The following is a 56,140-nucleotide window of genomic DNA, read 5'->3' as shown; positions in this document are numbered from 1 at the left end:
GCGGTGGTCGATCTACTGTCTGCCGCCACCGGCTACACGCTGGGGCCGAAGGCCCGCGAAAGCCTGCGGCGGATCAAATATGCCGCGCTGAACCACCGCTCGGGCAACATGCTGGAGCCGCTGGGCGATTGACCACGGTCGATGCGCGGGGCTGCGGTGCGGTCAGCCCGGCCCGGCCAGCGCCGCCCCGATCCAGTTCAGCCGCCGCGCCGGGACCAGGCCGAGGTTGTAGAAGTTGAACCCGTCCGCCGTGTCGGCCGCCGCCCTGACCCGGCCGCGCAGATCGGCCGCACCCGCGACATCGGGGTGAAACAGGTGCAGACCGGCGATCAGGGTCTTGTCGGGGCCGATCACCCTGCGCACCTCGTCCAGCCGGGGCGCAATCTCCTCGGCCGGGACGGTATAGATGCAGTAGAGCACGCCGTCGCACTGCGGTGCGACCTGCGCCAGGTCCACCCCGCCCCACCAGCTGCCTGCGAAATCGATCACCAGCACGCGGGTGTCCGGGTGGGTCGCGGCCCGGATTTCGGCGATCAGCGAGGTCACAGGCTCGCTCCGCCACAGCAGATAGGCGTGAAGCTCGGGGATCGAGCGGAAGGACTCCAACGCCCGATCCGGGAAGTCGGGGAATTGCGGCTCGGGCAGTTCCCGGGCAAAGGCCGCGTCCAGCAGCCCCTTCACCTTGTCCCGCGCAGCGTCTGCGGGCACCCCGGCAGAGCGGGCGCGGGCCATGCAATGATCGCAGAAACAGACGCCCAGCAGGAAGCGGTCCTCGGGCAGCAGGCCAAGCCCGTCCTTTTCATGGTGGAACCCGTGATCGAACCCCATGAAGTCGGGGCTTTCCAGTTCGATCCGGTCGGGCCGGTAGCGTTCGGAGATCTCCGCCGCCATGCCGGTCACATAGGCCCGCGCCGCGGGGCTGGAGGGACATAGCGCATAGAGATGCGCATCGCCCTGCGCGGTCCGCATGACGTGGTCGGGATGCGCCATGCCCAGGCGGGTGTTGTGCAGGCAGACGGTCCAGCAGGACACCCCGGGCCCGCCGGCATCACGCCGCGCCACCAGCTTTGCCAGGTAATCGCCCTCGCTCGCCACGATGTCGGCCTGCAGGGGCTTGATCTCGGCATCGGCCCAGCGTGACTCATCGACGGAGTAATAGACCGTGCCATCCTGCGGGAACCAGATCCGGCGCTTCGGGTTGCCCGGCTGCAGGAACCGGCCGGCATGATAGGAGGTCGCCATGCTGATCGTGTTGGCACCCTGGGCCTGTAGCGCGGTTGCGGCTGCATCCGCCCCGATGTCGTGCAGGTCCCAGGGATAGGCCCAAACCGAAACCTCTGTCATGCCGCCGCGTCCACCCATTGCCCGCCGCTGACCATGCCCCGCGCCGTGAGCCGTTGCGGGCAGGTCAGGGTCTCGCCCCTCACATCTTCCAGCACGATCGGCTCGTCGGTCAATGCGATCACGCTGGCATCGCCGACCCCGCCGAGCACCAGCCGCCCCAGGTCCGGCCGCCGCAGGGCCCTGGCCGGAGCCGAAGTGACGGCGGAGACGACATCGGCCAGAGGCATGTCCAGCGCCAGCAGCTTGTTCATCGTGCGCACCAGATCATAGGCCGGGCCGTCGATGCAGAGCGTATGGACGTCCGACGAGATCGAATCCGGCGGAAACCCAGCCGCCATCATCGCCCGCGCCGAGTCCCAAGAAAACGCGCCCATGCCATGGCCGATGTCGAACAGAACCCCGCGCTCGCGGCCCCGCAGCAGCGCCTCCTTCACCGAGCCGTCGGCATGGACCGGGGCATTGGGGAACGGGCGGAAGCAATGGGTCAGGATATCGCCGGGCCGCAGCATGTTCACGACATCCTCGTAGGTCGGCGAGGGTTCGTCGATATGCGCCATCACCGGCAGGCCGCATTGGTCCGCCGCCTCCAGCGCCAGTTCCAGCGGCGCGATGCCGTTCTGCCCGCTGGTGTGCTTTCCGACCCTGACCTTGATGCCGATGATATCCTCGGGGTGTTCCCGCGCCACCGCCACCGCCTCGCGCGCCGCCATCAGGCGCAGGTCCTGGCTTTCCCCGACCATGATCGTCGGCGAAAAGGCGAAGATCCCGGCAAAGGAAATGTGCAGATAGACCAGGATGCGGGTCTGCGACCGATCGACGACATGCGCCTTGAAGCCGGCGAAGTTCCCCGGGCCGGCGCTGCCGGTATCCACCAGCGTGGTGATGGCCGAGCGGCGGGCATAGGGTTCGGGTGCGACGCTGAGCGAGGTGCCGCCCCAGTAGACATGGGTATGCAGGTCGATCAGCCCCGGCATCACCAGCGCGCCCGAGACGTCCTGCACCTCGCGCCCCGACAGCCCGTCGCCGATTTCGGCAAGCCGGCCCTGATGGAACGCGACATCCGTTTTCCGGTCGAGCCCGCTGGCCGGGTCGAGCACATGCCCGCCGGTCAATACAAGATCATGGGTCACTCTCGGGCTCCTTCCCGATGATTGGAAATCAGGCTGTCGGCGGCCGGCGGCCGGACCAGGGCATTTCGGTTTCCAGCACCGCCGAGACCGCCAGCAGCCCGGCCTCGTCGCCGTAGCGACCTACCAGCTGCACGCCTGCGGGCAACCCTGCCACCTCGCCCAGCGGCAGGGAAATCGCCGGCTGGCCGGACATGTTGAACGGGAACTGGAAGACGCTGTCGGCCCAGAGCGCGTTATAGGCGTCGAGGTCGGTCAGGCCCATGTCGTAGAAGCCCACCGGACGCGGCGGCTGGGTCAGCGTCGGCGTCAGCACCAGATCGAACGGCTCCAGGTCCTGCACGATGCTGCGCGCCATCTGCCGGACCTGCTCGATCCGGAAGGCGTGGGCGGTCGCCTTGGTCTCGCGCCCGCGCTGGATGATCGCCCAGGTCACCGGCTCCACGTCCTCGGGCGTGACGGGACGGCCCACAACGGTTTCCATGAAGTCGAACATGCCCGCCGTCTCGACGCAGGTCATGTCGGTATAGGTCTTCCAGGCCGGGCCCGCGTCCAGCGCCATCTCGTGCGGCTCTACCTCGTGGCCCATGGCTTGCAGGGTCTGGCCGACCTTTTCGACCAGAGCGCGAATCCCGGGGTCGATCGGGCCGCCATCGGGGGGCGTCGTGACCAGCCCGACCCGCAGTTTCTTCGGCGCGCGTTGCATCAGCCTCAGATAGGGCTCTGACGGCATGGGAATGCCGTAGGGATCGCCGGGCAAGGCGCCGCCGGTCACGTCGAGATAGGCGGCCGTGTCGCGCACCGTTCTGGAATTGCAAAGGAAATAGGCGCAGCCCGCCCAGTAGTCCGCGAAGGGGGCCAGGGTGGTCCGCCCGCGCGAGGGCTTCAGCCCGACGACGCCGCAGCAGGAGGCCGGAACCCGGATCGAGCCTGCGCCGTCGCTGGCCTCGGCCACCGGGATCATGCCGGTGGCGACCGCGGTCGCGGTTCCGCCGCTGGAGCCTCCCGCCGTGACCGCGGGGTTCCACGGGTTGACGGTGGCACCGTAGAGCGCCGGTTCGGTGGTGATCGCCCAGCCGTTTTCCGGCGCGTTGGACTTGCCCATCAACAGCAGCCCGGCCTTGCGCAATCGGCGGCTGATCTCGCTGTCGCCCTCGGCCACCTGGTCCTTCAGGAAGCGCGAGGAATTGGTCAGCGGCGCGCCGGTCCAGGACGAGGCAAGCTCCTTCAGCAGGAACGGCACCCCGGCCAGCGGGCTGCTGCCCGGCTGCACCTCCTTCGCGCCCTCGCGCGCCATGTCGTAGAGCTTGTGGATCACCGCGTTCAGGCGCGGGTTCATCTCTTCGATGGCGCGCACCCCGGCCTCGACCAGCTCGGCGGGCGTCACGTCGCCCGCCTTCACATGATCCGCCAGACCGACCGCGTCCGAAGTCCGATACAGCTTGTCGATGTCATCCATGGGTCAATCCAGCCTGATGACGCGCTCTTCCCGGATGCTCTGTTCCGCCGCCAGCACGATGCGCAGGCTGTCCACCGCCGCCTCCATCGAGTCGGTCAGGTCCAGATCCTCGCGGATCGCCCGCAGGAAGAATTCCTGCTCGCGGTCGCAAAGCTCCTGGTGGCCCGGTTCGTCGTCCATCGACATCACGTCGTCCGGCTTCACGAAGTTCTTGTTCGCATCGACCTCGGCATGGTGCAGGCGGATCGCGTCGGTCTTGGTGTGCTTGTCGATATCGGCGCTGTCGGACAACTCGTCGGCGTCGTGCCGCGCCTCGTCGTTCGGCACCAGCGAGACCGAGCCCTTCGGCCCGACGATGTCCTTCACGAAGAAGGCGGTTTCCGACATCATCGGCCCCCAGCCGGCTTCGTACCAGCCGACGGAGCCGTCGTCGAAGGTGACGTGCAGATGGCCGTAGTTCTGCTTGTCCGCCTCGGCCCAGAGACCGGCGCCGATGCCATGCACGCGGACCGGTTTCGCTCCGGTCAGCTGGCACATCACGTCAACGTAATGCACGCCGCAATCGACGATCGGGATCAGGCTGTCGATCAGGTTCTTGTGCCAGGCCCAGGCATCGCCGGAGGACTGCTGGTTCAGGTTCAGCCGCATGACCAGCGGCTTGCCCAGCGTCTTGCCCAGCTCGATGAACTTGATCCACGACGGATGCACCCGCAGGATATAGCCCAGCACCAGCTTGCGGCCCGTCGCCTTGGCCTTGTCGACGACCGCGCGCGCCTCTTCGTTGGTGGTGCCGATCGGCTTTTCCATGAACACATGCGCGCCCGCATCCATCGCCTTGATCGCGTAATCGGCATGGGTGTTGGGCCAGGTGTTGATCGAGACCGCGTCGGGCTTCAGCTCGGCCAGTGCGGCCTCGTAGTTCTCAAAAAGCGGATAGCCTTGCAGTTCCGCAGGAATCTCCTTGGACTTGATGGTGCGCGAGCACAGGCCCACGATTTCGAAGCCATCCATGCGATGATAGGCGCTGGCATGGGACGCGCCCATGTTTCCCAATCCCACGACAAGTATGCGCACCGGGTCAGTCATCCGCCGGTCCTCCCTTAGTAGTTGCGGGCCGGGCGATGCGACCGCCCGGCCGGATTTCTGCCTAGATGGCCTGATCGAACATGCTGGCCTTCAGCGCTTCGACATCGACCGCCGCGAGATCGGCATTGACCTCGGCGGCCGCGGCATCTGCCTTGACCTGATCGTGGTCGAAGGCATTGGCCCCCGCGATCAGCTGGTTGGTGCAGACTTCGGCGGCCTGGATCGGCTTTGCGTTCTGGCCGATCTGCGCCGACAGGTCGAAGAAGGTCTGCCAGCTGTCCATGTCGTGCCAGCCCCAGCCTTCGCGCTTGGACATGTCGCCCCGGAAGACGTTCATCTGCTGCAGGATCGACATCAGCCCCAGTTCGGGCCCGAGGTTCGAGCCCAGGGTCGGGAACTGCTCGAACACCGCCTGCACGGCGGCGGCCGGGTTGGCCTCGGCAAATTCCATGCCCTTGGCCCAGCCCATCAGATACTGTTCCAGGAAGGCGACCTTGTCGGGGTCCTCCAGGTCGGCGGCGCGGGTGACGAAGGTGTTCGCCGGCAGCGGCGAGTTCTGCACGCCGAGCCAGTATTCGAACTCCAGTCCCGAGGCGATCCATTCGGCCCGCAGACCTTCCCAGGCCAGCGCGGCATCGCCCTGGCCCGCCGACAGCGCGGTGCCCCAGGTGGGCCAGCCGGCCTCGACATAGGTGATGGTCGAGACATCGACGCCCTGCGCCGCCAGCATCGGATCGACGATCGGCTGCCAGGCGGCCGAGCCCAGGAGGATCGTCTTGCCCTCGATGTCCTTGATATCCGACGGCCCCTCGCCCTTGCGGAACGCCAGGCTGAAGGTGTCGCGGGCGCCCATGTGGAACACCGACTTCAGGTCCATGCCGTTTTCGATGGCAAAGGAGAACACGCCGGGGCTGGGGAAGCCCATGTCGGCCTGCCCCACGGCGACGAATTTCACCGTCGCGGTGCCGTCCGACGGGCCGGGCTGCATCTCGACGTCGAGATCGCCGAAATAGCCCATCTTCTTGCCGACCCAGAAGCCGTAATCGTCCAGCACTTCCAGGGTGCCGCGGGGGCTGATCCAGGTGAAGGTGCCGTCATAGGGTTCGGCCGTCGCGCGGCCCATCCCGAGGCCGGAAACCACCACGCCACCGGCCGTGACCTGCAGCATCCGGCGACGGGTAAGGCCCGAATTCATAAATCTTTTCATGTTTTTTCTCCCTGTTGTTCAGTTATCGAGTCCGGAGCCGCTCAGGTCTCCCAACTTGTCCATTTCTTGCCGATGAGAAAGAAGATCACGTAGATCAGGATGCCCAGGAGCGACAGGATCAGCACGACCCCGAAGAACTGCGGCATCCGGATCATCGACGAATAGGTCGTCAGCCGGTTGCCCAGCCCGAAGCCGCCGCCGACCATTTCCGCGCCCACCGCCGTCAGCAGGCCGAAGATCGCCCCGATCATCAGCCCGACCAGGATCATCGGCAGTGCCATCGGTGCGCGGACCTTCCAGAAAATCTGCAGGGTCGAGGCGCCATAGGACCGCGCCAGGGCGATCTTGTTGGCATCCACCCGGCGGAACCCGGTGGCCGAGTTGATCATCACCATCGGCCCGGTCGCCAGCGCCACCGCGATGATCCGAGGCTCGTATCCGAAGCCGAACCAGAGGATCAGCAGCGGCACCAGCGCCAGCATCGGCGTGGTGACGAGGATCAGGATATAGGGCGCGATGATCTTTTCCGCGAAGGGAAACTGGGTGATGACGGCGGCCAAGATCAGCCCGATCCCGGCACCGATGGCAAAGCCCGAGAGCAGCACCACCAGCGTATAGCCCAGATGCGGCAGGATCAGCGGAAAATCCGTCCACAGGGCCGCCACGATGGCCGAGGGCGGCGGCAGGATGTAATGGGGCACCTCGAACCAGCGCAGCACCAGTTCCAGCCCGCCGATCACGATGACGGCGGTGGCGATGATCGCCAGAACCTCGAGCCGGCTGGTCCCCGCCCCGAAGGTGGACAGCGATTGCAGCCCTTTTCCGACCTTTCCGCCGACAACGTCTTCGCTCATCCCTGTCTCCGTCATTCCGCCGCGGCGCGGCCCGCGATCTGCTGGCCGTAGATGTCCGCCTTGATCTGGTTGGTCAGATCGAAGACCTCCTTGCTCGCCATGATCTCCATCGTCCTGGGGCGCTCGAACGGCACATCATAGACATTCAGCACCCGCCCCGGTCGCGGCGTCAGCACCACGACCTGATCGGACAGGAACAGCGCCTCTTCGATGGAATGGGTGATGAAGACGATCGTCGTCTTGGTCTCCAACCAGATCTCCTCGACCAGTTGGTTCATCTCTTCTCGGGTGAAGGCATCCAGCGCCCCGAAGGGTTCATCCATCAGCAGGACCGAGGGTTGCAGCGACAGCGCCCGCACGATCGAGCCGCGCTGCTGCATGCCGCCCGACAACTCGTTGGGAAAACTCTTCTCGAACCCTTTCAGGCTGACCCGGTCCAGCAGATGGTCGATCCAGGCCCGGTCCGGTTGCTGGCGCTTGATCTCGAAGGGAAACAGGATGTTGTCCATCAGGTTGCGCCAGGGCAGCAGATTGGCCTCCTGAAAGACCAGCCCGACCTCGGGACGCGGGCGGTCGATCGGGGTGCCGTCCAGCAGGACCTCGCCGGAGGTCAACGGGTTCAGGCCCGACATCGCCCAGAGCAGCGTGGTCTTGCCGCATCCCGACGGCCCGACGATGGAAACGACGCTGTTGGCACCGATATCCAGCGAACAGTCCTTCAGCGCATGGAAATCGCCATAGCGCTTGGTCGCGGCCTTGACCGCAAGCTTTGTTCCGCCGGCATCGCCCTGCGTCATGATCTTCCCTTTGACCGTCGAACCGCTTGCCCTACGACTCACTCTTTCGAGAGTGTAACTCACTTACATTTCTGTCAAGAATTACCGGCAGACCGAGCAATTTCGCCCCCGAAGGGCAGAATTCTTCTTTCATTTGTAAGTGAATTACAGGAAACTGCCCGCAAATCACCCCGCGTCAACCAGGGCCGCACCTGCCGCAACACGAACCGGGCCGAAGGAGCGCCGCATGGAACAGGAAATCGACAAATGGCTTGCGGCGCTGGACGGCGCGCTGCAACGCCGCGATATCGCGGCGGCGGCCGCGCTGTTCGAGATCGAGAGCTACTGGCGTGACCTGCTGACCTTCACCTGGAACATCAAGACGATGGAAGGCCGCGACGCCATCGAGGACATGCTGACCGCCTGCCTGGACCGGACCGCGCCATCGGACTGGAAACGCAGCGGACCCGCCGAACAGACCGAGGACGGCGCCGCGGCCTGGATCACCTTCGAGACCGCGACCGCCTGGGGCACCGGACGGGTCACGATCCGGGACGGGCTGTGCCACATCCTGCTGACCACGATGGAGGACCTGAAGGGCCACGAGGATCCCAGGGGCAGACGCCGTCCGAAAGGGATCGAGCATCGGGCCGACCGCAACCGCAAGACCTGGGCGGAACAGCGCGCCGCCACCAGGGCCCGGCTGGGCCACGAGGATCAGCCCGAGGTGGTGATCATCGGCGGCGGCCAGGGCGGCGTGGCGCTGGCGGCGCGGCTGAAACAGCTGGGCGTCCCGGCCCTGATCATCGAGAAGAACCCGCGCATCGGCGACAGCTGGCGCAACCGCTACCGCAGCCTCGTGCTGCATGATCCGGTCTGGTACGACCACCTGCCCTACCTGCCCTTCCCCGACACCTGGCCGGTATTCTGCCCGAAGGACAAGATGGGCGACTGGCTGGAAGCCTACGCGACTATCTTCGAACTCGACGCCTGGACCGGCACCACCTGCGAGAAAGCCGACTGGGATGCCGCCAGCGGGCAGTGGACCGTCAGGGTGCGCCGCGCGGACGGCGAGGAAACCACCCTGTCACCGCGGCAACTGGTGTTCTGCACCGGCGCCTATGGCCCGCCGCGCCTGCCCGACTTTGCCGGACAGGAGGACTATCAGGGCGTGCTGCTGCATTCCTCGCAATATTCCGAGGGCGCACCGTTCAAGGGCAAGCGGGCGCTGGTCATCGGTGCCGGCAGTTCCGCGCATGACGTGGCCGTGGACCTGTGGGAGGCCGGGGCCGAGGTATCGATGTTCCAGCGCCGCGCCTCGATCGTGGTCCGGTCCGAGACCCTGATGGAGCTGGCGTTCGACATCTATTCCGAGGATGCGATCGAGAAGGGCCTGACCACCGAGAAAGCCGACCTGCTGGGCGCCGCGACCCCCTACGCGCTGTTCGCGGACAAGCAGAAGCGGCTGTACAAGACCATCCGCGAGCGCGATGCCGATTTCTATGCCGCACTGGACAAGGCCGGCTTCGCATATGACTTCGGCGAGGACGACACCGGCCTGATGATGCGCGCCCTGCGCACTGCGTCGGGCTATTACATCGACGTCGGCGCCTCGACGCTGATTGCCAACGGCGACATCCCGATCATCTCGAATGACGAGATCGAGTGCCTGACCCCGAGCGGCGTGCGCTTTGCCTCGGGCCGCGAGGTTCAGGCCGACGTGATCGTCGCCTGCACCGGCTATCAGTCGATGAACGAGGCGGTGGCCGGGCTGGTGGACCGCGAAACCGCCGACCGGCTGGGGCCCTGCTGGGGGCTCGGTTCGGGGGTCCGCGGCGACCCCGGCCCCTGGCTGGGCGAGTTGCGCAACATGTGGGGCCCGACCGCGCATCCGGCGCTGTGGTTCCACGGCGGCAACCTGGCGCTGTCGCGGTTCTATTCGAAATTCGTCGCGATGCAGCTCAAGGCACGGCAGGCGGGCATCGACACGCCGGTCTATGCCCGCCCCGCGCCCTGTCAGAGCGGTTTGTAGGCGATGGCCTCGATCTCGACACGAATGTCGATCATCAGCCGCGATTCCGCGGTCGAGCGGGCCGGCGGATTGGTCGGGAAGAACTCGCCATATGCCGCGTTGAACTCTGCGAAATCGTCGCGGTCCTTCAGCCAGACGGTGGTCTTGACGACATCCTCGAGGTCGCAGCCCGCCTGTTGCAGGCATTTGCGGATGTTTTCCAGGACCTGGCGGGTTTCGGCACCGACGCCGCCCTCGACGACCTTCTTGTCGTCACCGACCGGGACCTGGCCCGAAACGAACACGAAATCGCCGGCACGGACGGCAGGCGTCAGCGGGACATGGGATTCGCCAAAGAACTGTTTGGACATGGAATTCTCCTTGTTACGGTCGCGGCGAACATGAACAGAATCTGCAGCGAAGGCCAAGACGATGTTTGAAATGAACGGAGCCAGGGTGGTGATTACCGGCGCGGCGGGCGGTGTCGGCGGCGCGCTGTGCCGGTCCTTCGCGGCAACCGGCGCAAGGATCGTCGGCTGCGACCGGACGACCGATGGAATCCCCGAACTCTGCGCCGAGTCGCATGGCTTCGACCTCGCCGATGCCGATGCGGTCGCCGCCGCCGGGCAGGCGATCCTGGCCGGGGGTGTTCCCGACGTGCTGATCAGCAACGCGGGCTGGACCCGGGCGGAAGTGCTGAAGGACGTCACCCCCGACGCGTTCACCGCCGAGATGGACGGCAACTTCAGCGGCCCGGCCCGGCTGTGCATGGACCTGTTGCCGGCGATGCGCGAGGCGCCCGGCAACCGCAGCATCGTCTTCGTGCTGTCGGTCAACGCGCAGGCGCATTTCGGCAACCCGGTCTATGCCGCGGCCAAGGCGGCCGGCATGGCCTGGGTCCGGGCGATCGCCGCCGAGGAGGGCCGCCACGGCATTCGCGCCAACGCGGTCATTCCCGCCTCGATCCGGACCAATGCCTGGACACATCGCATCGCGGCCGACCCCGAGGTGCTGAACCGCCTGTCCGCACTGTATCCGCTGGGCCGCATCGTCACGCCGCAAGAGGTCGCCAATGCGGTGCTGTTCCTTGCCTCGCCGCTGGCCAGCGGCATAACTGGAACCTCGCTGAACGTGGATGCCGGGCTGATGGCCGGAAACCTGCCCTTCATCGAAGCCATAACCTAGCTGGAGCATCCCGGATGCACATTGACGAGATCGACACGCCCGCCGTCCTGATCGACATGGACAGGGTCGAGGCGAACCTGGCCCGGGCACAGGCCTATGCCGATGCCAACGGGCTGCCGCTGCGACCGCATGTAAAGACCCACAAGCTGCCCGAGATGGCGCTGAAGCAGGTGGCGCTCGGCGCCGTCGGGATCACCTGCCAGAAGCTCGGCGAGGCCGAGGCCATGGCCGACGGCGGGCTGACCGACATCTTCCTGCCCTACAACATCCTGGGCGCGGCCAAGCTGGATCGCCTGGCGGCGCTGAACGATCGCGTCACCCTGGCCGTCACCGCCGACAGCGCCGAAACGGTCGCCGGCTATGCGGCCAGGTTCGGCAAGGACGCGCCGCTGAAGGTGCTGGTGGAATGCGACACCGGGGCGGGCCGCTGCGGCGTGCAGACCGCCGGGCAGGCCGTCGCCCTGGCCCGCCAGATCGCGGCGGCGCCCGGGCTGATCTTCGGCGGGCTGATGACCTATCCGCCGAAGGGCGGTGTCGCCCGGGCCGATGCCTGGCTGAAAGAGGCGAAGACGGCGCTGGAGGCCGCCGGGCTGCCACCGGAGACCATCTCTTCGGGCGGCACGCCGGACCTGATGAAGGCCGCCGAAGGCTCTGTCACCACCGAATACCGGCCCGGGACCTATATCTATTCCGACCGGATGCAGGTCGCCCTGGGGCACGGAACGCTGGACGATTGCGCGCTGACGGTGAAGGCCACCGTCGTCAGCCGCCCGACCGGGGACCGTGCCGTGCTCGATACCGGGTCCAAGGCGCTGGCCGCCGATCCTGCCCCGGCGCCGATGCGCGGGCATGGCCATATCGTCGAGTACCCCGACGCCATCGTTCAGGCCCTGTCCGAGGAACATGCCGTGGTGGACCTGTCGGCCTGCGACGCCCGGCCCCGCGTCGGCGAAACCGTGCGGGTGATCCCGAACCACGCCTGCGTCGTCACCAACCTGCACGACCGGGTCTATCTGATCCGCGGCGATCAGGTGGAACGCGAGGCCCGGATCACCTCGCGCGGGAAGCTGCAATAGACGGCCCTGCCCGGTCGCGCCGCTCCGCTCAGGCCGGAACCAGCAGCAGTCGCCGGCTTGCCGCGGCCTCGACCGACTCGCGGCTGAACAGCAGCGGGAAGTAGCTTTCGTTCTGCCAGGCATCGAGATGATCGTCGTAATGCCGGCTGAGCGGATCGCCGGACTGGCCGGGCGCGTTGATGAACAGCGCCTTGTCCCAGTCGCCGACATCCAGAACCATGCGGAACGAGGCGCCGACGGTCATCCGGAAATCGGCCGGATCATAATCGGCGGCATTCGGCGTCAGGCCCGAGCCGCCCTTGGGCACCCGGCGGGTGTCGAGCGTCGCGTCGCCCAGCATCCCGGACAGGGGATGGGTGAAGCGGGCGTGGTGCAGATCGCCCCAACGCCAGCGGGCCGGATCGTCGCCGGCTCGGTCAACGGCTTCCGCCCAGGCATCGACCAGGGTGCGCACGATCAGCGTGTCGCGGACCGCAACCGGGGTGGCGCCGAACCGGGTATCGGGCGCGGTCAGCAGATCGACGATCTGGAGCGTGTCGAAATGGGCGATGCTGCCCGGATCGAAATGAGCGAAGGCGCCGGGCATCAGGGCCTCGCTGACGGCTTCGATCAGATGCTTGCGGAACCAGATCTCGAACAGCAGCGCCGGGGCCGAATCGGCCGTGCAGTCGCCGTCCCAGCCGGACAGCAGCGCGATGGCACGGCCGGCGACCGGATCGTCGGTGACGACATCGGCAAGCAGCCGGACCAGGCGGCGGGCCGGATCGGAGACGAAACTGGTCTGCAGCGCGACACTGTCGGACAGGGCGTGTTTCGGCTGGGCGTCCAGCACCTCGGCGATCACCCGGTAGCGCGACGGGTCGCACCATTCGAAACCGAACTTGTGCATGGCGTTGTCGAAATCCTCGGGCAGGTTCATCTCGTTGGCGGTGGCGACCCAGCCCTGCGCCGGGTTGTGGCTGCGCGGCTGCGCATCCGACGGGGCGAAGCCGGCCCATTCATGGCTGCCGTCGCCGGGCACCGGCAACAGCCCGTCCCAGTTCGGCCTTACCGGGATATGGCCGGACATGATCCAGCCGATATCGCCATGGGTGTCGGCGTAGACATGGTTCATCGTCGGCGACTTCCAGTGCGACCGTGCCTCGACGAACTCCGCCCAGCTTTCGACGCGCATGTATCGCAGAGAACACAGATAGGGCGCCGAGCCGGGCTCGGACCAGATCGAGCGGAGCGCATAGGCACGCTGGCGGGCGGGGTCGAGATGGAGCACCGGCCCGTGGCGGGTGAAGAGCAGTTCGATCTCTTCCGGGGCGCCGTCGCGGACCTGCACGGTCTCGCGGATGCTCTGCATCCTCTCCCAGCCGGTGCCGTGGCGATAGCGTCGCGGGTCGTCGGGGTCGAGTTCGTAGACATAGAGGTCCGACTGGTCGGCGGGATGGATGGTGAAGCAGAAGGCGCTGGTCGGGTTGTGACCGACGGCGATGCCGGGAACCGCCGGTTCTCCGGCGCCGATGACATCGAGACCGGGTGCGTTCAGATGCGAGACATAGCGCAGCGAGGGCAGGAACAGCAGCCGATGCGGATCGCTGGCCAGGATCGGGCGGCCGGTCCCGGTGCGCGAGCCCGCAACCGCCCAGTTGTTGCTGCCGCCATCGACCGGCGCCGGGCCGTCCCCGGATGCGGGAAAGGCCGGCTGGTTGGTGCCGAGCACGAAGGTGCGCTTCACCTCGGGCGGGACCGGCTCGGCCGCGACGCCCCGGGGCAGGTTGATGGTCCAGTCCGGTTCGGGGCGGCGGCGCGCGGCCTCGCCTTCAAGGCCGAAACGGGACACCACATCGGCACGCGCCAGTTCGCGGTCGAAATTGAACAGCGGGCCATGGCTGCGGATGCGCACGCAATCCTCGGCCTGCCAGCGGGCCGGCCGGGTGCCGGTCCGGATGAATTCGAGGGGCATTTTCTCGGGGCGCAGGTCGAGGAAGGCGATGAAGGCATTGATGCCGCGGGTGAAGGCCTCCGCCGCCTGGCGGGCCTCCGCGCCATAGCTCGCCCATTCGGCATCCATGTCGCCGCGATAGAGCAGCAGCCGTGCGGCGCGGTCGGCCTCGACATAGGCGGCGCCGAAATCCTCGGAAAGCCTGCCGAGCCCGCGCTTGCGCCAGAGATCGATCTGCCAGAGACGATCGCGCGCCACCGCGAAGCCCTGGGCCAGATAGGCGTCGGCGGCATCGGCGGCATAGATATGGGGAACGCCCCAACGGTCTATGACGATCTCGACGTCGTCCTTCAGGCCGGAAACCCGGATCGTCTCGCGCGGGAAATCTGCTGATGTCATGGCACTTGTCGTCGGCTGGGTGAAAAAGCCCGCCCCGGGTTCCCGGGGCGGGACCGAAGGTGGCAGCCGGCCTGAGGAGGCAGCCGGCTGCGGGCGTGTTACTTCCAGCTGGCCCAGTAGAATCGGGGCTGCTCGTCGGGATAGGCCGTGAACTCGAGATCCGAGCGATAGGCATAGGGTGTGACGAAGCTGTGGATCGGCACCGTGAGCGCACGTTCGGTGATCAGACGGATCGCTTCCGAGTAGAGCGCCTTGCGGGCCTCGACGTCGATCTCCTTGCCGGCCCTGTCGACCAGGTCGGCAACCTCGGCGTCACCGACGCGGTCGGACGAGGACACGCCGCCGAAGAAGGCGGGCAGGATCGCCGCCGCGTCCATGATCGAGTAGGAGCCCCAGTCCCAGTAGCCGATCGGCACTTCGCCCTGGCCGAAGAGATCGACCAGCGTGGCCCCCTGCATCACCGTCGCTTCCGCGTCGATGCCGACCTTCTGGAGATCCGCCTGCACCGCCGCGACCCACTGGGCATTCCGCGCACCGATGACCTTGGTCTTGAAGCCATCCGGATAGCCGGCCTCGGCCAGAAGCGCCTTCGCCTTTTCTGGATCGTAGTCATATTTCACCGCGGCATCCACGTCGCAGCCGAACTGGTCCGGGAAACAGGGCGTGTCGATCACGCGGGCGTCGCCGCCGACGAGATACTCGACCAGATCGGCCTTGTTGATGGCATGGGCGAGGGCCTGACGCACCTTCACATTGGCAATCGGGTTGTCCTTCGGATCCTCGCCGGCCTTGCCGATGATGTTGAAGTTGAGGAAGCCGATGCGCATCGATTCCGACAGGTTGGCGGTGATGTTCGGCTGGGCGTTGAGCTGCTCGACCTGGTCGGCGTTGTATTTCCAGATCCAGTCGGCCTTGCCCGAGATCAGTTCGACAAGCTCGGTGGATTCGTCATTGACGACGCGGACATCGATGGTGCCGATCTTCGCCGGGCCTTTCGGGCTGTCGAAATAGCCTTCGTTGCGCTCCATCACATAGTGGCTGACCCCGTCGATGAGCGTCATCTTGTAGGGGCCGGTGCCGACCATGTTCTTGCCCATCCCCTCGGGCCCGACTTCCGAATGGTATTCGTTCGGATACATCGGCAGAACGCTGGAGAAGTAGTCGAGCGCGGCCGGGAAGGCCGAGTTCAGTTCGACATCGACGGTGTATTCATCGACCTTGCTGGCGGATTTGAGGAAGCCGAGATTGGGAATGAGGATCTTGCTCTCGGGGTCGGCGACGAAGTTCAGCGTATAGGCCACGTCATCGGCGTCGAACTTCTCGCCGTTGTGGAAGGTCACGCCCTCGCGCAGCTTGAAACGCAGATGGTTGTCGTCGAGCCATTCCCAGCTGGTGGCAAGCAGCGGCTCGAATTCACCCGTGTCCGGGTGCTTGAACACCAGCGTGTCCATCACCAGCCCGGCCATGATGAAGCCGGAACGCAACTGGTTGAAGTAGGGATCGACGTTGGGGACCGACTCCCTCCACACGATATGCAGGGTGTCGTCGGACTTGTCGGCATAGCTCGGCACCGCGCCGGCGCTGACCAGTCCCAGGGCGGCGACGGCCGCCAGAAGAAATTTACTCTTCATCGCACAAGGCTCCTTTCTCGATATTTACGCCGCCGGAATCCGTGCTTTTTTCCGTTCGGCCGGGGTAATTCGTCGGACGTGAGACTCCTTGGGTTGAACCTGTTCATGGCTTCGTGTCGGGGCTTCCCTCTTCGGTGGATGCAAGCAGCGGGATCCCCGCGCCCGGCGCCACATCGAGCGCCGAGGCAAGTAGTCTGCGGGTATAGGCATGCTGCGGCGCGGCCAGGACGGTGGCGGCATCGCCCTCCTCGACGATGTCGCCGAAATACATGACGGCAACCCGGTCGGCGAGGAACTGCACGACCTGCAGGTTGTGGCTGATCAGGATGAGAGAAACCTTCATCCGCTCGCGCAGTTCGCGCAGCAGGTTCAGGATCTGCGCCTGAACCGAAACGTCCAGCGCCGATGTCGGCTCGTCGCAGATCAGGATGCGCGGCTCCAGCACCAGGGCCCGGGCAATGGCAACGCGCTGACGCTGGCCGCCGGACAGCTGGTTCGGAAAGCTGCTCAGCACCCGGCGCGGCAGGCCGACGGCATCGACGGTGGCGGCAACCTTCTCTTCCATCTCGGATCGGTTGCCAAGCCCGTGCACCTGAAGCGGCCGGCGCACGGCCTCGCCCACCGTCTCGCGCGGGTTCAACGAGGAATAGGGGTCCTGGAACACCGGTTGCAGGACCCGGGCGATGCCCTTGCGACCCAGCCCCGAGATCGGCGCGCCATCGAGGAAGACCTCGCCGCGCGTCGGCGGCTCCAGCCCGAGCAGCAGGCGCGACAGGGTGGACTTGCCGCAACCGCTCTCGCCGATCAGGCCGAGGATTTCGCTCTCGCCAAGCGAGATCGAGACATTGCGCACGGCCTCCACGGTGCGGCGGCGGCCGAACTTGCCGGCCGAGACCCGGTAGGTCTTGCCGACGGCGTCGGCGCGCAGAACCTCGCGGCGGCCGGTCATGACGCCCCCTCCTCTGCATCGGCCCTGATGCAGCGGACCTTGTGGCCGCCGAGATCGGTCAGCGGGATCCTGGCGCGGCAGGCCGGTTCGGCCAGGGCGCACCTGTCCCGGAAGGCGCAGCCGGTCAGCTCGCCGATCAGGCTCGGCACGGTGCCGGGAATGACCTGAAGCGGCGCATCGCGCTGGCCGGCATGGGCCGAGGGCAGGCAGCCGAGCAGGCCGCGGGCATAGGGATGCAGGGGCCGGGCAAAGAACTCGGCGGTCGCCGCTTCCTCGACCACTTCGCCGGCATACATGACCACGATCCGGTCAGCGACCCGGGAGGCGACGGCAAGATCATGGGTGATCAGCATCAGCGCCAGACCGAAGCGATCCTTGAGGTCGATCAGCAGCCGCAGGATCTGCGCCTGGATGGTGACATCCAGCGCCGTGGTCGGCTCGTCGGCGATGATCAGTTCCGGCTCGCACATCAGCGCCATGGCGATGACCACACGCTGCCGCAGGCCGCCCGAGAGCTGATAGGGGAACTGGCTGAGCCGCTCTTCCGGGTTCGGAATCCCGACCTGCCCCAGCATGTCGATGGCGCGGGCGCGGGCTTCGCGCTTCTGCCGCGGGCGATGGCGGCGGTAGACCTCCATCAGCTGTTCACCGATCGGCAGCGACGGGTTCAATGCGGTGAGCGGTTCCTGGAAGATCATCCCGATCCGGTCGCCGCGCAGGTCGCGCATCCGGCGCTCGCCGGCCTTGAGGATATCCTCGTCGCGCCAGTGCAGACCGCGCGCCTCGCGCCGTGCGCCGCGCGGCAGAAGGTTGAGCACCGCCATCGCGGTCATGGACTTGCCGCAGCCGCTTTCGCCCACGACACAGACGGTCTCGCCACGACCGATGTCGAAAGAGACATCGCGCACCGCATGAATGGTGCCCTCGCGATGCGGCAGGCTGACCTTCAGCCCCTCGATCGACAGCACTGTGCCATCGGTTCTCATCGGCCCCTCGCCTCCGGATCGGTCACGTCGCGAATCCCGTCGCCAAGCAGGTTGACCGAGAGCACCAGCACCATCATCGCGATGCCGGGCAGCGTGATCAGATAGGGCGAGAACAGCAGGTACTGCTTGCCCTCGGCGATCATCAGGCCCCAGTCCGGCGTCGGCGGCTGGACCCCGAGCCCAAGGAACGACAGCGCCGCGGCGATGAGCACCGCATTGGCCAGTTCGACCGTCGCGATGACGATCAGCTGGTTGACGATGTTCGGCAGGATGTCGCGGCGCAGGATGGTGAAGTTCGACGCCCCGGTGGCGCGGGCGGCGACCACGAACTCGCTGCTGCGGAGTTGCATCGTCGTGGCCCGTGCGATGACCGCGAAGCGGTCCCAGAGCAGCAGCCCCAGAACGATGATCAGCAGCTTGAGCGACGGCCCGGCGATGAAGGCGACCGCCAGCGCGATGAGCACCGCCGGCAGCGCCAGGCGGACCATGATGAGGAAACGGACGGCGAAATCCAGCGTGCCGCCGAAATAGCCGGCCAGAACGCCGATGACGGTGCCGAAGATGCCGGCCACGGCGATGGTGCTGAAGCCGATCAGCAGCGAGATCCGCCCGCCCCACAGAAGCCGGGCCAGGTAGTCGCGCCCGAGATGGTCGGTGCCCAGCGGATGCTCGGCGGTTCCCCCGGCCCAGACCGGCGGGCGCAGCCGGCTGACGAGGCTCTGGTCGAAGGCGCTGTGCGGCACCAGGAAGGGGCCGATCATGGTCAGGAACAGGATCAGGAGGAACAGGCCGCCGCCGATGGTAATGCCGGTGTTCGACAGCCAGCGCCGAAGCGTCGTGCGGCCGCCCGACGCCGCCGCCGGGGCAGCATCGGGTTGCGGCAAGGCTTCGGTTTCCGCTTTGCCGGCCATCACTGCGCCCTCATCCGCGGGTCAAGCGCGGCATGCAGAAGATCGCTGATGAAGGTGAGGATGCAGTAGATGCCGCCAAGCACCAGGACGATCGCCTGCACGACCGGGTAGTCGGCACGGTTGATCGATTCCCAGGCAAGATAGCCCAGGCCCTGCACGCCGAAGACGGTCTCTAGCACCACCGAGCCGCCCATCAGTGCGCCGAGCTGGACGGCGGCGATGGCGACGACCGGGATCAGGGCGTTGCGCAGGGCGTGCTTGAAGACGATCGTGAAGGGGAACAGCCCCTTGGCACGGGCGGTGCGGACGTAGTCGGCGCGCAGGGCGTCGATCATGCCCGAACGGGTCAGGCGCATGATGGTGGGCATGGTGGCGATGGCCAGGACCGCGGTCGGCAGCACGAAATGGCGCCAGGTCTCGGAACCCGACACCGGCAGCCAGCCAAGGTGCAGACCGAAGAAGATGATGAACAGCAGGCCGAGCCAGAAGGGCGGCATCGCCTGACCGAGCACCGCGCCGCCCAGTGCCAGCCTGTCGAACAGGCCGTTGGGCTTCAGCGCCGAGATCGTGCCGAGCAGGATGCCGAAGATGATCGCGGTGCCGAGGCCGAGCGCGGCGAGGCCCAGGGTGATCGGCAACCGGCGGGCGATCAGCGTGCTGACATCCTCGGGGAAGAAGAGCGAGCGGCCGAGATCGCCGCGCAGCGCATTCAGCGCCCAGTCGAGATACTGGATCGGCAGCGGCCGGTCGAGCCCGTATGCGATGCGGACCTTCTCGACATCGGCGGCCAGCGCTTCCGACCCGGCAATGCGCTGCGCCAGATCGCCGGAGGCCCGCAGCAGGACGAATCCGACGACGGACACGACCACAAGAACTGCGGCGGACAAGAGAAATTGGCGGACTGCGTATCTCTCCATGCTCTCCCCCCGTCATCCGGTGCCACGTCCTTGTGCCGGATGACTTGGAAAGAGGATCAGGTGAAGCCACCTATTTGTCAACAACCCAGACTAATAAATTGGAACGACCGCCCGGAAAGCCGGAATCCGGGCGATTCCGGGGGCTTTCCGCGTTCATTTGTTCGGGGGATGGGCAAAATTCCCGGCTGCGCCATCGGCGCTATGCGCCGTTGCGGGGCGCCAGCCGCACGGAATTTCCCGCCGACACGCCGAAAGTCTCCTCATAGGCCAGTTCCGAGGCGGTGAAGACGGCGCCGACCAGCTGCGCACGCGCACCGAGCGCCGTCGGATTGATCTCTGGCGCCAGCGGCGTGCAGCGCGGGATATAGCGCCGCACGGCGTCGATCATCTCGGGCCGCACACCGATCTGCCCGCCCATGATGACGACCTCCGGGTCCAGGACCGCGACGACCGAGGCGATGGCCAGCGCCACCATCCGCGCCGACTCCGCGACCACCGCAACGGCGGGATCATAGGCCTTCTGCGCCGCATCGAAGATGTCGCGCACGCTCGCTCCCGAGAAGCCTCCATATGACTCGAATTTCTCGACCATCGCCGCGGCGCCGACCTCGCTTTCCAGCGTTCCGGCAGAAAACTTGCGTGAATCAAAGGGGTTGGCGCCAATCGGAAGAAAGGCGATCTCGCCCACCGCCCCCTTGCGGCCCTTCAGCAGCTTGCCGCCGATGATGGCGCCCATGCCGATGCCGGCGCCATGCGCGACAAAGCAGAAGTTGTCGATTCCCCGGGCGCTTCCCTGCCACTGTTCGCCGCGCGTCGCCATGTCCACGGCGTTCTCGACGGTCAGCGGGATGCCCAGGCGGGCTTCCAGTTCCCCGGCGAAATTGATCGTGCCGATGCCGGGAATGTTCGAGGCCGCCAGCACCGCCCCGGTGCCGTGATGAACAAAGCCCGAGACCGCGATGACCCCGCGCCGCAGCCGGCTGCGGTCGATGCCGGTCTCGCGGATCAGCCGGGACACGAGCTCGGCGATCTGGTCGAGGGCGAAGAGACCGCCCCTGCGGTCGGTATCCTCCTCGGCCTCGACCGCGATCTTGCCGCTCATCGAGGCGATGGCCACCCGCAGGCTCGAACCGCCCAGATCGACCCCGACGACATAGCAGGCCGCCTCGTCGAATTCATACATGACGGCACGCCGCCCGACCGAGCCGGTCCCCCGGCCGCCAACCCGCAACCAGCCTTCGTTTTCAAGGTCGCGGACGACCTCGGACATGGTCTGTTTCGAAAGCCCGGTCACCTTGGCCAGCTGCACCCGGCTGATCGGCCCATGCTCCAGAACGGCATCTATGACGGCCTGAAGCGACAGCTGGCGGGCGACGGGCGGGGTGGCCGGCGCTGGCTTCTTCATGGATACCTCATACGTAAGTGTCACGGACGAACTCTTCCTTTCCGGCCGTCATCCGGCGCGGCGCGGGCCCGGGCCGCCAGAGCGTTACTTTAGCACGTAAACCACAACCTAGCCGACATGAAACCCTCTGAAGCGGCCATTTCGCCGAAAACGCCCGCCTGACACCGCCTTCCCCGCCGCGGCGGGACGATTGGATGCGGCGCTTATTAGTCCGGGTCCTTTACAAATGAAATGACCTATGCGCAAATGAAGCCTCGCCCGGACGGGCCTTGGGAGGACCGCTGCGCGGTCGCAGGACAGACGGAAGGTCACGCCATGACCCAGCAGTTGAAAGTTCTGGTTGTCGGATTGGGGCATATGGGGCTTGCCCATGCCAGGGCCTATGACCGGCTCGACGGATACAGGCTTGCCGGCCTTTGCGCGCGCAGCATCGCCGGGCGCGACGATCTGCCCGAGGCCTGGGCCGAGATCCCGCGTTTCGCCGATTTCCACCAGGCGCTTGCCGAAGTGCGGCCGGATGTCGTGGCGGTCTGCACCTGGCCGAACACCCATGCCGAATTCGCCATCGCCGCCTTCGAGGCCGGTGCGCATGTCTTTCTCGAAAAGCCGATCGCGCAGACGGTCGAGGATTCCGAGCGCGTCGTGGCTGCGGCCAGGCGGGCCGACCGCAAGCTGCTGGTCGGCATTTCGCCGCCGCACAGCCCGATGTGGATCAGGATGGAGGCGCTTGCCAGGACTCTCGGCAAACCGCTGGTCATGCGGATGAACCTCAACCAGCAATCCATTGGCCCGGCGTGGAACTGGCATCGCGACCTGATGGAATCCTCTTCACCGGTGGTCGATTGCGGCGTGCACTATGTCGATGCGATGTGCGCCATGACCGGGGCGCGGCCGATCAGGGTTCATGCCATCGGCGCCCGGCTGACCGAGGACATCCCGCCCGGCATGTACAATTACGGTCAGCTGCAGGTGATCTTCGACGATGGCTCGGTCGGCTGGTACGAGGCCGGCTGGGGCCCGATGATCAGCCAGTCGGCCTTCATCGTGAAGGACATCATCGGCCCGAAAGGCTCGGTCAGCGTGCTGTCGCCCGAAACCGTGCCGCCGACGCCGAAAGGCGCAACCCAGGCCACCTCGTCGGAAATCTCGACCCATTCCAGAATCCGGCCGCTGCGCCTGCACCATGCCGCGCTCGGCCCCGGAAACGAACTCGTCGAGGGCGACGAGGACATCGAGATCGACGAGGCGCTGACCCACGACCAGATCTGCGACCGCAAGCAGCAGGCCCTGCTGGACGCGATCCGCGAGGACCGCGACATGTCCGAGCACATGCGCCGCGCCGTCGACAGCATGCGCATCGTGCTGGCCGCCGACGAGAGCATCCGCGAGGGCCGTCTGGTCGAGCTCGCCCCCGGGCCAGAGGCAGAGCCGAGCCGCTAGAATTCCACGCCATCCACTGGAGCCAACATGACCCTGAACACCGAGCCGGCAAGCACCGCCGAGTATCTGCGCCCCGCGAAGCTGATCGACCGCGTCGCGATCGTGGTCGGCGGGGCGCGCGGCATCGGTGCGGCGATCGGAAAGCGCCTGTTCGACGAAGGCGCCCGGGTCATCCTCGGCGACACCAATATCGACCTGGCCCGCAAGACGGCGGCCTCCATCGGACCCGCCGACCGGGTCATGGCGGTGGAGGTGGACATCTCCCAACCCGATGCCGCGGCCACGATCGTGGACAGGGCGATGCAGAGCTTCGGCCGGCTCGACATCCTGGTGCAGAACGCGGCAATCTATCCCTGGACCCTGATCCAGGACATCAGCGCCGAGGAATGGGACTCGGTGCTGGGCGTCAATTTGCGCGGCGCATTCCTGACCGCGCGGGCCGCGCGTGATCCGATGGCGGCGGGCGGCGGCGGGCGGCTGATCTTCATCTCCTCGATCACCGGCCCGCGCGTGTCGAGCCCCGGCCACGCGCATTATGCGGCCAGCAAGGCGGGGATCAACGGCTTCGTGCGCACGGCGGCGATCGAGTATTCCTCGCTCGGCATCACCGTGAATTCGGTCGAGCCCGGCAACATCCTGACCGAAGGGCTCAAGGCCGGGCGCACCCAGGCCTTCATCGACAGCATGAGCGCGGCGGTCCCGCTCGGCCGGCTGGGCGACCCGGAAGATGTCGCCAATGCCGTCGCCTTCCTTGCCTCGGACGATGCGTGCTACATCACCGGCACGTCGATCATCGTGGACGGCGGCCAGACGCTGCCGGAATCGAAGGATTTCGCCGTCTAGCCGTTCGCCCATCCGCCATCTCCCAGGAGCCGCCCCCATGTCGTCCCGTCCCGAACTGATCGACCGCACCGCCTGCGCCATCGTCGACGCCCTCCGGCAGGGAGAGATCACCACGCTCGATCTGCTCGATGCCCTGGAGGCGCGCATCGCCGCGGTCGATCCCGGCGTGAATGCACTGCCGACGCTGTGCTTCGATCGTGCCCGCGATTGCGCGCGGCGGCTGATGGACAAGCCGGCCGGGGAACGCGGACGCCTGGCGGGAATGCCGCTGCCGATCAAGGATCTGACCGAAGTCGAGGGCGTGCGCACCACGCATGGCTCTCCGATCTATGCCGACCACATTCCGGCACGCTCCAACATCCTGGTGCAGAATATCGAGGCCGAGGGCGGCGTGGTCTATGGCAAGAGCGCGGTGCCGGAATTCGGCGCCGGCGGCAACACGTTCAACGAGGTATTCGGCGCGACGCTGAACCCGTGGAACCGCAGCCGCTCGGCCTCCGGGTCCTCGGGCGGGGCGGCGGTGGCGCTGGCGACCGGCATGGCCTGGGTCGCGCATGGCAATGACATGGGCGGCTCGCTGCGCAACCCGGCAAGCTTCTGCGGGATCGTCGGTCTGCGCCCGACCCCCGGCAGAGTGGCCCGCGACCCCGGCACGCTGGTGGACAACCTGCTGGCCGCCGACGGTCCGATGGCCCGAAACGTCGCCGACACCGGCCTGCTGCTCGATGCGATGTGCGGCGAAAATCCGGCCGATCCGCGTTCGCTGCCGCGTCTCTCACTGAGCTATCGCGAGCACGCCAGCCAGCCGCGGATGCCGCGGCGCATCGCCTTCAGCGCCGATCTGGGCATCACCCCGGTCGATCCCGAGGTCGCGGCCATCTGCCGGGCGGCGGCGGAGAAGCTCGCCGGGGACGGGGTGCTGGTGGAAGAGACCCATCCGGACCTCTCCGAGGCGCATGAGGCCTTCCAGACCCTGCGCGCCTTCCACTTCGCCGCCTCGCACGCGCAGAAGCTGCGGGATTTCCCCGAGCTGCTGAAGCCGGAAATGGTCTGGAACGTCGAGAAGGGGCTGAAGCTGACGGCCGCCGAACACCTGAAGGCCGAAGAACAACGCGCCGAAATGGTGGCGCGGACGGTCGCGTTCTTCGACGACTTCGACCTGCTGCTGACCCCGGCAACGATCGTGCCGCCCTTCCCGATCGAGAACCGCTATGTCGAGCGCTGCGCCGGCCATGAATTCGAGACCTACATCGACTGGCTGGCCATCGCCTATGCGATCACCCTGACCACCGCGCCGGCGCTGTCCATGCCCTGCGGCTTCACCGCCGAGGGTCTGCCCGTCGGCCTGCAGGTCGTGGCGCGGCCCCGTGCCGAGCATGACCTGCTTTCCTATGCCGCCTTCATCGAGTCCGAACTCGACGCGACCATCACCACGCCGATCGACCCGCGCTAGCCGCGACGCCCGAAGGCGCCGGTCGGCTAGGCGTCGTCATGCGCCAGGCGGCGCAACCGCTCGAGGTCGAGGATGACCACATGGCCCTTCTCGAAAGTGGCCAGCCCTTGTTCGCGGAATTGCTTGAAGGCCTGGTTGGTGCTGGGGCGCGAGGCCCCGACCAGGGTGGCAAGCTCTGTCTGCGACAGGTGCACCCGGATGAACCGGCGGCCGCGCAGCTCGTCGCCGAAATCCTCGTTCAGCATCAACAGCACATCCGCCAGCCGCGCCGCGACCGAGCGGAACACCAGGTCTTCGGTGCGGATCATGACCCGCTTGAAGCGCTGGACGATCTGCCGGGTGACGGAAAAACACAGCTCGGGCACGCTGCGCAGAAGTTCCGAGAATGCCGGCACGGGCACTTTCAGGACGATGCAGCGATCGATCGCCTGGGCGAAGTTATCGCAAGGCTGATCGCTGAACGCCGCCATTTCCCCGAAGACTTCGCCGGGCTTGACGAAATTCAGGGTGAATTCATGGCCCTCCTCGGACAGCCGGTAGATCCGGACCAGCCCCGTCTCGAGGATGAAGACCGCATCCGGGGCCGGGTTCGGGGCAAAGATGGTCCGGCCGCGGCTGACGGTCAGCCGGGTCGCCCTTGCCCGGAGTTCCGACAGCGCCGGCTCTGGAACCCCGGCAAGCGGGTCGATGCGTTCATAGTGCCAGTGGGTCAGGGAATTCTCCCGCGACAGCCTCGGCGGCCAGCATAGGAGCGTTGCGGGAAAATGAAACCGATCGGGGCCGCCGGGGACAAAACGTCGCTTCCGGGTGCCCCCCGGTCCGGGAACGGAGCACCCCGCCAGGGGCCGGCCCTGGCGGGGCGATGCCTTAGCGGCCGCTGTGGTCGAAACTGCCGGTCTCGAAAGCGGTCAGCGGCACCCCGACCGGATGCCGTTCGAAATGCGCCAGTGCGGCGCGCATGTCCTCGATCAGCAGGTTGCCCATGTCCTCGCTGAACCCGTGCCGCACCAGGATACGCTGCACCACGAGGTCTTCACGGTCCGGCGGCATGGAATAGGCGGGCACCAGCCAGCCGCGGGTGCGCAGCCGGTCGGCCAGATCGTAGAGGCTGAAACCGGGATGGGCATCGGGCTTGAACCGCCAGGACACCGCCGGGATGCCCGAGGTGCCGCCGTCGTGGATGATGTCGAACAGCTCCATCCGGTCGATCGCCTCGGACAGCCGGAAGGCGATGTCGTGGCAGGCCTGCTGCACCTTGCGGTAGCCTTCGCGACCCAGCCGCAGGAAGTTGTAGTATTGCGCGATGATCTCTCCCCCGGGGCGCGAGAAGTTCAGCGCGAAGGTCGGCATGTCGCCGCCCAGATAGTTGACCCGGAAGATGAGGTCTTCGGGCAGTTCGGCGCTGTCGCGCCAGACCACCCAGCCGACACCGAGCGGCGCCAGGCCGAACTTGTGCCCCGAGGCGTTGATCGACTTGACCCGGGGCAGGCGGAAATCCCATTCGAGCTCGGGCGTGATGAAGGGCGCCAGGAAACCGCCCGAGGCCGCATCGACATGGATGGGGATGTCGAGCCCGGTCTCGGCCTGCAGCTTGTCGAGCGCATCGCTCACCCCCTTCACGTCCTCGTACTGGCCGGTGAAGGTGACGCCCAGCGTCGGCACCACGCCGATGGTGTTCTCGTCGCAGCGTTCAAGCACGGTTTCCGGGCTCATCAGCAGCCGCTCGCCCTGCATCGGGATTTCGCGCAGCTCGATGTCCCAGTAGCGGGCGAACTTGTGCCAGCAGACCTGCACCGGCCCGGTCACCAGATTGGGCCTGTCGACCGGCTTGCCGGCCTTGCGCTGCCGATCCCGCCAGCGCCATTTCAGCGCCATCCCGGCCAGCATCGCGGCTTCGGACGATCCGGTGGTCGAACAGCCCATCGTGTCGGCCGCCTCGGGAGAGTTCCACAGATCGGCAAGGATGTGGACACAACGCGACTCGATCTCGGCGGTCTGCGGGTATTCGTCCTTGTCGATCATGTTCTTGTCGACGCTCTCGGCCATCAGCGCACGCACTTCGGGCTCCATCCAGGTGGTGCAGAAGGTGGCCAGGTTCTGGCGCGCGTTGCCGTCCATCATCAGCTCGTCATGGATCAGCGCATAGGCATGGCGCGGTTCGCGTTCCTCGGCCGGCATCCGGTATTTGGGCAGCGAATGCGACAGGTCGGGAGAGGCATAGACATCGTCGAGCAGGGCGTCGCGGATGTCGTTTCTGCGGTGAAGAGACATGGAGGTGATCCTTCGATTGGTGACATTCCGGTGGGCGGCCCCTTGCAGGGCCGCCCGCAGGGGGTTCAGCCGGCGGCCTCGGGAGAGGCGGCGGGCTGCACCCATTCGGGTTTCTTCGCGGCATGGATGAGGAAGGGCGCGGCGCCGAACACCACCAGCCCGGCGATCACCAGCCCGGTGTAGAGCATCGGCGACCCGACCGGCACCTGGCTGGGCGGGAAGAACGAGACGACCAGCGCGAAGGCCACGGCGAGGAAGCCGAAGCCGGCGATCAGCCACATCCCCAGGCTCCCGCCGGGCACGCGGAAATGCCGCTCGGCATCGGGCGCAGTGTAGCGCAGCCGGATCGCGGCGGCATACATCATCAGATACATCAGCAGGTACAACGACACCGTCATCGCGCTGAGAAGATAGAACGCCGCCGAAGGGTTGGGGAAGATCAGGTAGAAGCTGCCCAGAACGGTGACGATCAGCGCCTGGAGCAGAAGGATCATCCTCGGCGCCCCGGACCGGTTGGTGACCGCGAAATGGGGCGGGATCTCTCCGTTCTCGGCGGTTTGCAACAGGGCCCGGCTCGGCCCGCCGATCCAGGTGACGATCTGGCCCAGGGCCCCGGCCGCCAGGAAGGCGGCGATGACGGGCACCATCCAGCCGAGATGGAACTTGTCCAATGCGGCCTTGTAGGCCTGCATGATCCCGGCGGTCAGGCTCAGCTCCTTGACCGGGAACATCGTCGCGATGGCCAGCGAACCGAAGGTGAAGATGACGAAGACGATGATCGCGGCCAGGATCATCGCCTCGGGGAATTCACGCGAGGGGCGTTTCATCTGGCCCGCCCGCACGCCCTGCACCTCGACCCCGGCAAACAGCAGGACCGTACCGGCAAGAAAGGCGATCGAGCCGAGACCCGATATCTGCGGCAGCCAGGGGTGCACCTGATGGCCCGCACTGGAGGTGGCATCGGTGACGACGGCCGAGGCCGAAATCAGCTCGATCGGATTGCCGAGCGCAATCCAGACCACCGCGAGGACCATCAGGAACAGACCCGGCAGGACGGTGCCGAGCACGAAGAGCCACTGGCTGAAACTGCCATAGGATTTCTCTCCGAACATGGCGATCAAGGTGGCCAGCCAATAGACGACGACCACGACGGCGAAATTGAAGAACGGGCTGGAGGCCAGATCGGGCCGCCCGGCCACATAGGCCAGCGCCCCCGCCGTAAAGCCTAGGGCCACCGGGTACCAGACAACATTCTGAATCCATTGCAGCCAGACCGCGGCAAGCCCCCAGGAACTGCCGAAGGCTTCCTTGACCCAGGTGTAGACGCCGCCCTTGTCCCGGGTGAACATCCCGCCCAGCTCGGCCGAGACGAAGGCACCGGGGATCAGGAAGAACAGCGTCGCGAAGCCGATGTAGAACCACATCGTCAGCCCTTCCTGGGCCATCATCGGCAGGCCGCGCAGGCTGAGAACGGCGGCGGCGGTCATCAGGGCGACGCCCCAGACCGTGAAACGATGCGCCTTGGCGGGCGCATCCGATGGAGATGGTGTTGACATGTCTTTCTCCTCGATTTGCGGTCGAGGGCGATTTCGGAATTGATGTCCTCGACAGGTTGCTCCCTGCCGCAAATCAATCCGGGACGCTGTTAGCTGCCTAACCGCGCCGAGCACGAAACCGCGATCGCGGCAGCACCCGCTCGGCAAGGCCGGCAAGGAAGCGCCCCTGCATGGCATCGGCCTGTCCGGGCCCGGCCAGGTCGTGCAATCCGACATGTGCCGCGGCCTCGATCCGCCGGTCGATCCCGCAATCGCGGTAGAACCGGTTCAGCGTCGCGATCATGTCCGGGTCCGGGCCGCGCATCAGCATCATCGCATGGCTCTGCACCGCGTGCCCGGCCGCGACAGGGCGCCAGCGCTGCGCGGTTCCGGCAAATTTCCGGCCCGCGACGGTGACATTGAACCGGCCATCGCAAAAGGCCCCGGGCACCGAGCCGTGGCAGGAGTCGATGCCCAGATCGGCAAGGGCCGCGCGGATCGGCGCGGTCAGGTGCCGGTAGGCATCGTCCAGCCCGGGGGCCGGCCCGGGCGGCGCACGAAACAGCAGCGTCAGGTTTGTGACCCCGGGCCCCTGCGGCACCAGATCCCCGCCGGTGGCGCGCAGATGCACCGGCCACCCGGCCTCGGCGGCCGCGGCGCCGGCGCGGGCAAATCCGGGCAACCCGCCCAGCCGCTTCGGCGCGACCAGCGCCGGTTCGCAGGACCAGAGCAGGGCAGCGGCGGCGGCGCGCCCCTCGGCGATATCGGCCAGGCGCGCCGCCTCCCAGTCCAGGGCCTCGGCCAGGGGCATTTCCCGCACCGGACCGGGCGCCGCCGTCTCGCTCAAGTGATCTGCCCGATCACGTCTCCCTTGCGCACGATGGCGTCGGCCTGACGGGTGATCTTCAGAACCCCGTCGGCGGGCGCGGCCACCTCGAACTGCGACTTCTCGACCATGATCTCGGCCAGAAGCGCCCCCTTCTTCACCGTCGCCCCGTCCGAGGCCAGCCAGTTGGTGATGACAGCTTCCATGCTGTCGTCCTGCCACAGATCCTGCGGCACTTTCACATCGGTCGCCATGCGCGCGCTCCTTCCGTTGTCCGACACCTGCTACATGTTGCGGTATGCAGCGATGATCTTGTCCGGATTGGGCAGGCAGAACTGCTCCATGTTGCGCGCGTAGGGGATCGGCACATCCGGGAAGGTGACCCGCGCCGGAGAGGCTTTCAGCTTCGAGATGTCGTGCTCGGTCACCGTCGCGATGATCTCGCCCGACACGCCGTAGCTGTGATAGTCCTCGTCCACCACGATCAGTCGGCCGGTCTTGGCGACCGAGTTGATCACCGTCTCGCGGTCCAGCGGGACCAGCGACACCAGATCGACGACCTCGGCGCTGACGCCCTCCTCGGCCAGCTTGTCGGCGGCCTTCAGCGCGTTGTGCACGCCCATCGCCAGCCCGACCAGCGTCACGTCGGTGCCTTCGCGGACCACCTTGGCCTTGCCGATCTCGACCGTATAGCCTTCCTCCGGCGTGTTGACGGTCGCCCGCGGCTCGGTCCCGAGCCAGCCCATCCCCTGCAGTCCCTTGTGGAACATGTAGACCACCGGGTTGTCGTCGCGGATCGCGGCGGTCATCAGCCCCTTGGCGTCATAGGCGTTCGAGGGCGAGACCACCTTCATCCCCGGCAGGTGCGCGAAGGTGCCGTAGAGGCATTGCGAATGCTGGCCGGCGTCGGAATAACCGCCGCCGGTCGAGGTCATCAGCACCATCGGCACCGAGGCATTGCCGCCGGCGAAATAGGTGTTCTTGGCCATCTGGTTGTAGATCGCATCGAAGCAGACGCCGAAGAAATCGACGAACATCAGCTCGACGATCGGCCGCATCCCGTCCATCGCGGCGCCCACGGCGGCGCTGATGAAGCCGGTTTCGGAAATCGGCGTGTCGCGGACCCGTTCCTTGCCGAATTCGTCGAACAGGCCACGGGTATTGCCGAAGATGCCGCCGAACCCGGCGACATCCTCGCCCATCACGAAGACCGAGGGGTCGCGCTGCATTTCCTGCTGCATCGCCTCGGCCATGGCGCGGGCGATGGTCAGGCGGCGTTCGTTTGTCGGTTGGTCAAGCATGGCTATGATCCTTTCATACCACTCGCGGTGGAAGTCGGAAAATCAGACGAAGACTGCGGTCAGCGCATCGCTGTCCGGCGCCGGGGCGCTGTCGCGGGCAAAGTCGATCGCCTCGGCGACCCGTGCCTCGGCCCGCTTCTCGATCTCGTCGAGCTCCCCGGCCGCCATGCCCTCGGCCAGCAGGCGCTCGCGCATCTTCGGCAGCGGGTCCTTGGCGAACAGCGCGTCCTTCTCGCCCTTGGGGCGATACTGCTCGGCATCGCCCATGAAATGCCCGGCCAGACGGTAGGTCTCGACCTCGATCAGGGTCGGACCCTTGCCGGCACGGGCCCGCGCGATCGCCTCGCCGGCGATATCGAAGATCGCATAGGGATCGTTGCCGGGGATGTAGTGGCCCGGCATCCCGTAGCCCGCCGCCCGCACGTCATTGCGCGCCACGGCGGTGGCTTCCGACTTCGGCACCGAGATGCCCCAGGAGTTGTCCTCGATGACGAAGACGACCGGCAGTTTCCAGACCCCGGCCAGGTTGAGCGCCTCGTGGAACGCCCCTTGGTTCGCCGCGCCTTCGCCCAGGAAGGCGACCGCGACCCCCGGCTTGCCTTGCAGCTTTCGCGACAGGGCGGCGCCGCAGGCCGGACCGCAGCTTTCGCCGATGATCCCCGAACAGGCGAAATGCACCGAGGGATCGAACAGGTGCATGTGGCCGCCGCGCCCCCCCGAAAGCCCGGTCGCCTTGCCGAAGATCTCGGCCGCCATCTTCTTGAGGTCCACGCCCTTGGCAATGGCCTGATGGTGCGGGCGGTGGGTCGCGGTGACGGTGTCATCGGCCTCGAGATGCGCGCAGACCCCGACGGCGACCGGCTCCTGCCCGTTCGACAGGTGCATCTCGCCCGGAATCGGGCCGCTGGCCATGTTGAATGCGGGTGTCTTGCCTTCCAGATAGATCTTCTCGATCGCTTCCTCGAAGCGCCGACTGACCATCATGGTTTCATACATCCACAGTGACTGTTCCTTCGACGGTTGCATGCGAACCCTCCAATCCCCGGTTACGGCGCTCGGGCGCCACCGAGGAAAGGTTAGACCCCGTCCGACAAGTCACATTGATGCAGATCAATGGGGGAAGCCCGGTCTCTTCACCAGTCGGTGATGACCGGGCGCGGCCGGTCGGGACGCCGGCATGGCCCGCCGCCCCGGCCGGTTGTCGTCAGGGTTCCTTCGGCCCGCGGAACAGGCTCTGCGCGGTGTAGACCAGGATCGCCGAACCGGCGGCGCCCATGGCGGCGATGCCGAGCAGCACGATCACGTCGATCGCGCCCCCCATGTCGCTCAGGCTGGAATGCGTCATCGCCATCACGAAGACCACCGCGGCCACCGCGCCGAAGGGCATCGACAGCTGCGCCAGCAGGAACTTGCGCATCGACATCGACCGGTCGCGGATCAGGACATAGAGATAGGCGACCGTCACCACGACAGCTGCCGCGACCATGGCCCAGAACAGGACGCGCCCGAAGATTTCCTCGAACACGGCGATCATCGTCTCGAAAGTCAGTTGTTCCATGATCTGCCCTCCTCAGGCCTTGCCACGCAGCATGGCGTTGTAGGTCGCCTTCAGCGCGACCTCCTTCATCAGCCAGCTGATCCACAACTCTTCCAGCGGCGCGATCACGCCCGGGAAGGACGGTGTCAGGTTGTTGTGATAGTCGAATTCGATCAGCATCGCCCGGCCGACGCGGGTGATCAGCGGGCAGGAGGTATAGCCGTCGTAGATGGCGGTTCCCTCGCGCCCGTCGATGGCGGCAACCAGGTGATCCTCGACCACCGGCACCTGCCATTTGACCGAGGCGGCGGTCTTGCCCTTGGGCACCCCGGCGACATCGCCCAGGGCGAAGATTTCCGGATAGCGCAGATGCCGCAGGGTCTTCTGATCGACCTCGACCCAGCCCTGATCGGTCCATTTGTCGGCCCAGCTCAACCCGGACTGGCGCACGAATTCGGGCGCGCGCTGCGGCGGGATCACATGCAGGTAGTCATAGTCCATCTCGGTGTCGCCATCGGGCGTGGCGAAGGTGGCGCGCTTCTGCCCCGGATCGACGGCCTTCAGCACATGGCTGTACTGCGGGGTGATGCCGCGACTCTCGAACAGCATCCGCACCTTTTCCGACACGATCGGCACCCCGAACAGGCTGTTGTTGTTCGAGGCGTAATGGATCTCGTGCTTGCCCGGGCCGGCGGTGCGGGTGGCGATGTCTTCGATCAGGAAGGTGTGCTTGAGCGGCGCACCGGCGCATTTCATCTCGGTCGCGGGCCGGGTGAACAGGCCCACGCCGCCTTCCTCGGTGAATTTCTGCGCCGCCTCCCAGGTCTTGGCGGCATATTGCGGGCCGGCATAGAGCGCGCCGATGCCGTTGCTGCCGACCAGATCCAGCGAGAAGCCCTCGATGGCGTCGTGATCCAGCACCAGGCCCGGCGCGACGATCAGGAAGTCATAGGGCAAAGACTGGCCGCCGGTGGTGGCGACCGTCTTGGCCAGCGGATCGACCGCCGCGGCGCCCTCGGTGATCAGGGTGATGCCCTTCGGCAGCCATTCGGCGGTCTCGGACCGGGTATAGGCGGCCGGTTTCAGCCCCGCCGCCACCAGCGACAGCCCGGGCTGATAGAGATGCACCGCACTGGGGTCGAGAATGGTGATGTCGGCGCCGTCGAGCCGGCCCACCAGCCGGTTGACCAGCGCGGTGCCGGCGGCCCCGGCGCCGATGATCACGATGCGGGCCTTGGTCTGCACCTTCACCGCCTCGGCCGGGCGAACCGCGGCCACGGTGGCAAGCCCGCCGGCCGCCAGCCCCAGAAAGGCCCGCCGCGAGGTCTGCAATGTCTCTAAGTCCTTCATCTGTCATCTCCTGAAAATGCGCGCCGGGGGGTCGGGACCGGCCGGTCGCGGCGTCGGAAGTCAATAGCGGGCCCCCGCCGGGCCGCGGGGTGCCCTCTCGGGGCCTCCACACGGGCCGGGGGGGGTCGCGGCGGCACTCATTCCGGCACGCAGATCGCCCGGGACCGGATCGCCATGGCGGTGCGCAGGATCAGCCCGGCCACCACCACGACCAGCAGGGCCAGCAGCCCGGCGCCGATCCAGCGATGCGCCTCCGAGCCGGTCACATGAGCGTAGAGGAAGCTGGCGATGGACAGCGCCGCCAGCGGGAAGGACAGGGCCCACCACGACAGCGCAAAGGGCAGCCGGCGCAGCTTGGCCACCTGCGTCGCCACGATCAGCGCAAAGACATAGGCCGTGCTCAGCAGGAAATGCCCGAACAGCCCCGGTTCCCCGGTCAGACGAACCCAGGCGACGAAGGCCACGGCGGGCGGGGCCACCAGGATCATCAGCGTCGGCACCATCTTGCCCGGCATCGGGTCGTGGAACATCAGCCGGTTCATCACCAGGGTCAGCAGGACGATCCAGAAGATCAGCCCTCCGGAAAAGAACAGCCAGGACAGTTCGACATAGCCCAGCTGCGCCCCGGCCAGCGGCACGATCACGTTGCCCACGGCGGGGATGAACCAGGCCGGGGTCATCATCCCGGTCTGGAACGGACGATGCCCGATCCAGGCCGAGATCACCGCCAGCGCCAGCACGCCCTGCAACAGGGTCGCCAGCAGCCAGATCGCTTCGGCCGAGCGCGGCGCGATCTCGAGAAGGGTCGTGGCCAGAAGCAGCAGCGAGATCGAGATCGCCGGGAAGAAGGCGATCCGCACCGGGTGGTGCCATTCGGCCGCGACCTCGGCGGGATGCAGGAATGCCTTGGTCAGATACCCGGCCGCGACCGCCGCGAGCATCAGCACAGACAGGATCAGCACCGCCTGCGAGGCACCATGGCCAAGCGCATAGGCCGTTTCCGCCGCCCGCACGGCCAGGGTGAGTCCCAACATGCCCATGCCGACGGCAAAGAATGTGACGGGGTAGTTTGCGGGCCGCGACTGGGCCGCGGGCACTGCTGCGGAAACTGACATGGTCCGACCTTTCTGATTTCGGTCCCGGTCATCGGGGTGCGGCCGGTGCCGCACCCCGGCCGGGTCAGCCCTTGGACTCGCCGGGCGGCACCGGGATGCCCTCGGCCATCTTGCGTTCGTCTTCCTTCAGCTCAAGCCACATCGCGTTCATCACGGCGAAGATGGCGGCCAGCGGAAGTCCCAGAATCCAGGCGAAATACCACATGGGATTTCCCTCCTTCAGTAAGCGGAATTGGAGTTGTCGGTGACATCGGCAACGGTGACCTTGCCCCAGAGCACCTTGTAGACCCAGGCGGTGTACATCAGGATCAGCGGCACGAAGATCACCGTGACCACCAGCATGATGAACAGGGTCAGATGCGAGGACGAGCTGTTCCAGACGGTCAGCGAGGACTGCGGATTGCTGGAGCTCGGCATGATGAAGGGGAACATCGTCAGGCCGACCGAAGAGATCACCCCGAGGATGGCCATCTTCGATGTCAGCAGGGTCGAGACCTCGCGCCCCGCCTTCAGCCCCAGATAGGTCAGCAGCCCGCCGACGACGCCCATGATCGGCGCGATGGCGATCCAGGGACGGTCGGCATAGGCCGTCAGCCAGCTGGACGTGCGCTCGACCTCGAAATGCAGCGGGTTCGAGGGGCCGTTGGTCACATAGTCACCGACGATGCGGAAACCGTCGATGCCCACCGCCATCCACAGCCCGGCCAGCACATAGGTGCCGACCGCGACAAGCGCCGCGATGGCTCCGATGTCGCGGGCCCGGTCCTGAACCACGCCATCGGTCTTGAGCGTCAGCCAGGCCCCGCCATGCATGACCAGCATCGACAGCGAGACCACGCCGGCCAGGATCGAGAACGGGTCGAGCAGGCCGATGAACTTCATGTACCAGGCACCCTCGTAGATGGTGTGCAGGTCGTCGGTGAAGTGGAAGGGCACGCCCTGGATCACGTTGCCGACGGCCACGCCGAACAGCAGGGCCGGGACGGCGCCGCTGGCGAACAGGGCCCAGTCCCAGGCGTTGCGCCAGCGCGGATCGTCGCGCTTCGAGCGGTATTTGAACGCCACCGGCCGCACGATGAAGGCCGCCAGCACCACGAACATGGCCAGGTAGAACCCCGAGAAACTGACCGCATAGAGCGGCGGCCATGCGGCAAAGATCGCGCCGCCCCCGAGGATGAACCAGACCTGGTTGCCTTCCCAGACCGGGCCGACGGTGTTGATCGCCACCCGGCGCTCGACATCGGTCTGGCCGACGAAGGGCAGCAGGGCGCCGACCCCCATGTCGAACCCGTCGGTCAGGGCAAAGCCGATCAGCAACACCCCCAACAGGCCCCACCAGACCACACGCAGGAATTCGTAACTTACAAGGTCATGCAGGATCATCAGTCTTACTCCGCAGGCATGGCGATGGCATCGGCATTCTTCCGGCCGGCCAGGCGATTGTTGTGACGTTCGTTCCAGGCCTCGGTCTCTTCGACGTCCATGTAGGGGCCCTTGCGGATGTATTTCAGCATCAGGCCCATCTCGATGATGAACAGGACGGTGTAGAAGAGCACGAAGCCCAGCAGGGTCATCGTCACCTCGGTCACCGACAGCGCCGAGACCGACATCGCGGTCGGCAGCACGCCGTCAACCGTCCAGGGCTGGCGTCCGAATTCGGCGACGAACCAGCCGAGCTCGGCGGCAAGCCAGGGCGCCGGGATCATCCAGACCGCCAGATGCAGCGCCGGGCGGGGGAAGCTCATTCCCCGGAACGAGGCACGATAGAAGAAATACAGCATCGTTCCGATGAAGCCGAAGCCCAGCCCGACCATCAGGCGGAAGGCCCAGAACAGCGGCCAGACCGTCGGCACGGTGTCATTCGCGGCCGCAACGATCTGCTCGTCGGTCGCGTCCAGCGGGTTATCGACGTATTTCTTCAGCAGGAAGGCAAAGCCCAGATCGGCCGAATGCTCCTCGAAGGCGGCCTTGGTCTCGGGATCGGCGGCATCGCGGGCCTCGCGGATGTCCAGCAGCGCCTTGTAGGCGATCTGGCCCGAGCGGATGCGTTCTTCCGCGGTCGCCACCAGTTCGTTGATGCCCGGGATCACCGTGGTCAGTGACCGGGTTCCGATCAGCCCCATCACCCAGGGCACCTCGATGGCATATTGCGTCTCGCGCGCCTGCTGATCCGGGAAGCCGATCAGGTTGAAGGGCGCCGGCGCCGGATGGGTCTCCCACATGCCCTCGATCGCAGCCAGTTTCATCTTCTGGCTGTGGGTCGCGGAATAGCCGGATTCGTCACCCAGCAGGACGACCGAAAAGGCCGCGGCGACACCGAAGGCGGCCCCGACCGTGATGGAACGTCGCGCCAGCTCGGAATGGCGGCCGCGCAGCAGGTACCAGGCCGAGACGCCGATCACGAAGACCGAGGCGGTGACATATCCGGCAGAGACGGTATGCACGAACTTGGCCTGTGCGACCTCGTTGAACAGCACCGAGAAGAAATCCGTCATCTCCATGCGCATCGTCATCGGGTTGAACTCGGCACCCACCGGATTCTGCATCCAGCCGTTGGCGATCAGGATCCACAGCGCCGAGAAGTTCGACCCGATGGCGACCAGCCACGTCACGATCAGGTGCGCGACCTTGCTCAGCTTGTCCCAGCCGAAGAAGAACAGGCCGACGAAGGTCGCCTCCAGGAAGAAGGCCATCAGCCCTTCGATCGCCAGCGGCGCCCCGAAGATGTCGCCGACATAGTGGCTGTAGTAGCTCCAGTTCATCCCGAACTGGAATTCCATGGTGATGCCCGTGGCGACGCCAAGAACGAAGTTGATCCCGAACAGGGTCCCCCAGAACTTGGTCATCTGCCGCCAGATCGGGCGGTTGGTCATGACATAGACCGTCTCCATGATCGCCACGAGGATCGACAGACCCAGTGTGAGCGGCACGAAGAGGAAGTGATACATGGCTGTCATCGCGAATTGCAGGCGCGACAGCTCGACGATACCGAATTCCATTTGCTCAGCTCCAGCTACCGGGCGACGACTCTCCACCGCCCATAGTATTCCAATTGGAAGATGTATCTGCCCGGTGCCGGGCCGATACATTGATCTGAATCAAAAACCAGTATCAAAGATACGACTTAACTCAGTGCAAGGGTCCGGTCTGCAAAGCGCTGCTCCGCCGCACGATGCGCGGCGATCAGAACGGCGGCCTCCGGCAGGTATGTCCGGACCCCTTCAAGCACTGCCTCGGCGGTGGGCCGGTCCAGCCCTTCCGTCGGTTCGTCCAGCAGCAGCACCCGCGGCCGCCGCAGCAGGGCGCGGGCCAGGGTCAGGCGGCGCGCCTCGCCCCCCGACAGGCCGCTGCCGCGCGCCGCGATCATGGTTTGCAGACCGTCCCGCCCGCGCAGGGTCTGCGCCAGCTGCGCCCGTTCGAGCACCTCCCACAGGGCCTCGTCATCGGCATCGGGATCGGCAAGCCGCAGCGCCTCGGCCACGGTTCCGGTCATCAGGGCACTGCGCTGCGGCAGCATCGTCACCGCCCGGCGCAGCTCGGCCTCGCCCCAGTCCGCGACCGGAAGCCCGCCGAGCGTGATCCGCCCCGCCGCGACCGGATGCAGCGCCGCGACCGCCAGCAGAAGCGTCGATTTGCCCACCCCGCTCGGCCCGGTGAGGGCGACCGTCTCGCCATATCGAACCGTCAGCGACAGGTCGCGGATGATCGGCACCGCCGATTGCACCCGGTGCAGCGTGACCGAGTCGATGCAGAGCGGCGCCTCCGTGGTGCCGCTTGCCCTCCGCTCCTCCGGCAGGGCGCCGGCAATATCGCGCGAGACCCGCCGCGCCGCCTCGGCCATCCGCCCGAGATCGCTGGCCGCCCGGCGCAGCGGCGCCACGGTCTCGGCCAGCGCCAGCGCGGTCAGGAACCCGAGCGCGGCAAAGGCAGGGGCGATGACGCCCGACCGGACCAGCGAGATGCCCAGCCACAGCACGCCCGCCGCCACAAGCGTGCCGAGCATCTGGATCGCGGCCCCGGCCAGCCGCTCGGCCCGGTCCTGGGCACGGCGCAGCAGGCGCCGCCGCTCATCCGCCGCCAGCGCGTGTTCGGCCTGCGCGGTCAGGCGGCCCTGCACGGCCAGATCGCCGCGGGCCCGGATCAGGTCGATCAGCCGGGCACGGAAGGCCTGCCCGGCGGCCTCGGCCCTGCGCGAGAGCGACGCCGTCTGCCGGGTCGTCTGCCAGAAGATCAGCCCGGCCCCCAGGCTGAAACCGAGAAACACCCACAGGGCGACGCTCGGGCCGACCAGCGCCCAGAGCACCGCAGAGGCCGCCAGCAGGGTCGCCAGCCCGGCCAGCACCGGCAGCACCAACCGCAGCGGCACCCCGTCGAGCGCGTCGATGTCCGAGGTCAGGCGGTTCAGCGCCTGCGCCGCCCGCAGCCGCACCATCCGGCCGTGCGGCGCCGCCACCAGCCCGTCGAGCAGCCGCAACCGCAGCCCTTCCAGCGCCCGCAGGGTGGCGTCATGGGTCAGCAGGCGTTCGCCATAGCGGGCCGCGGCGCGTCCCAGGGCCAGGAACCGGACCATGGCCGAGGGCCGGAAGACATCGAAGACGGTGCCCATCCCGGCCAGCCCGGCGGCGGCGGCGGCGGTGATGAACCAGCCCGACAGTCCCAGCAGCGCCGCGCCCATGGCCAGCACCACGAAGCTCAGCACCGCGCCCCGGCTCAGCGACAGGCGCTGGTCGCGCAGGATGACCCGGAATATCTGCCAGAGCGGTCTCATGCGCCTGCCCCGATCGGAATGACCCGGTCCATCCGCGCCGCCAGCGCCGGGTCATGCGTGGCCACGATCAGGGTCGCGCCGCGGGCCACTTCGGCCATCAGCCCCTCGATCACCGCCTGCGCGGTTCGGCTGTCCAGATCGGCGGTCGGCTCGTCCGCCAGGATCACCTCCGGCCCGCCATAGATGGCGCGGGCCAGGGTCAGCCGCCGGGCCTCGCCGCCCGACAGGCCGCCCCCGGTTTCCCCCAGCCGCGTGTTCAGCCCCTGCGGCAGCGCTTCGACCACCTCGCGCACCGCCGACTGGGTCAGCGCCGCCGGAAGGTCGCCCTCACGCTCCAGCGTCAGGTTGCGCCGCAGGCTGGCGTTGAGGAAATGCGGCGCCTGCGGCATCCAGCCCAGCCGCGCCCGCCAGCCATCGGCGGTCGCATCGCTCAGTTCCTGCCCCGCCACCCGGACCTGACCCGAGCCGGGCACCACCAGCCCGGCGATCATCCGCAGCGTTGTGGTCTTGCCGGCGCCGCTGGGCCCGGTGAGGGCGACGCTTTCCCCGGGCGCGATGTCGATATCGGGCAGGGTCGTCCCCCCCGGCAACCGGCAGCCCCGCAGCGATATGGCCGGCGCCCCGGGCAGCGGCTCCGCCCGGCCGCCCTGCCCCAGCAGGCTGTCGGTGCCGGCGCTCTGCCAGGCCTCCATCTCCTTCAGCACCGCATCCGCCGCCGCCTTGTCGTGCCAGGCCGCCGAGAGATCCCGCATCGGCTGGTAGAACTCCGGCGCCAGCAGCAGCAGGAAGATCCCGGCCTGCGCCGAAATCGGACCGCCCCAGCTGCCGAAGGAAAGCTCACCGAGCAGCGAGAACCCGATATAGACCGCGACCATCGCGACGCCGATCGCGGCAAAGAGCTCCAGCACCGTCGAGGACAGGAAGGCGATCTGCAGCACCGCCATGGTGCGCCGGCGCAGGTCGCCGGCCTTGGCCGCAAAGCCGTCGCGCACCGCCGCCCCGGCGCCGAGCAGCCGGATATCGACCAGCGCCGAAAGCCGCTCGACCAGCAGGTCGTTGAGACCGCCGATCTCGACCATCTGCCTCTGGCTGGCCTCCTTGGCCGCCATCCCGACCAGCGCCATGAAGACCGGGATCAGCGGCCCCGAGACGATCAGGACCAGCGCCACCGCCCAGGACTGCCACAGCGCCAGGGCCAGGATCACCAGGGGCAGGACCATCACCCGCGCCCGTGCCGGGGCATAACGGGTCAGATAGGGCGCCAGCAGGTCGAGCTTCTCACCGGCCAGGGCGGCCAGGCTGCCGGCGCCGCCAAAAGGGCTGTCCCCGGCCCGCCGCGCCTCCTGTGCCACCACCCGGGCGCGGGCGGCATGGATCACCGTCTCGGCCGCCAGCTGCGATTGCGTCTCGCTCAGCACGCCCAGAATCGCCCGCCCGGCCCCGAGGGCGGCAAATCCCAAGGCGACGGTCAGCGGCGAGACGTCGGCCCCGGTCAGCAGGCCGCCCAGGGCATGCGCCACCAGCGCCGCCTGCAACGGCCAGATCAGCGCCGCCAGCACCGACAGAAGCGCCGCTCGCCGCAGCCGGTCGCGCCCGGCCGCCAGGATCGGCTCTGCGCCGCCCGCCGGTTCGGCCCGCGCCTCATCCCTGTCCGGGGTATCCTCTGTCACGAACCGCGCCCTGAAACTTGACTTGCGGATACCAGATATTCAGCCCCGCCCGGCATTGAACTGATCTGGATCAAATACAGGCCCTCTGCCTCTGGTGATTGTAGACTAAAACTGGACTCCCAGATGAGACTTTCATGCGCCTGACCACAAGGACAAACCTGGCCTCGCGGATTCTCATGGCCTGCGCCGTGAACGACAGGGCCATCGTGCGCACGGCCGATATCGCCGAGAAATGCAACGCATCGATCAATCACCTGCAACAGGTGGTGAACATGCTGCAGAGCAACGGCTTCGTGGAAACGCTCCGGGGCCGCAGCGGCGGATTGCGCCTGGCGCGTCCGATGGAGGAGATTTCCATCGGCCAGGTGTTCCGGGTCTTCGAGACCTCGGCCGCCTTCGCGGAATGTTTCGACCCGGAAACCAACACCTGCCCGCTGTCCGATATCTGCCGCCTTCGCAACTACATCACCCGCGCGGTCGAGGCCTTCTATCACGAGCTCGACATGGTCACCCTGGCGGATCTGGTGAAGGGCAACTGCGGCCTCTCGGCCCTGCTGGACATGGCCCCCCAGACCCGGCCCGATTGCCGGAACGCCCGGGAAGACGCCGACGCGGACCTCTGACCGCCCGTCCTGCGGGCCCGGTCGGGTCTCCGCATTTCTCCCGCGGCCACGGCCCTCCGCAGGCATGGGGTTCACGGCTTTCCGAAAAACAAGTGATCCGGACCATCCCCCCCTCCGTAACTCTCATGTGACCAGAAACTGGACCAAGCCAAACCGGTCCGCCAACTCGGAGACGTCTCATGGGAATGAAATTCAAAGCCACCGCGACCGCCCTGGCCCTGGGCCTTGCCGCTGCCAGCGCCAACGCGGCCAACATCGTCGAAGTCGCCGCGGCCGACGAACGCTTCTCCACGCTTGTCGCCGCGGTAAACGCCGCCGGCCTGGCCGAAACCCTCTCGGGCCCGGGGCCCTTCACGGTCTACGCGCCGCTGAACGATGCCTTTGCCGCGCTTCCGGACGGCACGGTCGAGACGCTGCTGAAACCCGAAAACAAGGGCCAGCTGACCGATATCCTTCTCTATCATGTCGATGACCGCAAGCTGACCGCCGGCATGATTCCGGCCGGCTCGAACTATTTCCAACCGGTCCTGACCAGCGAGCGCCTGTGCATCACCTCGGGCGCCGGCGGCGTGACGATTGCCGACGGAACCGGGGACATGGCCAATGTCGTGATTGCCGACATCATGACCGACAATGGCGTCATCCATGTCGTGGACAAGGTGCTGCTGCCCGGCACCCGCCCGGCCTGCCACTAGCATGCCATCCGGTCGGCGCCCTGCCGGACAGGCAGGGCGCCACCGACACAGGGGAGCGGTCCGCGGCAGCGATGCGGGCCCTCTCGCCCCCGGACCCGGCGCCGGACGGGCGCATGGCCGGACCGCGCCACTCACCCGACAAGGCGCAAGCCCCCCATCCGCTCTTGCCGATCGGCCGCGCTTGAAGCTGTTGCGTTCAAAGGTCGATATGGCGCCATTGAACGATAACGCCCCGCCCCCCGGCCCGGCAGGCATCGGCGCATCCGGGACGTCCCGCGGCGCCGCCCCCGATCCGCTCGGGCAATCGGGTCTCGACTATGATCGGCGCCGCGGGCATTCTGGGGCCGGTTGGTCCGCCCTCGGGGCTCTCGGCTGGCGCCTGGCAATGGCGGCCTCGCCCCGGACCGGACGGGCGGCCTGTTGAGAGTTCACCGCGAGTTCGCCGCAATCCGCACAGCCCCAGAGGACAACCGATGCGCCGCGCCCTTCTTCTTCTGCCACTTCTCGTCGCCTGCGGCACCCCGGAATACCAGACCGAGCGCCGGGCCTGCACCGCGGAATGGAATGTGAAGATTCCGCAGGACCTCTATCAGAGACTGGTCCAGCGAACCCGGTACGAACAGCGCCCCAGCGGCAAGTCCACCTGCACCACCACCGGCAACACGACCACCTGCGTGGACGAGATGATCTCGGTCCCGATCCCCTATACCGATGTCGAGACGGTCGATCGCAACAAGCCGCGCCGCGATGCACAGATCCGGCTCTGCACCGCCCAGGCCTGCCAGGCCCGCTACGGCAACGCCGACTGCAAGACCTGAGTCCGGGCGCCGCCTGCCCTAATAGGTGACGGCCACCTCGTACATCACCGGCTCGAAACTCTTGCACAGCTCGTTCAGCCGCCGGTTGCGCTCGCGCATCTCGGGCAGCCGCAACATCGCCTGGAAGTCATTGCGCGAGGTCCATTGCGAATAGCTCGCCACCCGCGTCTGCGCATCGTTGACATGCAGGGCCGAGCCGAGAAACCCCGGGCATTTCGAGATCACCTCGGCATGGGCCGATGACAGGGCCTCGACCAGGTCCTGGCAGGTGCCCGGCGTGACATCGAAGGTGGTGATGACGGTCTGTCCCTGAAACGCCGTGTCGAGTGCAAGCATCCGCTGTTCCCTTCCGCCTTGACTGCCGGAATGCTATCAAGAGCCGACCCACAAGGCGAGACCCCTGACATGCGTTACATTGCCCTGCTTTCCCTGGCCCTGCTCGCCGCCTGCAACGGCGTGCCCTTCGTGCCGCTGATCTGATGCAGCTCTACTACGCGCCCGGAACCGTCGCGCTGGCCGCGGTGATCGCGCTGGAAGAGGCCGGGGCGGCCTATGATCCGCTGCGCCTGTCCTTCGCCGATGGCGATCAGCTGCAACCCGCCTATCTGGCAGTGAACCCCAAGGGCCGGGTCCCGGCGCTGGTCACCGACGACGGGGTGCTGACCGAGACCCCGGCAATCCTGCGCTACATCGCGGCCCTGTACCCCGAGGCCGGGCTGCTCCCTTCCGACCCGCGCGAGGCCGCCCGGGTGGACGAGCTTTGCGCCTATCTCAGCGCCACCGTCCATGTCAGCCACGCGCATCGCGCCCGCGGCGCAAGGTGGAGCGACGATCCCGCGGTGATCGAGGCGCTGAAGCTAAAGGTGCCCAGCAACATGGCGGCGCATTTCTCGTATCTTTCCGGACAGTTGCGCGGGCCGTGGTATCTCGGAGAGCAATATTCGCTGGCCGATGCCTATCTCTTCACCATGGAGCGCTGGCTGCCCGGCGACGGGGTGGACCTGGCCGGCCTGCCGAAGATCGCCGCCCATATGGCCCGGGTCGAGGCCCGCCCCGCCGTGCAGAGGGCGCTGGCGGTGACGGCATGAACAGGCGGCGCGGCCCGGCATGAAGCTGATCGACCCCGACCACCCGTTCTTCGCCCGGCCCTGGGCCCGCTGGGGCACCGTCCTGGTGCCGGCGATCTGGGCCGTGGCAGAGCTCTTCTACGGCTCCCCCGGCTGGGCGTTGCTGTCCGGCGCGGCGGCGGTCTATGCGTTCTGGATACTGATCCTCAAAAGATAGCCGCCCGCCACCCGGACTCCCCGCCCCCAACAGGAACCACCATGGCGATCGACCCGATCCGACCCACCGACGACGATGCAAGGGCGCTGGCGCAATCGCTTCTGGCGCAGGCCCGGTTCGCGGCCCTGGCGGTCGTGCTGGAGGATGGCCGGCCGCAGGTCACCCGGATCGCATTGGGTCTTGCGCCGGATGGCGCGCCGCTGGCGCTGATCTCGGACCTCGCGGCGCACAGCCGGGCGCTGCGCTCGGATCCCCGCGCCTCGCTGCTGGTCGGCGAACCCGGCCCAAAGGGCGACCCGCTGACCCATCCGCGGCTGACGATCGAGGCCCGCGCCGCCTTCGTCAGCCCCGGGTCGCCCGACCGTCCGGCCCTGATGCAGGCCTGGCTGGCGCAGCATCCCAAGGCCGCCGTCTATGCCGGGCTGGCCGATTTCCGCTTCGTCCGCTTCGCGGTCCTTGCCGGCTTTCTCAACGGCGGCTTCGGCAAGGCCTTCCGGCTGGGTCCGGAAGACCTCGACCTGCCGCAGGTCTGAGCCGGCCTCAGACCGGGTTGTCGGCCCGCACCACCAGCTGCACCCGTCCCTTCACCGGCTCGGACCATGTCAGCCGCACCTGATTGCCGGGGCCGTAATTCGGCGTCGCATAGGGCATGGTGTGGATCTCGGTCCCCGATCCATTCGTGATCGGCCCCTCGCTCGATACCGAAGGCACCGTCCGCGCATAACCGCCGAAGGGCAGGTAGTCCCCGGCATCCAGCACCCAGGTCTTCGCCGCCGATACCTGCTGGAACTCCAGCACCGCCGGGTTCGCCGTGATCGCGTTGATGCCGTTGAACGTGTTGCCGTCGAAGACCACGTTGCGGGTCCGGCCGAAATCCAGCCCCGCGATCGTGGTATCGACCTTCTCGATCCGGGCGATGTTGCCGCCGGTCGCCTTGAACACATTGCCGGTCACCGTCAGCCCGTGCAGGAAATGCCCCGGTCCGTGGGGCTTCACCACGATGCAGGCCGAATCCGGCGCCGCGTTCGAGACGGTGAAGCTGTTGCCGGTGATCGTCAGCCCGCCAAAGGAGAATTCGGAAGAGAACTCCGGATTGGCGTCATGCTCGTTGGTCATCTCGACATAGCAGTTGTCGATGTAGTTCCCGACCAGCACCGACTTGCAGTTCGGATAGGTGAAGATCAGCCCGCCGACCCGGCCCGAGCCGACGATGCCGTCGCCCTGGAACCAGTGATTGCCGATCACCACATGGCCCGAGCCGAACAGCAGCCCGGTATGCAGGAACCTCTGGAACCGGTTCTCGCGGATCTTCGCGTCATTGGCGTTGACGTTGAAGGCCACCGTGGTCCGGTCCTGGATCGCCACGTTCTGCTCGTTCGAGTTGAAATGGCAGCGGTCGATCTGCAGGTCCTGGCAGCCGGTGCCGTGGCTGGTGATGCCGCGATCCTTCGGCCGGTTGATCGAGCTGTCGCGGATGTGGAATGTCTCGCCATCGGGGGCCAGCAGGATGCCGCTGGCAAACCCGTTGCACTGCAGCTCGATGTCTTCCAGCGTGAATTTCGAGACCTTCTGGAAGCCCGAGAAATCCAGCACATAGCGATAGCGGCTGAAGCTGTAGCTCTGGGTCGCCGCGGCCCCGTAGAGTGGCTGCGACAGGCTCAGCGACTGCTGCCCGACATTGCGGTCGGTCACATAGACCTCGCGCCCGACGCCATTGCCCGAGACCCGGCTGCCGATCTCGATATTGGCCACATTGGCGACATTTGTCAGCTTCTTCGGATTGCTGGCGCTGTAGGACCCGGTCGATGTCGCCGTCGCGGTCTCCCAGGCCGGGCCGTCGATGACATTGAACTGGCCGTTGCGGATCACCCGCCGGACCTCGAAGGTGTTCAGCGTGCCCTCGGCGGCCTGGATGTCGATCGGCTCTGTCACCTCGATGCGGCGCCCGCCCATGTCGAGGCTCTCGTGGTCGTTGTAGTTCAGAAGCGCCTGCACCGCCCGGCGAAACCCCTCCATCTCGTCGCCGCCGAAGGCGTCGATATAGGTCGGCAGATCGAAATTCTGCCGCAGCACCAGACGCTTGGCCGCCGGCAGGATGACCCGACCCTCAAAGCGGATCTGGGCGTTGATCGTCACGCTCTCGGACAGGTAGAAATCCCCCACGGGCACCACGATGTCGCGGCCGTCGGCATCGGCATCGGCGGCCAGAAAGGCGGCGCGGTCATCGGTCACGCCGTCGCCGATCGCCCCGTAGTCGCGCACATCGACCCAGCCCAGCATGCTGCGCAGGAAGGCCTCGGTCACATCCTCGACGATCAGATCGTCGATCCGCACCACGCCGCCGTTCGGCCCGGTCAGGTCCAGCCCCAGATGACCGATGGCGGTATCGCCGCCCCAGACCATGTCGACCCCGCCGCGATTGCCGGTGCCCAGGATGGCCGAGACCTCGACCACCTCGCCATAGCTGGTCAGCGTGACGGCAGGGCCAACCTCGGTCAGCCCCCCCGACATGCACCCCGCCCGACGTGCCGGCCCAGCCCGCGATCCGCACTGCGGGCTGGTTGCCCGAGACCGCCTTGACCCGCGCCCGGACCCGCAGGTAGCAGCCCGGCAGGATCGGCGTGTTGCCGGTAAAGCGCAGCTTCTGCGTCGCGGCGGTCTTGACCAGTTCCAGGCAGCCGCCGAAATCCTGATCGGCGGGAACCAGCGCCGCATTGCCCGCGCCCTGATAGGTGGCCGAACCGGGGGTGCCGTCCTCGCTCGACCAGACGTTCAGCCCGTCGGCAAAGGGCGGCGGCATGAAGATGATGCCATCGGTAATCGCTTTGTTCATCGGAACCCCTTTCACTTCCGCAGCGGACCGGGGCGCCGGGCCCGGCACCGGCCGGACCCGCGCAGGCTCCCGGCCCGAAAACCGGCGCGGGGCGTAGCACGGGGGATGTTGAGCGGCGCTTAAGCCGGCGCACGGTGGGGCAGGCCTGCCTGTCCGCCACAGCAGATCGGCACCGCCGGCCCGCGGCCCCCGTGGGTGGCGACGATCCCGCAATCCGGACCCTGCACGGCGCCGGCGGCATCCGTCACCATGACCTTCCGCCCGATCCCGGCAATGGATTGTCCCGCCCGGCGCCGCCGCCTAGGATCACGGCACAGGAGCCCGCCATGCCCTATGCCTTCCAGCCCGGCGATGCCACGATCCGCGCCGCCTTCCGCCGCATCGCGGTCGAACAGAGCGGCCATGCCATCGCCGCGCTGAGCGTCAGCGGCCCGAACCGCGCGGCGCGTGTCCACGAGGCCCGCAAGGCGATCAAGAAACTGCGCGCCCTGCTGCGCCTCTTCCGCCCCGCCTTTCCCCGCTTCAGACGCGAGAACAGGGCCCTGCGCGACATCGGCCGCGGCCTGGCGCCGCTGCGCGATGCCGATGTGACCACCGGGCTTCTTGCCGACCTGGCCGCCGAGACCGGTCTGCCGGTGCCCGACCTGCCGCCCGGCGCCGCGCCGCTGACCCCGGCCGAGGTCGAGACCCGGCTGCAAACCGCCATCGCCGGTCTCAAGGCGCTCCGCCAGCGTGCCAGGGGCTGGAAGCTCGACGCGCAGGGCTTCGAGGCGCTGGAGCGCGGGCTGGCCCGCAGCTGGGACGACGGCCGCAAGGCGCTGAAACGGGCCCGCCGGCACGGCACCCCGGAAGCGATCCACGAATTGCGCAAGCGGCTCAAGGACCACTGGTATCACGCCCGCCTTCTGGCCCCGGCCTGGCCTGCGATGATCGGCCTGCACCGGCAGCTGGCCGGCGATCTGGGCGAGGCTCTGGGCCGGCACCAGGACCTTGCCATGCTGGAACCGGTACTGGGCAACCTGCCGAACCTGCGCCCGCTGCTGGCGCTGGCCCGGCAGCAGCGCGGCGCGATCCTCGCCGACGCCCTGCCCCAGGCGACCCGGCTCTATGCCGAACCCGGCGCGGCGCTGGCCGCACGCTGGCGAAAATACTGGAAGGCCGCCGACCCGGCCCTGCCAAGGGTCTGAGAGCGCCCGCCCTCAGCCGGCCGTCAGCTCTCCGGCCAGGGCCTTGCCGATCAGCGCCTCGGTCGCCTTGACCCCGTAGAGCGCGATGAAACCGCCGAAACGCGGCCCCTGGCTGGCGCCCAGCAACACCTCGTAGAGCGCCTTGAACCAGTCGCGCAACGGCTCGAACCCGTGTTCGGTGCCGACCGCGAAGACCATGGTCTGCAGGGCTTCGGGTTCCGCCGCGCCCTCCCAGGCCGCCAGCCGCGCCGCCAGATCCTCCAGCGCCGCCCGCTCCTTGTCGCTCGGCGCCCGGTAGGACACGAAGGGTTTCACCCGATCCTCGTAATAGCGCAGCGCATAGCCCGCCGCCGCGTCCAGATCGGGGTTCTTCTCGGGCGTCGCCTCGGGCGCATAGCGCCGGATGAAGCCCCAGAGCGCCTCCTTGTCCTGCGCATGGCTCACCGAGGCGAGGTTCAGAAGCATCGCGAAGGGCACCACCATGCCGCTTTCCGGCGGCTCGCCGTGATGGATATGCCAGACCGGATTGGCCAGCTTCTGCTCCAGCGACTGGCCCGGATAGGCCCGAAGCTGCTGATGATACTCGTCCACCGCCTTCGGGATCACGTCGAACCACATCCGCTTGGCGGTCTTGGGCTTCTGATACATGAAATAGCCCAGCGATTCCGAGGCCGCATAGCTCAGCCATTCGTCGATGGTCAGACCGTTGCCCTTCGATTTCGAGATTTTCTGGCCCTTGTCGTCCAGGAACAGCTCATAGGTGAAATGCTCCGGCGCCTTGCCCCCCAGCGCCCGGCAGATGCCGTCATAGATCGGCGTATTGGTGCTGTGGTCCTTGCCGTACATCTCGAAATCGACCCCCAGCGCCGCCCAGCGGGCGCCGAAATCGGGCTTCCATTGCAGCTTCACCCGGCCGCCGGTGACCGGCAGGGTCCATTCCCGGCCGTCCTCGTCGTCGAAGGTGATCGTGCCCTCCTTGGCATTGACCTCCTTCATCGGCACATAAAGCACCCGCCCGGTCTCGGGATGGATCGGCAGGAAGCAGGAATAGCTCTGCTGGCGTTCCTCGCGCAGGCTCGCCAGCATGATCTCCATGATCGCGTCATAGCGCTCGCAGCAGCGCAGCAGCGTCTCGTCGAAGCGGCCCGACTTGTAGAACTCGGTGGCGCTGATGAATTCGTATTCGAAGCCGAAAGTATCGAGGAACCGCCGCAGCATGGCGTTGTTATGGGCGCCGAAACTGTCGAATTCTCCGAACGGATCGGGGACGGCGGTCAGCGGCTTTTGCAGGTTCTCCTGCATCATCTCCTGCTGCGGCACGTTCTCGGGCACCTTGCGCATCCCGTCCATGTCGTCCGAGAAACAGACCAGCCGCGTCGGAATGTCGCTGATCACCTCGAAGGCGCGGCGGATCATCGTGGTCCGCTGAACCTCTCCGAAAGTGCCGATATGCGGCAGGCCCGAGGGGCCATAGCCGGTCTCGAACAGGACATGGCCCTTCTCGGGCGGCGCCTTGTCGAAGCGTTTGAGCAGCCGACGCGCCTCCTCGAAAGGCCAGGCCTTCGATCGCATTCCAGCTTCGCGCAAGTCGCTCATCGTCATATCCTCATTGCCCGGGCCCGGTCTCGGGCCGCATCCCGGCAGGGGTCACTCCCTATTGCCGCACCGGCATGACGTCAATATTGTCGACGGGAAGCACCGGAGGCGCGCCGTGAACGACATATCCCATTCCTGGACCCCGCAGGATGCGCTGGTGGCGCTGATGTTCGCGGTCTCGGCCTCGGACGAGGCGCTGCGCACCGCCGAGCTGATCCGGATCGAGACCCTGGTCAACCACCTGCCGGTGTTCGGAAACTACGATCCCGACCGGATCACCACCGTGACCCAGACGGTGCTGGACCTGTTCACCGACGAGGACGGTCTCGACGCGCTGTTCGGCCTGGTCCGCGACAACCTGCCGGAAAAGCTCTGGGAGACCGCCTATGCCTTCTGTTGCGACGTGGCGGTATCGGACGGCAAGCTGGGCCAGGGCGAATTGCGGATGCTGGAAGCGATCCGCGACGAGCTGACCATCGACCGCCTGCACGCGGCGGCGATCGAATGGGGCGCAAGGGTGCGGCACCTGACGGTCTAGGCTGCCTGCCCGCACGCTGCACCCCGCTGGCCCCGCTGTCCCGGTAACATCCCATTAACCAAGACAGCCGTCCCCACGGCTTTTGCAACGATTCCAATATCTTGACCCCCCGTCCCCATGGGGACAGGTCGAAATACCCGCCTCAAGGACCGGTTTCAGAGGCTGGGGCGGACCTGCAGAAGCTGCATCACATCGGCCATTTCCGGGCCCTTCTCGCGCCCGGTCACGGCCTTTCTCAGCGGCATGAACAGGCCCCGGCCCTTGCGCCCCGTGGCGGCCTTGACCGCCGCGGTCCACTCGGCCCAGGTCTCGGGCCCGAACGGTCCCTCGGGCAGCACGGCAAAGGCCTGCGCGACGAAATCCCGGTCCTCCTCGGCGACCAGCGGCGTCGCCCCGTCGCGGAACAGCGCCCACCAGTCGGCCAGCTCGCTCCGCTTGCCGATATTGTCCTTCACCGCGTTCCAGAACGGCTCGCGGATCGCCTCGGGCACGCCCAGCTTCGCCAGGTCTTCCGCCACCGATGTCACCGGCATTGCCGACAGCACCTTCGAGGTCATCGGCCAGAGATCGTCCGGATCGAACTTGGTCGGCGCGGCGCCGAAATGCGAGATGTCGAACCCCTCGGCCAGTTCCTCCAGCGTCAGCCGCGGCTCCACCGGGTCCGACGATCCCAGCCGCGCCATCAGCGACAGCACCGCCATCGGCTCCACACCCTGCGCCCGCAGGTCGCGCAGCGACAGCGTGCCGAGCCGTTTCGACAACCCCTCGCCGCCCGGACCGGTCAGCAGCGAGTGATGCGCAAAGCGCGGCGCGGTGCCGCCAAGCGCCGCGATGATCTGGATCTGGGTCGCGGTATTGGTGACGTGATCCGAACCGCGCACGATGTCGGTGACCCCCATCTCGACGTCATCGACCACCGAGGCCATGGTATAGAGCATCTGGCCATCGCCGCGGATCAGCACCGGGTCCGACACCGAAGCCGCGTCGATCGACACCGGCCCCAGGATTCCGTCGGTCCACTCGATCCGCTCCAGCTCCAGCAGAAACCGCCAATGCCCCGAACGCTCGGCCCGCAGCGCGGCGCGCTCGGCCTCGCTCAGGTTCAGCGCCGCGCGGTCGTAGACCGGCGGCTTGCCCATGTTGAGTTGCTTCTTGCGCTTGAGGTCCAGTTCCACCGGAGTCTCGAAGGCCTCGTAGAGCCGGCCCTTCTCGCGCAGCTCCTGTGCCGCCGCCTCGTAGCGGTCGAGCCGCAGCGACTGGCGCTCGAACCGGTCCCAGGTCAGGCCAAGCCATTCGAGGTCCTCGCGGACGGCGTCGGCATAGGCCTCGGTCGAGCGTTCCGGGTCGGTGTCATCGAGCCGCAGGATGAAGGTGCCGCCGGCCTTGCGGGCGATCATCCAGTTGAACAGCGCGGCGCGCAGATTGCCGATATGCAGATAGCCGGTGGGCGAAGGGGCGAAACGGGTGGTTGTCATGGGGTATCTCCTGGCGGCGCTCTGTCTCACAGGCAGGGCGACTTGTCCAGAAATCCGGCTACTTCCGGCTCTGCGCCACCACCATGCCCGCCAGGATCAGCACCACGCCCGCGGCCCGCGCCCAGCCGCTGCCCGGCGCATCGCGCAGGATGTCCAGCAGCACGCCCGAGATCATCTGCCCGGCGATCACCAGCATCGCGGTCAGAACCGCCCCGATCCGCGCCACCAGCCAGCTGCCCGAAGCGACGAAGACGACGCCGAGCGATCCGCCCGCCCAGGCCCAGACCGGCACCGCCGACACGCGCTCGGGCCAGAGACCGGCGCCGGCCAGGCCCACGGCGATCAGCACCAGCAGCCCGACCAGGTGGTTCCAGAACGAAGCCACCAGCGGCGAGGTGGCCAGCGCCAGCCGCCCGTTGACCCCGCGCGACACCGCCACCAGCATCCCCGCGGCCAGGGCATAGAAAACCATCAGCGTCATCCGCCGGTGCCCCCGAAGATGATCACCAGGCAGCCCGCCAGTATCAGCACGACCGTCGCCGCATCGCGCAGATCCGGCGAGCGGCGCGGCATCCCGAACCAGCCGAAACGGTCCACCGCAAGGCTGAACGCCGTCTGCCCCGCCAGTCCGAGCGCCAGCATCCCCGACAGCGCCAGCGCCGAATTCATCGCGATCGAGCCGACGATCACCGTGACCGCCCCGGCGAGCCCGCCGAGATAGGCCCAGAGCGGCGCCCGCCCCGGCCCGGCCCCGCTGCGGCGTCGCGGCAGCAGCGCCAGAAAGGCCAGCGCCGCGACAGTGCCGGTGCCATGGGCGGCAAGCGAGGCGAAATGGCCGTTCGTCACCCCGGCCACGGTGCCGTTGCACAGGATCATGAGCGTCAGGATCCCGCCCGAGCCGAAGGCCAGCGCAAGATCCAGCATCCGCCTGGCTGCGACGGGTCGGATTGGCTGCGGCATCGGCTCTCCTGTCCTGGCGCCGCGCAGATGGCCACAGGCCGGACCGGACCGCAAGAGACCCCGGCCTCCGGACCCCGCCCGGATCGCCGCGCCCGCCCCCCTTGCCGCGCCTCCGCATCGCACCGATAGTCCGGGCATGACCACAGCACCGCCCCCCGCGCATGTCCTGCCGCCCTCGCTGGCCGATATCGAACGCCTCGCCCTTGCCGCCGTCGCCGACCTGCCCGAGCCGTTTCGCGGCCTGGCCGGCGCGGTGGCGCTGATCGTCGAGGATTTTGCCGGGGAAGAGGTGCTGCGCGATCTCGGCATCGAAGACCCGTTCCAGCTATCGGGTCTCTATGACGGGGTGCCGCTGACCGAGAAATCGGTCTCGGACCCGTTCCCGCGCCCCGATACCGTCTGGCTGTTCCGGCGCCCGATCCTGGACGAATGGATCGAGCGGGCCGAGGTGCCGCTGGACGAACTGGTGGCGCATGTGGTGATCCATGAATTCGCACATCACTTCGGCTGGTCGGATGACGAGATCGCGCAGATCGCGCCCTGGCAGGATTAGCCGCCGAACACCGTTGCAGGGGGGCCGCGGTCTGGCGCAAGCTGGCACGACCCCGAAACACCCGAGTCCGCGATGCCGACAATCCTGACCGTGACCCTGAACCCGGCGCTCGATCTCTCGACCGAGACCGAGAGCATCCGCCCCGGCCCCAAGCTGCGCTGCGCCGCGCCGCGGGTCGATCCGGGCGGCGGCGGGGTGAACGTGTCGCGCGCGCTGCGCAATCTCGGCGGCGACAGCCGGGCGCTGGTGGCCCTGGGCGGGGCCTGCGGGATGCGGATGGCGGCGCTGCTGGCGGAAGAGGGAATCACCGTTCTGCCACTCGATGCGCCGGGGGAGACCCGCGAAAGCCTGGCCGTCACCGAGACCGCGAGCGGCGCCCAGTACCGTTTCGTGATGCCCGGCCCGGCCTGGGCCGGGACCGACCTGGCCCGGGCTCTCGACCGGATCGTGGCCGAGGCCGCGGCAGACAGCCTGGTGGTGCTCAGCGGCAGCCTGCCCCCCGGGGTGCCCGAAGACCTGGCGGCGTTGCTGGCGGCCCGGCTGGCGCCGACCGGCGCGCGGCTGCTGGTCGATACCTCGGGGGCGCCGTTGCGCCGGCTGGCCGCCGAGCCTGCCGGGCTGTTCCTGTTGCGGATGGACGGGGCCGAGGCCACCGAACTCGCCGGTGCGCCGCTGCCCGACCTGGCCGCGACCGCCGGATACGCCCGCAGCCTGGTGGCGCGGGGGGTGGCCCGGGTGGTGGTGCTGGCGCGCGGCGCCGAGGGCAATGTCCTGGCCGCGGAGGACGGTGCCTGGGCGGCCCGCTGCCCGAAGCGCGAGGTGACCAGCGCGGTCGGCGCCGGCGACAGTTTCGTTGCCGGGCTGACATTGGCGCTGGCACGCGGCGAGACCCTGCCCGAGGCCCTGCGCCACGGCGCGGCGGCGGCCTCGGCGGCGGTGCTGACCCCGGCCACCGATCTCTGCCGGGCCGAGGATCATGCCGCGATCCTGCCCCTGACCGAGTTGCTGGCGCTCTAGGTCTTTCGCGCCGGATCGGTTTGCAAGTGCCGGGCTTGCATGATCTCACTTGGTCCGGCAGGCGCCGCCGGATCGCGGCGCCGAAACCGAGAAGTCGAGGTTCCAGATGCCCCAGTCCCAGCCCGCGGTCAGCCGGGCCGATGTCGAAGCCGCCGCGGAACGGATCCGGCCGCATATCCGCAGAACCCCGGTGATCGAGGTCGCGGCCCGCGATTTCGGGCTGCCGGAGGGGAGCCTGGTCTTCAAGCTCGAGTTCCTGCAACACGCCGGCTCGTTCAAGTCGCGCGGGGCGTTCAACAGCCTGCTGTCGCGCGAAGTGCCGGCGGCGGGGGTCATCGCGGCCTCGGGCGGCAACCACGGCGCGGCGGTGGCCTTTGCCGCCGGACGGCTGGGGATCAAGGCGCGGATCTTCGTGCCCGCCACCTCGCCCGAGGCGAAGCGGGCCCAGATCCGCAGCCATGGCGCCGAGCTGACCGTGGCCGGCGCGCTCTATCCCGAAGCGCTGGCCGCCGCCCAGGCCTGCGAGGCCGAGACCGGGGCCCTGCCGATCCATGCCTACGATCAGGAGGCAACCCTGGCCGGGCAGGGCTCGGTGGCGATGGAATTCGCCGAGCAGGCGGCGCCGGACACGATCCTGGTGGCGACCGGGGGCGGCGGGCTGATCGGCGGGATGGCGGCCTGGTGCCGGGGCAGGCCGCGGCTGGTCTCGGTCGAGCCGGAGGCGGCGCCCACCCTGCATGCGGCGCTGGCGGCGGGCGGGCCGGTGGACGCGCCGGCGGGCGGCATCGCCGCCGACAGCCTGGCGCCGCGGCAGGTCGGCCGGCTGATGTATCCGCTGGCCGCCGCGCATGTCGGGCGGGCGGTGCTGGTCCCGGACGCCGCGATCCTGGAAGCGCAGAAGACCCTGTGGCGGGTGCTGCGGTTGGTTGTCGAACCGGGCGGCGCCACCGCGATGGCCGCGCTTCTGTCGGGGGCCTATGTCCCGGAGCCCGGAGAGCGGGTCGGGGTGCTGCTCTGCGGCGCCAATACCGGCGCGGTCGGCTTTCCCGACAGCGTCTGAACCGGCGCCCCCGCGCGCTCCATCCCATCTTTGGGTGGCAAATACTCCGGGGGTGCGGGGGCAGGGCCCCCGCCCGGGCGGGGGGGGGGGGGGGGCGGGCCCCCGGGGGGGGGGGCCCCCCGGGGGGGGGGGGGGG

The 56,140-nt window shown here is 67.5% G+C and carries 54 protein-coding genes (1 of these 54 cut by a window edge); 18 read left to right on the top strand and 36 right to left on the bottom strand.

Annotated features, from left to right (window positions below):
- Positions 1-132: the 3' portion of a MurR/RpiR family transcriptional regulator gene (locus NUW50_RS00270; RefSeq protein ID WP_258287047.1), read on the top strand. It extends 816 nt beyond the left edge of the window; the window shows 132 of its 948 coding nt (coding positions 817-948); its start codon lies beyond the left edge, outside the window; its stop codon occupies positions 130-132.
- Positions 133-162: 30 nt separating this feature from the next.
- Here NUW50_RS00270 and NUW50_RS00265 read toward each other — a convergent pair whose 3' ends face one another.
- The 7 genes from NUW50_RS00265 to NUW50_RS00235 form a co-directional block, all read right to left on the bottom strand.
- Complete coding sequence (locus tag NUW50_RS00265) at positions 163-1,344, bottom strand: hypothetical protein (protein ID WP_258287046.1); 1,182 nt, start codon at positions 1,342-1,344, stop codon at positions 163-165.
- Positions 1,341-2,474 (bottom strand): amidohydrolase/deacetylase family metallohydrolase, encoded by a 1,134-nt coding sequence (locus NUW50_RS00260; RefSeq protein ID WP_258287045.1) that lies wholly within the window; start codon positions 2,472-2,474, stop codon positions 1,341-1,343. Before NUW50_RS00260 ends, NUW50_RS00265 begins: the two co-directional genes overlap by 4 nt.
- A gap of 28 nt (positions 2,475-2,502) precedes the next feature.
- Positions 2,503-3,930 (bottom strand): amidase, encoded by a 1,428-nt coding sequence (locus tag NUW50_RS00255; RefSeq protein WP_258287044.1) that lies wholly within the window; start codon positions 3,928-3,930, stop codon positions 2,503-2,505.
- A gap of 3 nt (positions 3,931-3,933) precedes the next feature.
- Entirely contained in the window at positions 3,934-5,016 is a 1,083-nt protein-coding gene (locus tag NUW50_RS00250; RefSeq protein ID WP_258287043.1) for a Gfo/Idh/MocA family protein, read from the bottom strand.
- Positions 5,017-5,077: 61 nt separating this feature from the next.
- Positions 5,078-6,223, bottom strand: a complete 1,146-nt coding sequence (locus NUW50_RS00245; RefSeq protein WP_258287042.1) for an ABC transporter substrate-binding protein — start codon at positions 6,221-6,223, stop codon at positions 5,078-5,080.
- 41 nt (positions 6,224-6,264) lie between these two features.
- Entirely contained in the window at positions 6,265-7,077 is an 813-nt protein-coding gene (locus NUW50_RS00240; RefSeq protein ID WP_258287041.1) for an ABC transporter permease, read from the bottom strand.
- A gap of 11 nt (positions 7,078-7,088) precedes the next feature.
- Complete coding sequence (locus NUW50_RS00235; RefSeq protein WP_258287040.1) at positions 7,089-7,874, bottom strand: ABC transporter ATP-binding protein; 786 nt, start codon at positions 7,872-7,874, stop codon at positions 7,089-7,091.
- Between the two features lie 226 nt (positions 7,875-8,100).
- Between NUW50_RS00235 and NUW50_RS00230 the strand changes: the two genes are divergently transcribed.
- On the top strand, positions 8,101-9,885 hold the full coding sequence (locus NUW50_RS00230; RefSeq protein WP_258287039.1) for a flavin-containing monooxygenase: 1,785 nt from the start codon (positions 8,101-8,103) through the stop codon (positions 9,883-9,885).
- On the opposite strand, the gene NUW50_RS00225 is transcribed toward NUW50_RS00230, so the two are convergent.
- On the bottom strand, positions 9,870-10,235 hold the full coding sequence (locus NUW50_RS00225) for a RidA family protein (protein WP_258287038.1): 366 nt from the start codon (positions 10,233-10,235) through the stop codon (positions 9,870-9,872). The genes NUW50_RS00230 and NUW50_RS00225 overlap by 16 nt on opposite strands.
- Positions 10,236-10,296: 61 nt before the next feature.
- On the opposite strand from NUW50_RS00225, the gene NUW50_RS00220 reads away from it, so the two are divergent.
- Together NUW50_RS00220 and NUW50_RS00215 are read left to right on the top strand one after the other, a co-directional pair.
- Positions 10,297-11,049: an SDR family oxidoreductase gene (locus tag NUW50_RS00220; protein ID WP_258287037.1), complete on the top strand. Its 753-nt coding sequence runs from the start codon at positions 10,297-10,299 to the stop codon at positions 11,047-11,049.
- 14 nt (positions 11,050-11,063) lie between these two features.
- Positions 11,064-12,125, top strand: a complete 1,062-nt coding sequence (locus tag NUW50_RS00215) for a D-TA family PLP-dependent enzyme (protein WP_258287036.1) — start codon at positions 11,064-11,066, stop codon at positions 12,123-12,125.
- Positions 12,126-12,153: 28 nt separating this feature from the next.
- Here the strand turns inward: NUW50_RS00215 and NUW50_RS00210 are convergent, their stop codons facing one another.
- The 7 genes from NUW50_RS00210 to NUW50_RS00180 form a co-directional block, all read right to left on the bottom strand.
- Positions 12,154-14,457 (bottom strand): penicillin acylase family protein, encoded by a 2,304-nt coding sequence (locus NUW50_RS00210; protein WP_258287035.1) that lies wholly within the window; start codon positions 14,455-14,457, stop codon positions 12,154-12,156.
- Between the two features lie 98 nt (positions 14,458-14,555).
- The gene (locus NUW50_RS00205) at positions 14,556-16,088 is read right to left on the bottom strand and encodes an ABC transporter substrate-binding protein (protein WP_258287034.1); all 1,533 of its coding nucleotides are present in this window, start codon (positions 16,086-16,088) and stop codon (positions 14,556-14,558) included.
- Positions 16,089-16,191: 103 nt separating this feature from the next.
- Positions 16,192-17,037 carry an ABC transporter ATP-binding protein gene (locus tag NUW50_RS00200; RefSeq protein ID WP_258287033.1) on the bottom strand — a complete coding sequence of 282 codons (846 nt, stop codon included), beginning with the start codon at positions 17,035-17,037 and terminating at the stop codon, positions 16,192-16,194.
- Complete coding sequence (locus NUW50_RS00195) at positions 17,034-18,023, bottom strand: ABC transporter ATP-binding protein (protein ID WP_258287032.1); 990 nt, start codon at positions 18,021-18,023, stop codon at positions 17,034-17,036. Before NUW50_RS00195 ends, NUW50_RS00200 begins: the two co-directional genes overlap by 4 nt.
- Positions 18,020-18,934, bottom strand: a complete 915-nt coding sequence (locus tag NUW50_RS00190) for an ABC transporter permease (RefSeq protein ID WP_258287031.1) — start codon at positions 18,932-18,934, stop codon at positions 18,020-18,022. The genes NUW50_RS00195 and NUW50_RS00190 overlap by 4 nt, the downstream gene beginning before the upstream one ends.
- Entirely contained in the window at positions 18,934-19,851 is a 918-nt protein-coding gene (locus NUW50_RS00185) for an ABC transporter permease (RefSeq protein WP_258287030.1), read from the bottom strand. The genes NUW50_RS00190 and NUW50_RS00185 overlap by 1 nt, the downstream gene beginning before the upstream one ends.
- A 199-nt stretch (positions 19,852-20,050) precedes the next feature.
- Positions 20,051-21,256 (bottom strand): ROK family transcriptional regulator, encoded by a 1,206-nt coding sequence (locus NUW50_RS00180; RefSeq protein WP_258287029.1) that lies wholly within the window; start codon positions 21,254-21,256, stop codon positions 20,051-20,053.
- A gap of 315 nt (positions 21,257-21,571) precedes the next feature.
- Between NUW50_RS00180 and NUW50_RS00175 the strand changes: the two genes are divergently transcribed.
- Genes NUW50_RS00175 through NUW50_RS00165 form a run of 3 tightly spaced genes read left to right on the top strand, consistent with a single transcriptional unit; the run spans position 21,572 to position 24,992 of the window.
- Positions 21,572-22,696: a Gfo/Idh/MocA family protein gene (locus NUW50_RS00175; protein WP_258287028.1), complete on the top strand. Its 1,125-nt coding sequence runs from the start codon at positions 21,572-21,574 to the stop codon at positions 22,694-22,696.
- Positions 22,697-22,723: 27 nt separating this feature from the next.
- The gene (locus NUW50_RS00170; protein ID WP_258287027.1) at positions 22,724-23,539 is read left to right on the top strand and encodes an SDR family NAD(P)-dependent oxidoreductase; all 816 of its coding nucleotides are present in this window, start codon (positions 22,724-22,726) and stop codon (positions 23,537-23,539) included.
- A 37-nt stretch (positions 23,540-23,576) separates the two neighbouring features.
- A complete protein-coding gene (locus NUW50_RS00165) occupies positions 23,577-24,992 on the top strand; it encodes an amidase (protein WP_258287026.1) in 1,416 nt (471 codons plus the stop codon).
- 26 nt (positions 24,993-25,018) lie between these two features.
- On the opposite strand, the gene NUW50_RS00160 is transcribed toward NUW50_RS00165, so the two are convergent.
- The 15 genes from NUW50_RS00160 to cydD form a co-directional block, all read right to left on the bottom strand.
- Entirely contained in the window at positions 25,019-25,618 is a 600-nt protein-coding gene (locus NUW50_RS00160; RefSeq protein ID WP_258288278.1) for a Crp/Fnr family transcriptional regulator, read from the bottom strand.
- Positions 25,619-25,859: 241 nt separating this feature from the next.
- Positions 25,860-27,263: a glutamate decarboxylase gene (locus tag NUW50_RS00155; RefSeq protein ID WP_258287025.1), complete on the bottom strand. Its 1,404-nt coding sequence runs from the start codon at positions 27,261-27,263 to the stop codon at positions 25,860-25,862.
- Positions 27,264-27,328: 65 nt separating this feature from the next.
- Positions 27,329-28,819 carry an APC family permease gene (locus NUW50_RS00150; protein WP_258287024.1) on the bottom strand — a complete coding sequence of 497 codons (1,491 nt, stop codon included), beginning with the start codon at positions 28,817-28,819 and terminating at the stop codon, positions 27,329-27,331.
- 97 nt (positions 28,820-28,916) lie between these two features.
- A complete protein-coding gene (locus tag NUW50_RS00145) occupies positions 28,917-29,645 on the bottom strand; it encodes a lipoyl protein ligase domain-containing protein (RefSeq protein ID WP_258287022.1) in 729 nt (242 codons plus the stop codon).
- Positions 29,642-29,878, bottom strand: a complete 237-nt coding sequence (locus NUW50_RS00140) for a lipoyl domain-containing protein (protein ID WP_258287021.1) — start codon at positions 29,876-29,878, stop codon at positions 29,642-29,644. Before NUW50_RS00140 ends, NUW50_RS00145 begins: the two co-directional genes overlap by 4 nt.
- A 30-nt stretch (positions 29,879-29,908) precedes the next feature.
- Positions 29,909-30,925, bottom strand: coding sequence for an alpha-ketoacid dehydrogenase subunit beta (locus NUW50_RS00135; protein WP_258287019.1), 1,017 nt, complete (start codon positions 30,923-30,925; stop codon positions 29,909-29,911).
- 42 nt (positions 30,926-30,967) lie between these two features.
- Positions 30,968-31,951, bottom strand: coding sequence for a thiamine pyrophosphate-dependent dehydrogenase E1 component subunit alpha (locus NUW50_RS00130; RefSeq protein WP_258287018.1), 984 nt, complete (start codon positions 31,949-31,951; stop codon positions 30,968-30,970).
- A gap of 178 nt (positions 31,952-32,129) precedes the next feature.
- Positions 32,130-32,483: a DUF5368 domain-containing protein gene (locus tag NUW50_RS00125; RefSeq protein ID WP_258287017.1), complete on the bottom strand. Its 354-nt coding sequence runs from the start codon at positions 32,481-32,483 to the stop codon at positions 32,130-32,132.
- Between the two features lie 12 nt (positions 32,484-32,495).
- Positions 32,496-33,812: an NAD(P)/FAD-dependent oxidoreductase gene (locus NUW50_RS00120; protein ID WP_258287016.1), complete on the bottom strand. Its 1,317-nt coding sequence runs from the start codon at positions 33,810-33,812 to the stop codon at positions 32,496-32,498.
- A 137-nt stretch (positions 33,813-33,949) separates the two neighbouring features.
- The gene (locus NUW50_RS00115; RefSeq protein ID WP_258287015.1) at positions 33,950-34,927 is read right to left on the bottom strand and encodes an SLAC1 anion channel family protein; all 978 of its coding nucleotides are present in this window, start codon (positions 34,925-34,927) and stop codon (positions 33,950-33,952) included.
- A 64-nt stretch (positions 34,928-34,991) separates the two neighbouring features.
- Entirely contained in the window at positions 34,992-35,132 is a 141-nt protein-coding gene (cydX, locus tag NUW50_RS00110; protein ID WP_258287014.1) for a cytochrome bd-I oxidase subunit CydX, read from the bottom strand.
- A 14-nt stretch (positions 35,133-35,146) separates the two neighbouring features.
- Positions 35,147-36,310 carry a cytochrome d ubiquinol oxidase subunit II gene (gene cydB / locus NUW50_RS00105; RefSeq protein ID WP_258287013.1) on the bottom strand — a complete coding sequence of 388 codons (1,164 nt, stop codon included), beginning with the start codon at positions 36,308-36,310 and terminating at the stop codon, positions 35,147-35,149.
- A gap of 5 nt (positions 36,311-36,315) precedes the next feature.
- Entirely contained in the window at positions 36,316-37,926 is a 1,611-nt protein-coding gene (locus NUW50_RS00100) for a cytochrome ubiquinol oxidase subunit I (protein WP_258287012.1), read from the bottom strand.
- Between the two features lie 125 nt (positions 37,927-38,051).
- A complete protein-coding gene (locus NUW50_RS00095; RefSeq protein ID WP_258287011.1) occupies positions 38,052-39,695 on the bottom strand; it encodes an amino acid ABC transporter ATP-binding/permease protein in 1,644 nt (547 codons plus the stop codon).
- The gene (gene cydD / locus NUW50_RS00090; RefSeq protein ID WP_258287010.1) at positions 39,692-41,365 is read right to left on the bottom strand and encodes a thiol reductant ABC exporter subunit CydD; all 1,674 of its coding nucleotides are present in this window, start codon (positions 41,363-41,365) and stop codon (positions 39,692-39,694) included. Before cydD ends, NUW50_RS00095 begins: the two co-directional genes overlap by 4 nt.
- A gap of 134 nt (positions 41,366-41,499) precedes the next feature.
- Between cydD and NUW50_RS00085 the strand changes: the two genes are divergently transcribed.
- The 3 genes from NUW50_RS00085 (at position 41,500) to NUW50_RS00075 (ending at position 43,501) form a co-directional block, all read left to right on the top strand.
- On the top strand, positions 41,500-41,988 hold the full coding sequence (locus NUW50_RS00085; RefSeq protein WP_258287009.1) for an RrF2 family transcriptional regulator: 489 nt from the start codon (positions 41,500-41,502) through the stop codon (positions 41,986-41,988).
- 179 nt (positions 41,989-42,167) lie between these two features.
- Positions 42,168-42,683 carry a fasciclin domain-containing protein gene (locus tag NUW50_RS00080; protein WP_258287008.1) on the top strand — a complete coding sequence of 172 codons (516 nt, stop codon included), beginning with the start codon at positions 42,168-42,170 and terminating at the stop codon, positions 42,681-42,683.
- 473 nt (positions 42,684-43,156) lie between these two features.
- Positions 43,157-43,501: a hypothetical protein gene (locus NUW50_RS00075; RefSeq protein ID WP_258287007.1), complete on the top strand. Its 345-nt coding sequence runs from the start codon at positions 43,157-43,159 to the stop codon at positions 43,499-43,501.
- An 18-nt stretch (positions 43,502-43,519) separates the two neighbouring features.
- Here the strand turns inward: NUW50_RS00075 and NUW50_RS00070 are convergent, their stop codons facing one another.
- Positions 43,520-43,837, bottom strand: a complete 318-nt coding sequence (locus tag NUW50_RS00070; protein ID WP_258287006.1) for an antibiotic biosynthesis monooxygenase family protein — start codon at positions 43,835-43,837, stop codon at positions 43,520-43,522.
- Between the two features lie 143 nt (positions 43,838-43,980).
- Here NUW50_RS00070 and NUW50_RS00065 point away from each other — a divergent pair, with 143 nt between their 5' ends.
- Genes NUW50_RS00065 through NUW50_RS00055 form a run of 3 tightly spaced genes read left to right on the top strand, consistent with a single transcriptional unit; the run spans position 43,981 to position 45,318 of the window.
- Positions 43,981-44,589: a glutathione S-transferase family protein gene (locus NUW50_RS00065; protein WP_258287005.1), complete on the top strand. Its 609-nt coding sequence runs from the start codon at positions 43,981-43,983 to the stop codon at positions 44,587-44,589.
- Positions 44,590-44,608: 19 nt separating this feature from the next.
- Complete coding sequence (locus tag NUW50_RS00060; protein ID WP_258287004.1) at positions 44,609-44,785, top strand: hypothetical protein; 177 nt, start codon at positions 44,609-44,611, stop codon at positions 44,783-44,785.
- A gap of 41 nt (positions 44,786-44,826) precedes the next feature.
- Positions 44,827-45,318: a HugZ family pyridoxamine 5'-phosphate oxidase gene (locus tag NUW50_RS00055; RefSeq protein ID WP_258287003.1), complete on the top strand. Its 492-nt coding sequence runs from the start codon at positions 44,827-44,829 to the stop codon at positions 45,316-45,318.
- 7 nt (positions 45,319-45,325) lie between these two features.
- On the opposite strand, the gene NUW50_RS00050 is transcribed toward NUW50_RS00055, so the two are convergent.
- The gene (locus NUW50_RS00050) at positions 45,326-47,296 is read right to left on the bottom strand and encodes a glycosyl hydrolase family 28-related protein (protein WP_338001336.1); all 1,971 of its coding nucleotides are present in this window, start codon (positions 47,294-47,296) and stop codon (positions 45,326-45,328) included.
- A 648-nt stretch (positions 47,297-47,944) separates the two neighbouring features.
- On the opposite strand from NUW50_RS00050, the gene NUW50_RS00045 reads away from it, so the two are divergent.
- A complete protein-coding gene (locus NUW50_RS00045; protein WP_258287002.1) occupies positions 47,945-48,805 on the top strand; it encodes a CHAD domain-containing protein in 861 nt (286 codons plus the stop codon).
- Positions 48,806-48,817: 12 nt separating this feature from the next.
- Here the strand turns inward: NUW50_RS00045 and NUW50_RS00040 are convergent, their stop codons facing one another.
- Positions 48,818-50,401, bottom strand: a complete 1,584-nt coding sequence (locus NUW50_RS00040; RefSeq protein WP_258287001.1) for a lysine--tRNA ligase — start codon at positions 50,399-50,401, stop codon at positions 48,818-48,820.
- 115 nt (positions 50,402-50,516) lie between these two features.
- Between NUW50_RS00040 and NUW50_RS00035 the strand changes: the two genes are divergently transcribed.
- The gene (locus tag NUW50_RS00035) at positions 50,517-50,939 is read left to right on the top strand and encodes a tellurite resistance TerB family protein (RefSeq protein ID WP_258287000.1); all 423 of its coding nucleotides are present in this window, start codon (positions 50,517-50,519) and stop codon (positions 50,937-50,939) included.
- A gap of 155 nt (positions 50,940-51,094) precedes the next feature.
- Here NUW50_RS00035 and gltX read toward each other — a convergent pair whose 3' ends face one another.
- From gltX to NUW50_RS00020, 3 genes are read right to left on the bottom strand one after another with little or no spacing between them, the layout of a single operon-like run.
- Positions 51,095-52,414, bottom strand: a complete 1,320-nt coding sequence (gene gltX / locus NUW50_RS00030; RefSeq protein ID WP_258286999.1) for a glutamate--tRNA ligase — start codon at positions 52,412-52,414, stop codon at positions 51,095-51,097.
- A gap of 58 nt (positions 52,415-52,472) precedes the next feature.
- The gene (locus NUW50_RS00025; protein WP_258286998.1) at positions 52,473-52,895 is read right to left on the bottom strand and encodes a DMT family transporter; all 423 of its coding nucleotides are present in this window, start codon (positions 52,893-52,895) and stop codon (positions 52,473-52,475) included.
- A complete protein-coding gene (locus tag NUW50_RS00020) occupies positions 52,892-53,374 on the bottom strand; it encodes a DMT family transporter (protein ID WP_258286997.1) in 483 nt (160 codons plus the stop codon). Before NUW50_RS00020 ends, NUW50_RS00025 begins: the two co-directional genes overlap by 4 nt.
- A gap of 136 nt (positions 53,375-53,510) precedes the next feature.
- On the opposite strand from NUW50_RS00020, the gene NUW50_RS00015 reads away from it, so the two are divergent.
- From NUW50_RS00015 to NUW50_RS00005, 3 genes are all read left to right on the top strand, one after another.
- Positions 53,511-53,927, top strand: coding sequence for a metallopeptidase family protein (locus NUW50_RS00015; RefSeq protein WP_258286996.1), 417 nt, complete (start codon positions 53,511-53,513; stop codon positions 53,925-53,927).
- Positions 53,928-53,999: 72 nt separating this feature from the next.
- Positions 54,000-54,944 carry a 1-phosphofructokinase family hexose kinase gene (locus NUW50_RS00010; protein ID WP_258286995.1) on the top strand — a complete coding sequence of 315 codons (945 nt, stop codon included), beginning with the start codon at positions 54,000-54,002 and terminating at the stop codon, positions 54,942-54,944.
- 106 nt (positions 54,945-55,050) lie between these two features.
- A complete protein-coding gene (locus NUW50_RS00005) occupies positions 55,051-56,004 on the top strand; it encodes a threonine/serine dehydratase (RefSeq protein ID WP_258286994.1) in 954 nt (317 codons plus the stop codon).
- The last annotated feature ends 136 nt before the right edge of the window (positions 56,005-56,140 follow it).

It is taken from the genome of Frigidibacter sp. ROC022 (assembly GCF_024723735.1).
Lineage (GTDB): Bacteria > Pseudomonadota > Alphaproteobacteria > Rhodobacterales > Rhodobacteraceae > SLM-1.
Note: the sequence above shows the minus strand (reverse complement) of the source record. Positions and strands in the feature narration are given on the sequence as shown.

Coding starts and splice junctions, on each gene's coding strand:
- NUW50_RS00265 (WP_258287046.1), bottom strand. CDS start 1,344: ATGACAGAGGTTTCGGTTTGGGCCTATCCCTGGGACCTGCACGACATC.
- NUW50_RS00255 (WP_258287044.1), bottom strand. CDS start 3,930: ATGGATGACATCGACAAGCTGTATCGGACTTCGGACGCGGTCGGTCTG.
- NUW50_RS00250 (WP_258287043.1), bottom strand. CDS start 5,016: ATGACTGACCCGGTGCGCATACTTGTCGTGGGATTGGGAAACATGGGC.
- NUW50_RS00245 (WP_258287042.1), bottom strand. CDS start 6,223: ATGAAAAGATTTATGAATTCGGGCCTTACCCGTCGCCGGATGCTGCAG.
- NUW50_RS00240 (WP_258287041.1), bottom strand. CDS start 7,077: ATGAGCGAAGACGTTGTCGGCGGAAAGGTCGGAAAAGGGCTGCAATCG.
- NUW50_RS00235 (WP_258287040.1), bottom strand. CDS start 7,874: ATGACGCAGGGCGATGCCGGCGGAACAAAGCTTGCGGTCAAGGCCGCG.
- NUW50_RS00230 (WP_258287039.1), top strand. CDS start 8,101: ATGGAACAGGAAATCGACAAATGGCTTGCGGCGCTGGACGGCGCGCTG.
- NUW50_RS00225 (WP_258287038.1), bottom strand. CDS start 10,235: ATGTCCAAACAGTTCTTTGGCGAATCCCATGTCCCGCTGACGCCTGCC.
- NUW50_RS00220 (WP_258287037.1), top strand. CDS start 10,297: ATGTTTGAAATGAACGGAGCCAGGGTGGTGATTACCGGCGCGGCGGGC.
- NUW50_RS00215 (WP_258287036.1), top strand. CDS start 11,064: ATGCACATTGACGAGATCGACACGCCCGCCGTCCTGATCGACATGGAC.
- NUW50_RS00210 (WP_258287035.1), bottom strand. CDS start 14,457: ATGACATCAGCAGATTTCCCGCGCGAGACGATCCGGGTTTCCGGCCTG.
- NUW50_RS00205 (WP_258287034.1), bottom strand. CDS start 16,088: ATGAAGAGTAAATTTCTTCTGGCGGCCGTCGCCGCCCTGGGACTGGTC.
- NUW50_RS00200 (WP_258287033.1), bottom strand. CDS start 17,037: ATGACCGGCCGCCGCGAGGTTCTGCGCGCCGACGCCGTCGGCAAGACC.
- NUW50_RS00195 (WP_258287032.1), bottom strand. CDS start 18,023: ATGAGAACCGATGGCACAGTGCTGTCGATCGAGGGGCTGAAGGTCAGC.
- NUW50_RS00190 (WP_258287031.1), bottom strand. CDS start 18,934: ATGGCCGGCAAAGCGGAAACCGAAGCCTTGCCGCAACCCGATGCTGCC.
- NUW50_RS00185 (WP_258287030.1), bottom strand. CDS start 19,851: ATGGAGAGATACGCAGTCCGCCAATTTCTCTTGTCCGCCGCAGTTCTT.
- NUW50_RS00180 (WP_258287029.1), bottom strand. CDS start 21,256: ATGAAGAAGCCAGCGCCGGCCACCCCGCCCGTCGCCCGCCAGCTGTCG.
- NUW50_RS00175 (WP_258287028.1), top strand. CDS start 21,572: ATGACCCAGCAGTTGAAAGTTCTGGTTGTCGGATTGGGGCATATGGGG.
- NUW50_RS00170 (WP_258287027.1), top strand. CDS start 22,724: ATGACCCTGAACACCGAGCCGGCAAGCACCGCCGAGTATCTGCGCCCC.
- NUW50_RS00165 (WP_258287026.1), top strand. CDS start 23,577: ATGTCGTCCCGTCCCGAACTGATCGACCGCACCGCCTGCGCCATCGTC.
- NUW50_RS00155 (WP_258287025.1), bottom strand. CDS start 27,263: ATGTCTCTTCACCGCAGAAACGACATCCGCGACGCCCTGCTCGACGAT.
- NUW50_RS00150 (WP_258287024.1), bottom strand. CDS start 28,819: ATGTCAACACCATCTCCATCGGATGCGCCCGCCAAGGCGCATCGTTTC.
- NUW50_RS00140 (WP_258287021.1), bottom strand. CDS start 29,878: ATGGCGACCGATGTGAAAGTGCCGCAGGATCTGTGGCAGGACGACAGC.
- NUW50_RS00135 (WP_258287019.1), bottom strand. CDS start 30,925: ATGCTTGACCAACCGACAAACGAACGCCGCCTGACCATCGCCCGCGCC.
- NUW50_RS00130 (WP_258287018.1), bottom strand. CDS start 31,951: ATGCAACCGTCGAAGGAACAGTCACTGTGGATGTATGAAACCATGATG.
- NUW50_RS00125 (WP_258287017.1), bottom strand. CDS start 32,483: ATGGAACAACTGACTTTCGAGACGATGATCGCCGTGTTCGAGGAAATC.
- NUW50_RS00120 (WP_258287016.1), bottom strand. CDS start 33,812: ATGAAGGACTTAGAGACATTGCAGACCTCGCGGCGGGCCTTTCTGGGG.
- NUW50_RS00115 (WP_258287015.1), bottom strand. CDS start 34,927: ATGTCAGTTTCCGCAGCAGTGCCCGCGGCCCAGTCGCGGCCCGCAAAC.
- cydX (WP_258287014.1), bottom strand. CDS start 35,132: ATGTGGTATTTCGCCTGGATTCTGGGACTTCCGCTGGCCGCCATCTTC.
- cydB (WP_258287013.1), bottom strand. CDS start 36,310: ATGATCCTGCATGACCTTGTAAGTTACGAATTCCTGCGTGTGGTCTGG.
- NUW50_RS00100 (WP_258287012.1), bottom strand. CDS start 37,926: ATGGAATTCGGTATCGTCGAGCTGTCGCGCCTGCAATTCGCGATGACA.
- NUW50_RS00095 (WP_258287011.1), bottom strand. CDS start 39,695: ATGAGACCGCTCTGGCAGATATTCCGGGTCATCCTGCGCGACCAGCGC.
- NUW50_RS00085 (WP_258287009.1), top strand. CDS start 41,500: ATGCGCCTGACCACAAGGACAAACCTGGCCTCGCGGATTCTCATGGCC.
- NUW50_RS00080 (WP_258287008.1), top strand. CDS start 42,168: ATGGGAATGAAATTCAAAGCCACCGCGACCGCCCTGGCCCTGGGCCTT.
- NUW50_RS00075 (WP_258287007.1), top strand. CDS start 43,157: ATGCGCCGCGCCCTTCTTCTTCTGCCACTTCTCGTCGCCTGCGGCACC.
- NUW50_RS00070 (WP_258287006.1), bottom strand. CDS start 43,837: ATGCTTGCACTCGACACGGCGTTTCAGGGACAGACCGTCATCACCACC.
- NUW50_RS00065 (WP_258287005.1), top strand. CDS start 43,981: ATGCAGCTCTACTACGCGCCCGGAACCGTCGCGCTGGCCGCGGTGATC.
- NUW50_RS00060 (WP_258287004.1), top strand. CDS start 44,609: ATGAAGCTGATCGACCCCGACCACCCGTTCTTCGCCCGGCCCTGGGCC.
- NUW50_RS00055 (WP_258287003.1), top strand. CDS start 44,827: ATGGCGATCGACCCGATCCGACCCACCGACGACGATGCAAGGGCGCTG.
- NUW50_RS00050 (WP_338001336.1), bottom strand. CDS start 47,296: ATGTCGGGGGGGCTGACCGAGGTTGGCCCTGCCGTCACGCTGACCAGC.
- NUW50_RS00045 (WP_258287002.1), top strand. CDS start 47,945: ATGCCCTATGCCTTCCAGCCCGGCGATGCCACGATCCGCGCCGCCTTC.
- NUW50_RS00040 (WP_258287001.1), bottom strand. CDS start 50,401: ATGAGCGACTTGCGCGAAGCTGGAATGCGATCGAAGGCCTGGCCTTTC.
- gltX (WP_258286999.1), bottom strand. CDS start 52,414: ATGACAACCACCCGTTTCGCCCCTTCGCCCACCGGCTATCTGCATATC.
- NUW50_RS00025 (WP_258286998.1), bottom strand. CDS start 52,895: ATGACGCTGATGGTTTTCTATGCCCTGGCCGCGGGGATGCTGGTGGCG.
- NUW50_RS00020 (WP_258286997.1), bottom strand. CDS start 53,374: ATGCCGCAGCCAATCCGACCCGTCGCAGCCAGGCGGATGCTGGATCTT.
- NUW50_RS00015 (WP_258286996.1), top strand. CDS start 53,511: ATGACCACAGCACCGCCCCCCGCGCATGTCCTGCCGCCCTCGCTGGCC.
- NUW50_RS00010 (WP_258286995.1), top strand. CDS start 54,000: ATGCCGACAATCCTGACCGTGACCCTGAACCCGGCGCTCGATCTCTCG.
- NUW50_RS00005 (WP_258286994.1), top strand. CDS start 55,051: ATGCCCCAGTCCCAGCCCGCGGTCAGCCGGGCCGATGTCGAAGCCGCC.